Annotated in this window: 50 protein-coding genes, 1 tRNA gene and 1 pseudogene (2 of these 52 running past the window's edge); 31 read left to right on the plus strand and 21 right to left on the minus strand. The window is 65.1% G+C overall.

Annotated elements, in window-relative coordinates; all coding sequences use genetic code 11:
- The 3 genes from CH275_RS00595 to CH275_RS00605 all read right to left on the minus strand — a co-directional run.
- Window positions 1-119, minus strand: partial view of a glutamate-cysteine ligase family protein gene (locus tag CH275_RS00595; RefSeq protein WP_094674236.1) — the beginning only. 1,378 nt of this gene lie to the left of the window's left edge; the window shows 119 of its 1,497 coding nt (coding positions 1-119); the start codon lies at window positions 117-119; the stop codon falls past the left edge of the window.
- 104 nt (window positions 120-223) lie between these two features.
- Window positions 224-1,684 carry an SDR family NAD(P)-dependent oxidoreductase gene (locus tag CH275_RS00600; protein WP_094674238.1) on the minus strand — a complete coding sequence of 487 codons (1,461 nt, stop codon included), beginning with the start codon at window positions 1,682-1,684 and terminating at the stop codon, window positions 224-226.
- Between the two features lie 144 nt (window positions 1,685-1,828).
- Window positions 1,829-1,914, minus strand: a tRNA-Leu gene (locus CH275_RS00605).
- 166 nt (window positions 1,915-2,080) lie between these two features.
- Between CH275_RS00605 and CH275_RS00610 the strand changes: the two genes are divergently transcribed.
- Together CH275_RS00610 and CH275_RS00615 are read left to right on the plus strand one after the other, a co-directional pair.
- The gene (locus CH275_RS00610; RefSeq protein WP_256990796.1) at window positions 2,081-3,451 is read left to right on the plus strand and encodes a M20/M25/M40 family metallo-hydrolase; all 1,371 of its coding nucleotides are present in this window, start codon (window positions 2,081-2,083) and stop codon (window positions 3,449-3,451) included.
- Window positions 3,452-3,467: 16 nt separating this feature from the next.
- Window positions 3,468-3,995, plus strand: coding sequence for a YbhB/YbcL family Raf kinase inhibitor-like protein (locus CH275_RS00615; protein ID WP_032377863.1), 528 nt, complete (start codon window positions 3,468-3,470; stop codon window positions 3,993-3,995).
- A gap of 60 nt (window positions 3,996-4,055) precedes the next feature.
- Here CH275_RS00615 and CH275_RS00620 read toward each other — a convergent pair whose 3' ends face one another.
- From CH275_RS00620 to CH275_RS00630, 3 genes are all read right to left on the minus strand, one after another.
- Entirely contained in the window at window positions 4,056-5,126 is a 1,071-nt protein-coding gene (locus CH275_RS00620; RefSeq protein ID WP_094674607.1) for a quinone-dependent dihydroorotate dehydrogenase, read from the minus strand.
- Window positions 5,127-5,202: 76 nt separating this feature from the next.
- The gene (locus CH275_RS00625; RefSeq protein WP_032377864.1) at window positions 5,203-5,424 is read right to left on the minus strand and encodes a DUF5703 family protein; all 222 of its coding nucleotides are present in this window, start codon (window positions 5,422-5,424) and stop codon (window positions 5,203-5,205) included.
- 66 nt (window positions 5,425-5,490) lie between these two features.
- On the minus strand, window positions 5,491-6,516 hold the full coding sequence (locus CH275_RS00630; RefSeq protein WP_256990797.1) for a YncE family protein: 1,026 nt from the start codon (window positions 6,514-6,516) through the stop codon (window positions 5,491-5,493).
- Window positions 6,517-6,698: 182 nt separating this feature from the next.
- On the opposite strand from CH275_RS00630, the gene CH275_RS00635 reads away from it, so the two are divergent.
- The gene (locus tag CH275_RS00635) at window positions 6,699-7,064 is read left to right on the plus strand and encodes a hypothetical protein (RefSeq protein ID WP_094674240.1); all 366 of its coding nucleotides are present in this window, start codon (window positions 6,699-6,701) and stop codon (window positions 7,062-7,064) included.
- Between the two features lie 27 nt (window positions 7,065-7,091).
- Here the strand turns inward: CH275_RS00635 and CH275_RS00640 are convergent, their stop codons facing one another.
- Window positions 7,092-8,024, minus strand: coding sequence for an aldo/keto reductase (locus tag CH275_RS00640; protein WP_094674242.1), 933 nt, complete (start codon window positions 8,022-8,024; stop codon window positions 7,092-7,094).
- A gap of 244 nt (window positions 8,025-8,268) precedes the next feature.
- Here CH275_RS00640 and CH275_RS00645 point away from each other — a divergent pair, with 244 nt between their 5' ends.
- The 5 genes from CH275_RS00645 (at window position 8,269) to mshC (ending at window position 12,634) form a co-directional block, all read left to right on the plus strand.
- Window positions 8,269-9,099 (plus strand): undecaprenyl-diphosphate phosphatase, encoded by an 831-nt coding sequence (locus CH275_RS00645; RefSeq protein ID WP_094674611.1) that lies wholly within the window; start codon window positions 8,269-8,271, stop codon window positions 9,097-9,099.
- Between the two features lie 25 nt (window positions 9,100-9,124).
- Entirely contained in the window at window positions 9,125-9,832 is a 708-nt protein-coding gene (locus tag CH275_RS00650) for a histidine phosphatase family protein (protein ID WP_094674244.1), read from the plus strand.
- 136 nt (window positions 9,833-9,968) lie between these two features.
- Window positions 9,969-10,559 carry a DUF3090 domain-containing protein gene (locus tag CH275_RS00655; protein WP_032398057.1) on the plus strand — a complete coding sequence of 197 codons (591 nt, stop codon included), beginning with the start codon at window positions 9,969-9,971 and terminating at the stop codon, window positions 10,557-10,559.
- A gap of 35 nt (window positions 10,560-10,594) precedes the next feature.
- Entirely contained in the window at window positions 10,595-11,368 is a 774-nt protein-coding gene (locus CH275_RS00660; RefSeq protein ID WP_179275919.1) for an SCO1664 family protein, read from the plus strand.
- A 24-nt stretch (window positions 11,369-11,392) separates the two neighbouring features.
- Window positions 11,393-12,634, plus strand: a complete 1,242-nt coding sequence (mshC, locus tag CH275_RS00665; protein ID WP_094674248.1) for a cysteine--1-D-myo-inosityl 2-amino-2-deoxy-alpha-D-glucopyranoside ligase — start codon at window positions 11,393-11,395, stop codon at window positions 12,632-12,634.
- On the opposite strand, the gene CH275_RS00670 is transcribed toward mshC, so the two are convergent.
- From CH275_RS00670 to CH275_RS00705, 8 genes are all read right to left on the minus strand, one after another.
- Window positions 12,631-13,869, minus strand: a complete 1,239-nt coding sequence (locus CH275_RS00670; protein WP_256990798.1) for a DUF2399 domain-containing protein — start codon at window positions 13,867-13,869, stop codon at window positions 12,631-12,633. The genes mshC and CH275_RS00670 overlap by 4 nt on opposite strands.
- Window positions 13,859-18,043: a TIGR02680 family protein gene (locus CH275_RS00675; RefSeq protein ID WP_094674252.1), complete on the minus strand. Its 4,185-nt coding sequence runs from the start codon at window positions 18,041-18,043 to the stop codon at window positions 13,859-13,861. Before CH275_RS00675 ends, CH275_RS00670 begins: the two co-directional genes overlap by 11 nt.
- Window positions 18,044-18,047: 4 nt before the next feature.
- Window positions 18,048-19,463 (minus strand): TIGR02678 family protein, encoded by a 1,416-nt coding sequence (locus CH275_RS00680; RefSeq protein WP_094674254.1) that lies wholly within the window; start codon window positions 19,461-19,463, stop codon window positions 18,048-18,050.
- Entirely contained in the window at window positions 19,460-20,947 is a 1,488-nt protein-coding gene (locus CH275_RS00685) for a TIGR02677 family protein (RefSeq protein ID WP_306436930.1), read from the minus strand. The genes CH275_RS00680 and CH275_RS00685 overlap by 4 nt, the downstream gene beginning before the upstream one ends.
- A gap of 177 nt (window positions 20,948-21,124) precedes the next feature.
- Window positions 21,125-21,424 carry a Rieske (2Fe-2S) protein gene (locus tag CH275_RS00690; RefSeq protein ID WP_094674258.1) on the minus strand — a complete coding sequence of 100 codons (300 nt, stop codon included), beginning with the start codon at window positions 21,422-21,424 and terminating at the stop codon, window positions 21,125-21,127.
- On the minus strand, window positions 21,421-23,910 hold the full coding sequence (nirB, locus tag CH275_RS00695; protein WP_094674260.1) for a nitrite reductase large subunit NirB: 2,490 nt from the start codon (window positions 23,908-23,910) through the stop codon (window positions 21,421-21,423). The genes CH275_RS00690 and nirB overlap by 4 nt, the downstream gene beginning before the upstream one ends.
- Window positions 23,910-24,257: a molybdopterin oxidoreductase gene (locus tag CH275_RS00700; protein ID WP_094674262.1), complete on the minus strand. Its 348-nt coding sequence runs from the start codon at window positions 24,255-24,257 to the stop codon at window positions 23,910-23,912. The genes nirB and CH275_RS00700 overlap by 1 nt, the downstream gene beginning before the upstream one ends.
- A 101-nt stretch (window positions 24,258-24,358) precedes the next feature.
- On the minus strand, window positions 24,359-25,264 hold the full coding sequence (locus CH275_RS00705) for a PAC2 family protein (protein ID WP_094674613.1): 906 nt from the start codon (window positions 25,262-25,264) through the stop codon (window positions 24,359-24,361).
- A gap of 173 nt (window positions 25,265-25,437) precedes the next feature.
- Here CH275_RS00705 and metH point away from each other — a divergent pair, with 173 nt between their 5' ends.
- Genes metH through CH275_RS00730 form a run of 5 tightly spaced genes read left to right on the plus strand, consistent with a single transcriptional unit; the run spans window position 25,438 to window position 31,349 of the window.
- Entirely contained in the window at window positions 25,438-29,007 is a 3,570-nt protein-coding gene (metH, locus tag CH275_RS00710; protein ID WP_094674264.1) for a methionine synthase, read from the plus strand.
- Window positions 29,000-29,677 carry an HAD family hydrolase gene (locus tag CH275_RS00715; protein WP_094674266.1) on the plus strand — a complete coding sequence of 226 codons (678 nt, stop codon included), beginning with the start codon at window positions 29,000-29,002 and terminating at the stop codon, window positions 29,675-29,677. Before metH ends, CH275_RS00715 begins: the two co-directional genes overlap by 8 nt.
- A gap of 50 nt (window positions 29,678-29,727) precedes the next feature.
- Window positions 29,728-29,991 carry a phosphoribosyl-ATP diphosphatase gene (locus tag CH275_RS00720; protein WP_094674615.1) on the plus strand — a complete coding sequence of 88 codons (264 nt, stop codon included), beginning with the start codon at window positions 29,728-29,730 and terminating at the stop codon, window positions 29,989-29,991.
- A gap of 48 nt (window positions 29,992-30,039) precedes the next feature.
- The gene (hisG, locus tag CH275_RS00725; protein WP_094674268.1) at window positions 30,040-30,891 is read left to right on the plus strand and encodes an ATP phosphoribosyltransferase; all 852 of its coding nucleotides are present in this window, start codon (window positions 30,040-30,042) and stop codon (window positions 30,889-30,891) included.
- 26 nt (window positions 30,892-30,917) lie between these two features.
- The gene (locus tag CH275_RS00730; protein ID WP_094674270.1) at window positions 30,918-31,349 is read left to right on the plus strand and encodes a PaaI family thioesterase; all 432 of its coding nucleotides are present in this window, start codon (window positions 30,918-30,920) and stop codon (window positions 31,347-31,349) included.
- 6 nt (window positions 31,350-31,355) lie between these two features.
- Here the strand turns inward: CH275_RS00730 and CH275_RS00735 are convergent, their stop codons facing one another.
- Window positions 31,356-32,183, minus strand: coding sequence for a thioesterase family protein (locus CH275_RS00735; RefSeq protein WP_373453656.1), 828 nt, complete (start codon window positions 32,181-32,183; stop codon window positions 31,356-31,358).
- On the minus strand, window positions 32,180-33,022 hold the full coding sequence (locus CH275_RS00740) for a RecB family exonuclease (RefSeq protein ID WP_094674619.1): 843 nt from the start codon (window positions 33,020-33,022) through the stop codon (window positions 32,180-32,182). Before CH275_RS00740 ends, CH275_RS00735 begins: the two co-directional genes overlap by 4 nt.
- Window positions 33,023-33,346: 324 nt before the next feature.
- Here CH275_RS00740 and CH275_RS00745 point away from each other — a divergent pair, with 324 nt between their 5' ends.
- The 6 genes from CH275_RS00745 to prcA all read left to right on the plus strand — a co-directional run bounded on the left by CH275_RS00745 (window position 33,347) and on the right by prcA (window position 39,978).
- Entirely contained in the window at window positions 33,347-34,225 is an 879-nt protein-coding gene (locus CH275_RS00745) for a tRNA (adenine-N1)-methyltransferase (RefSeq protein WP_094674621.1), read from the plus strand.
- Between the two features lie 312 nt (window positions 34,226-34,537).
- Complete coding sequence (arc, locus tag CH275_RS00750; RefSeq protein WP_094674623.1) at window positions 34,538-36,301, plus strand: proteasome ATPase; 1,764 nt, start codon at window positions 34,538-34,540, stop codon at window positions 36,299-36,301.
- An 80-nt stretch (window positions 36,302-36,381) separates the two neighbouring features.
- Window positions 36,382-37,881, plus strand: a complete 1,500-nt coding sequence (dop, locus tag CH275_RS00755; RefSeq protein ID WP_094674272.1) for a depupylase/deamidase Dop — start codon at window positions 36,382-36,384, stop codon at window positions 37,879-37,881.
- A 194-nt stretch (window positions 37,882-38,075) separates the two neighbouring features.
- Entirely contained in the window at window positions 38,076-38,270 is a 195-nt protein-coding gene (locus CH275_RS00760; protein ID WP_008716348.1) for a ubiquitin-like protein Pup, read from the plus strand.
- Window positions 38,267-39,208 (plus strand): proteasome subunit beta, encoded by a 942-nt coding sequence (prcB, locus tag CH275_RS00765; protein WP_094674274.1) that lies wholly within the window; start codon window positions 38,267-38,269, stop codon window positions 39,206-39,208. The genes CH275_RS00760 and prcB overlap by 4 nt, the downstream gene beginning before the upstream one ends.
- Window positions 39,205-39,978: a proteasome subunit alpha gene (gene prcA / locus CH275_RS00770; RefSeq protein ID WP_094674276.1), complete on the plus strand. Its 774-nt coding sequence runs from the start codon at window positions 39,205-39,207 to the stop codon at window positions 39,976-39,978. The genes prcB and prcA overlap by 4 nt, the downstream gene beginning before the upstream one ends.
- A 43-nt stretch (window positions 39,979-40,021) precedes the next feature.
- Here prcA and CH275_RS30315 read toward each other — a convergent pair.
- Window positions 40,022-41,482: pseudogene (locus CH275_RS30315) on the minus strand (bifunctional phosphatase PAP2/diacylglycerol kinase family protein); the annotation flags it as partial.
- A 98-nt stretch (window positions 41,483-41,580) separates the two neighbouring features.
- Between CH275_RS30315 and pafA the strand changes: the two are divergent.
- The 7 genes from pafA to CH275_RS00810 all read left to right on the plus strand — a co-directional run bounded on the left by pafA (window position 41,581) and on the right by CH275_RS00810 (window position 50,248).
- The gene (gene pafA, locus CH275_RS00780; protein ID WP_170944814.1) at window positions 41,581-42,939 is read left to right on the plus strand and encodes a Pup--protein ligase; all 1,359 of its coding nucleotides are present in this window, start codon (window positions 41,581-41,583) and stop codon (window positions 42,937-42,939) included.
- Window positions 42,940-43,009: 70 nt separating this feature from the next.
- Window positions 43,010-44,002 (plus strand): helix-turn-helix transcriptional regulator, encoded by a 993-nt coding sequence (locus CH275_RS00785; RefSeq protein WP_094674278.1) that lies wholly within the window; start codon window positions 43,010-43,012, stop codon window positions 44,000-44,002.
- Window positions 43,999-44,994, plus strand: coding sequence for a helix-turn-helix transcriptional regulator (locus tag CH275_RS00790; protein WP_094674280.1), 996 nt, complete (start codon window positions 43,999-44,001; stop codon window positions 44,992-44,994). The genes CH275_RS00785 and CH275_RS00790 overlap by 4 nt, the downstream gene beginning before the upstream one ends.
- Before the next feature lie 85 nt (window positions 44,995-45,079).
- Window positions 45,080-45,346 (plus strand): Sec-independent protein translocase subunit TatA, encoded by a 267-nt coding sequence (tatA, locus tag CH275_RS00795; RefSeq protein ID WP_094674282.1) that lies wholly within the window; start codon window positions 45,080-45,082, stop codon window positions 45,344-45,346.
- 107 nt (window positions 45,347-45,453) lie between these two features.
- Entirely contained in the window at window positions 45,454-46,425 is a 972-nt protein-coding gene (gene tatC / locus CH275_RS00800; RefSeq protein WP_094674284.1) for a twin-arginine translocase subunit TatC, read from the plus strand.
- A gap of 27 nt (window positions 46,426-46,452) precedes the next feature.
- Entirely contained in the window at window positions 46,453-49,227 is a 2,775-nt protein-coding gene (locus tag CH275_RS00805) for a DEAD/DEAH box helicase (protein ID WP_179275905.1), read from the plus strand.
- Window positions 49,228-49,321: 94 nt separating this feature from the next.
- Window positions 49,322-50,248: a DUF4333 domain-containing protein gene (locus CH275_RS00810; protein ID WP_094674286.1), complete on the plus strand. Its 927-nt coding sequence runs from the start codon at window positions 49,322-49,324 to the stop codon at window positions 50,246-50,248.
- A gap of 19 nt (window positions 50,249-50,267) precedes the next feature.
- Here CH275_RS00810 and CH275_RS00815 read toward each other — a convergent pair whose 3' ends face one another.
- Complete coding sequence (locus tag CH275_RS00815) at window positions 50,268-51,245, minus strand: 5'-3' exonuclease (RefSeq protein ID WP_094674288.1); 978 nt, start codon at window positions 51,243-51,245, stop codon at window positions 50,268-50,270.
- A gap of 27 nt (window positions 51,246-51,272) precedes the next feature.
- On the opposite strand from CH275_RS00815, the gene CH275_RS00820 reads away from it, so the two are divergent.
- Entirely contained in the window at window positions 51,273-52,415 is a 1,143-nt protein-coding gene (locus tag CH275_RS00820) for a M24 family metallopeptidase (protein ID WP_094674290.1), read from the plus strand.
- Window positions 52,412-52,990 (plus strand): nucleotidyltransferase family protein, encoded by a 579-nt coding sequence (locus CH275_RS00825; protein WP_094674292.1) that lies wholly within the window; start codon window positions 52,412-52,414, stop codon window positions 52,988-52,990. The genes CH275_RS00820 and CH275_RS00825 overlap by 4 nt, the downstream gene beginning before the upstream one ends.
- Window positions 52,991-53,010: 20 nt before the next feature.
- Here CH275_RS00825 and CH275_RS00830 read toward each other — a convergent pair whose 3' ends face one another.
- Complete coding sequence (locus tag CH275_RS00830; RefSeq protein ID WP_094674294.1) at window positions 53,011-53,424, minus strand: TIGR03618 family F420-dependent PPOX class oxidoreductase; 414 nt, start codon at window positions 53,422-53,424, stop codon at window positions 53,011-53,013.
- Window positions 53,425-53,488: 64 nt separating this feature from the next.
- Here CH275_RS00830 and CH275_RS00835 point away from each other — a divergent pair, with 64 nt between their 5' ends.
- From CH275_RS00835 to CH275_RS00845, 3 genes are read left to right on the plus strand one after another with little or no spacing between them, the layout of a single operon-like run.
- On the plus strand, window positions 53,489-54,247 hold the full coding sequence (locus CH275_RS00835; RefSeq protein WP_218828737.1) for an SDR family NAD(P)-dependent oxidoreductase: 759 nt from the start codon (window positions 53,489-53,491) through the stop codon (window positions 54,245-54,247).
- Window positions 54,247-55,470 (plus strand): precorrin-6y C5,15-methyltransferase (decarboxylating) subunit CbiE, encoded by a 1,224-nt coding sequence (gene cbiE, locus CH275_RS00840; protein ID WP_094674296.1) that lies wholly within the window; start codon window positions 54,247-54,249, stop codon window positions 55,468-55,470. Before CH275_RS00835 ends, cbiE begins: the two co-directional genes overlap by 1 nt.
- Window positions 55,449-56,213, plus strand: coding sequence for a cobalt-precorrin-6A reductase (locus tag CH275_RS00845; protein ID WP_094674298.1), 765 nt, complete (start codon window positions 55,449-55,451; stop codon window positions 56,211-56,213). The genes cbiE and CH275_RS00845 overlap by 22 nt, the downstream gene beginning before the upstream one ends.
- Here the strand turns inward: CH275_RS00845 and CH275_RS00850 are convergent.
- A protein-coding gene (locus tag CH275_RS00850; RefSeq protein WP_094674300.1) for a precorrin-2 C(20)-methyltransferase crosses the window boundary here: on the minus strand, window positions 56,196-57,671 show its 3' portion. Its footprint extends 18 nt past the window's final position; 1,476 of the gene's 1,494 nt are visible here — the last part of the coding sequence; its start codon lies off the right edge, out of view; the stop codon is at window positions 56,196-56,198. The two genes, CH275_RS00845 and CH275_RS00850, sit on opposite strands and share 18 nt — an antisense overlap.

Consider the following 57,671-nt stretch of genomic DNA (forward strand, 5'->3'; position numbering starts at 1 on the left):
ACGTGAAAGGTCTCGTCGGCCAGCATGATCGCCAAGGCGTCGAGACAGTCCTGAACTTTCTGACGGAACTCGTGTCGATCCTGCCTGGTGAACTTACGGCGCTCGACGTCCTCGCCCATGGTGACCGCCTATCGGTGCGTCTTGGGGGCCGTCCGCTGACGCGAAACAGCTTCGGCTTTCGAGTATCGCAGCCCATGAACGCCGCGGGGGACGCACGCGAAAATCACCAGGGTGACGGCTGATAGTCCTTGAGGAAGGCGCCGTACAGATCTGTTCCGAGCTCTCCCTGCACGATCGGGTCGTACACCCGAGCCGCACCGTCCACCAGGTCGAGCGGAGCGTGGAATCCCTCGTCGGCCAGGCGCATCTTGGTGGGGTGCGGCCGTTCGTCGGTGATCCAGCCCGTGTCGACGGCGGTCATCAGGATTCCGCTGGCCGACATTTCTTTCGCGCTCGTGCGCGTCAGCATGTTCAGTGCTGCCTTGGCCATGTTGGTGTGCGGGTGTCCGGGGCCCTTGTATGCCCGCCCGAATTGTCCCTCCATCGCCGAGACGTTGACGACGTACTTGCGTCGCGCTTCCGAGGCTTCCATTGCCGGACGCAGACGCGACACGAGAATGAACGGGGCAACGGAATTGCACAGCTGCACTTCGAGCAACTCGACCGGGTCGACCTGCTCGACGGTGTGGATCCAGCTGTTCGTCTCGGCCAGGTCCGGTACCAGACCGCCTGCATCGATAGCGAGCCCACTCTCGATTCTCTCGGCCGTCACCGAGCCCGCGACCATGGCGAGCGAGGCCACGTCGTCCGCACTCAGCACTGCGGCCGGCTGCCCGCCGAGCGCCGTTGCCGGCAGCGAACTCGCGAGTGAGGCAGGGTGGGCATCACTGGTCTTGCCGAACGTGATGCGCTCCGGGCCCGCCCCGTCGGCCAGGGCGGCCGGCAGAGGCTCGGCCTCGGCGTCGGCCAGCGCGCTGTACGAACCGGGGGAGCGCTTGACGGTTTGTGCGGCATTGTTGATCAGAATGTCCAGCGGCCCCTCCGCCGCAACCGAATCGGCAAGTGCCACAACCTGAGCCGGATCGCGCAAATCGATCCCGACAACGCGAAGACGATGCAGCCACTGGTCGCTGTCGTCCATCGCAGCGAATCGCCGAACCGCATCGTTGGGGAAGCGGGTGGTGATGGTCGTGTGTGCACCATCCCGAAGCAGTCGAAGCGCGATGTACATCCCGATCTTCGCCCGACCTCCGGTCAGCAACGCGCGTCGTCCGGACAGGTCCGTCCGCGCGTTGCGCTTACCGCGATTGAGCGCCGCGCACTCCGGGCACAGCTGGTGGTAGAACGAGTCGACATCGGTGTAGCGCTGCTTGCAGATGTAGCAGGGGCGAGCCTTGATCAGCGTGCCCGCGATGTCACCCTCGGCGCGCGAGGTGAGCGAAAGACCCGCAGTCTCGTCGTCGATGCGGTCCGGCGATCCGGTTGCGGTGGCAGCGACGACGGCGCGGTCGGCGGCGTTGACGGCATTACGCGCGGCGACGCGTCGGGCACGCTTGAGATCTTTGAACATGGCACCGGAGGCACGTTGGACGGCGATGGAATCAGGGTGATTCTTGTCCAGTTCCGCGGCCTGCTTCAGCACCCGCAGACACGTCTCGAGTTCGGTGGGGTCGATCGAGTCCATCGTCAGTCTCCTAGCATTCGCCCGGTCGAGCCGAAAGATGTGAGGGAGAACGAAAAAGACCCCGATTCCGAAGAATCAGGGCCCGTTTCGTCTGTCTCAACTCAGATCTCTGAAAATCTTTGTCTGTCTACATCATTCAGACGGTGTCCGAGGGGGGACTTGAACCCCCACGTCCGTTAATAGGACACTAGCACCTCAAGCTAGCGCGTCTGCCATTCCGCCACTCGGACAAGCGCGACTGCTGTCGCATCTCTTCTTCTTGCATTCACAGCCGGCCGCTGTGCGCTGCGTAAGATTATCCGACGGGTTCCCGATAACCCAAATCCCCACGTCAGTTCATGCCTGATGCCGTTGCACGTGGTGCTCCCGGCGAATTCTGGTGGTAGGAACAACGGTGTGCCCAACGATGTGAGCAACCCCGGAAATCACTCCGCCAGCAACCCCACCGTCGCCCTCGACGAGGTCGTGGAGCTGGTCAGTTCCCTCATTCGGTTCGACACGTCGAACACCGGAGAACTCGAGACCACGGTCGGTGAGAAGGAATGCGCCGAGTGGGTCGCGAGCAAGCTCGAGGAGGTGGGGTACGAGACCGAGTACGTCGAATCCGGCGCCCCGGGCCGAGGCAACGTGTTCGCCTGGTTGCGCGGAGCGGACTCCTCGCGAGGAGCGCTGTTGGTTCACGGACATCTGGACGTCGTGCCTGCGGAACCCGCCGACTGGAGCGTGCATCCGTTCTCCGGTGCCGTCGAGGACGGGTACGTGTGGGGCCGGGGTGCGGTGGACATGAAGGACATGGTCGGTATGGCTCTCGCGCTGGCCCGGCAATTCAAATCCAACGGAACCGTGCCGCCCCGCGACATCCTGTTCGCGTTCCTCGCCGACGAGGAGGCGGGCGGCAAGTATGGATCGCACTGGCTGGTCGACAATCGGCCCGACCTGTTCGAGGGCGTCACCGAGGCCGTCGGCGAGGTCGGCGGGTTCTCGCTGACCGTCGCACGACCGGACGGTACCGAGAAGCGGCTCTACATGGTCGAGACGGCGGAGAAGAGCCTCGCCTGGATGCGGCTCACCGCCAAGGCGCGCGCCGGGCACGGATCGTTTCTGCACGACGACAACGCCGTGACGTACCTGGCCGAGGCCGTCGCCAAGCTCGGCAATCACACGTTTCCGTTGGTCCTCACCGAATCGGTGTCGCAGTTCCTGCACGCGGTCTCCGAGGAGTCCGGCCTCGACTTCGACCCCAACTCGCCGGATATCGACGGCACCCTGCTCAAGCTCGGTAGCATCGCGCGCATCGTCGGAGCGACTCTGCGTGACACCGCGAACCCCACGATGCTCTCGGCCGGATACAAGGCCAACGTGATTCCGCAGACCGCGACGGCGGTAGTGGATTGCCGGGTGCTGCCCGGGCGACAGGCGGCCTTCGAGAAGGAGGTCGACGAGCTGATCGGCCCGAACGTCGAACGGGAGTGGATCACCAAACTCGAACCGTACGAGACCACGTTCGACGGCGATCTCGTCGATGCCATGAACGACGCCGTCCTCGCGCACGATCCGAACGGTCGAACGGTTCCGTACATGTTGTCGGGTGGAACCGATGCAAAAGCGTTCGCGCGCATCGGAATTCGCTGCTTCGGCTTCGCTCCGCTTAAGCTTCCGCCGGAGCTCGATTTCGCGGCGTTGTTTCACGGGATCGACGAACGAGTACCCGTGGAGTCGTTGGAGTTCGGTACACAGGTACTGGAACACTTCTTGATGCACAGCTGACACGAAAGGAACCATCGTGGCGTACAACCCATACGACTCGCTTCCGGACCTACCGTCCTTCGAGTTGACGTCCGAGGACGTCGAGGACGGCCAGGCGTTGGCCGCTCAGCAGGTCAGCGGAATCATGGGAGCCGGTGGGCACGACAACTCTCCGCAGCTGTCCTGGTCCGGCTTTCCCGAGGGCACCAAGAGCTTCGCGGTCACCGTCTACGACCCCGATGCGCCCACTGCGTCGGGATTCTGGCACTGGGCCGTGGCGAACATCCCCGTCGAGACGACGTCACTGGTGTCGGGCGCAGGCGACGACGGCGGCACCGGGGTGCCCAGCACCGCAGTGACGCTGAAGAACGACGCAGGCCTGTTCCGCTACATCGGAGCGGCTCCGCCGGCCGGTCATGGACCGCACCGGTACTTCATCGCCGTCCATGCGGTGGACGTCGAGCGGCTCGAAGTGGACGAGACGGCCACCCCGGCCTACCTCGGCTTCAATCTGTTCTCACACGCCATCGGTCGTGCGGTCATCACCGGAACCTACGAGGCCTGACCTCGGCCCTGTCGTGCGCGTTTTGCGTAGCTCCAGCTACGCAAAACGCGCACGACAGGATCAGGGCCTGTTGGCCGAACCCACCGCGTCCGCGATGGTGGCGAACCCGTTCTGCTCCAGTCGTGCCGACAGTCCCCGGTGAATGCCCTTGATCCACAGCGGACCGCCGTAGATGAACCCCGTATAGCCCTGCACCAACGAAGCGCCTGCGGTGATGCGCTCCCAGGCCTGCGCCTCGGTCTCGATTCCCCCGACCGAGATCAACGTCAGCTGCGTACCCACTCGGCGGTAGAGACGACGCAGCACCTCGAGTGACCGCTCTGCCAGCGGTGCGCCGGACAGGCCTCCGGCTCCCATTCCGGCAACCAGCTCTGCATCGCTGCGCAGGTCCGCACGCGAGATCGTCGTATTGGTGGCCACGATGCCGTCGAGACCGAGTTCGACGGCGAGGTCGGCCACGGCATCGATGTCCTCGTCGGAGAGGTCGGGGGCAATCTTGACCAGCACCGGCACGGTCACCACCGACTGCACCGCTTCGAGAATCGGGCGCAGTGATTCGACGGCCTGCAGGTCGCGGAGCCCCGGGGTGTTGGGCGAGCTGACGTTGACCACGACGAAATCCGCCAGCGGCCCCAGCAAACGAGCGCTGGCGGTGTAGTCCGCGGCCGCGCCGGCCGGTTCGACGATCTTCGTCTTGCCGATGTTCGCACCGATCGGGATGCGGGTGCGTCTCGAGCGCAAACGCTGTGCGGCATGTTCTGCGCCGTGGTTGTTGAAACCCATGCGGTTGACGATGGCCCGATCGAGGGGCAACCGAAACAGTCGAGGGGTCGGATTACCGGGCTGGCCCTGAGCTGTCACGGTGCCGATCTCGGCGAACCCGAATCCGATGGGTTCCCAGGAATCGATGCCGTCGGCGTTCTTGTCGAAGCCGGCCGCAAGGCCCAGCGGAGCTGGGAAGTCGACGCCGAACACCGTCGAGCGCAGGCGCGGGTCGTCGGCCACGAACAACTTTCCGGCCAGATGGCGCAGCGGCGGTACGACAGCCACCGCGCGGAGTACACCGAACGCCAGGTGGTGAATCCGTTCCGGTGGCACGAGGAACATCAGGCGCAACAGCGCGCGGTACAGACGGTCTCCCACGGTCTTCTTTCCGATCGATCCGGCTCGGTCCAACATCCTGCGCTGGAACAGTACTGTCGCGCGCTCAGATTCCGGGCTCCGGGATGTGGTGCGCAGTCTTCTTGCGCTTGAGCAGCACTCGTCTGCTGCCGTCGGTGTAGAGGCGAACCCGCGACAGTTCCCAGCCGCCGAACTCCGCCTGAATTGCCAATCGCATCGACGCCGTGACCCGGGTGACGTCCGGGGGCAGCCGTAGCGGAACGTACTCCCAGTCGTCGGAGGGAGACACTTCCCATCCGACGGGCATCTTCGCTCGGCCCGGTGTCGAATTCTCGTGTGTGCTCACGTGCCTCCTCGGTCTGCTGTCCGGCGTTCAACGGCCTGCAGCGGGGATCCGTTGCAGCCCGTCTCCGGTGGCCGATCCCACGTACAGGTCGCCCGTATCGGCGTCGACGGCAATCGAATCCGGCTGCCGCACTGTGGGGAACCGATCTGCTTCGACCGGAATTCCGGTATCGAGTGTGTACCCGACCACCTCGTTGAGGGCGGGCAGCGTCACCCACGCGATGCCGGACTGTTGATCGTAGGCGATGGCCCAGGGCTGCGACCCGACCGGAAACCGCTGCCGCATCAGCAGATCGTGCGAGGTGAAGACGAGCAACTCGGTCCCGGTCGAATCGGTGACGAGCAGACGCCCGAATTCGTCGCTGGTCATCTCGGCGGCACCTTCGCCTGCCCGCAGGGCGACTCCGAGGGTGCCGTCGTCCAGATTCAGATCCGTCACCGAGGTCTGCCGACGATCGAGTACCGATACACCCTTGGGAGTGCTGGCCAATGCGTCGGCCGAGGTGACGCTACCCCCGGAGACCGTGCTGGTGACCTGTCCGTTCGCGTCGAGTACGCGGACCATCCCGGTGTCGTCGCCGACCGCGGTCGAACCATCGGGCAGGTCGGCGGCCGACAGTGCATCCGCATCGACGGTCAGATCGGTGCGCTGACCGTCCGCCACATCGATTCTCGCGACCGAACCGTCCATGGGGACGAGCACGGTCGAGTCCCGTCCTGCGACGAGCCCTGCCCCGGTGGAGCCCAGGTCGACCACGCGCGTCTCGGCGGACTCGCTGTCGCCGACCAGGCTCACGGTGGTCGATGCGTCGGTCAGCGCCACCAATGTGCGGGTGACGGGGTCGAACGTGAGCGCGTTCACCGGCGCGAACCGGCTGACGATTCCAGCGGGCGTCACCGCAGTCGCGGGTGACTGGGCCGGTGGTTGCGGTTCGACCGAGATCTCGTCGGTGTTCTCGTCGTCGCTCGAGCATGCGCTCACCGACCACACTGTGACGACGGCGAGCGCAGACGCAACTGCCACTCGAACCGAACGTGCCGACGGTGTTCGCATGGGACCGAACCTACTTTCTTGGTGACGCTGACCTGTGTGACGCTGACCTGTACGACGCAGCCCTTACGCTGCCACATCTGTACCAGCGTGCCCGATACCGAAGAAATCGTCCGTGTCGGGCCGGTGCCGCCCGGTCGCATGGGGACTAGCGGTAGCGTGATCCTCCGAATCGAGTGCGCGACATGGGAGTGGACGTGGGATCCGAGGAAGCACACTTCGTCGTCGAGGAAGTGAACGCGGGAACGCACGCGAACGGCTTCGGGCGCACCGACGACGGCCGATCATTTGCGTTTCGAGTGCACCGAAGCACCCTCTACGTGAAGATCTACCGGGCCGATGTGCGGTCTCCGGTCCCGGATCGGTCCGAGATCGAGGCGGTTGCCGAACATTCGGTTACCGAGGTCGATCTGACCGACGAACGCAGCATCATCGGCGTGGTGCGTGATGCTGTCGCACACGCACAGCAGTTGTCCGATGCGTCACAGCGAGACACCACGGCCGTCCGGGCGTTCTTCAATCGGGTCAACTCCGTGCTGGAAGGCTTCTGACGCGCAACGCACGTCGGTCACGGGCAATCAGGCGCTGACGTCGTCGAGGGCGGATGCGATGGCGGACGGAAGTTCGAGTTCCTCGGCCATCAATGCGCCCATCAACTGAGCCAGATCGCGCGCTCCCACGATCGCGCTGCTCACGCCAGGCCTGTCCCGAGCCCAGGCGAGCGCGACGACCAGGGGAGAGGTCGCCAGCCCGTCGGCCGCGGTGACGGCGGCGTCGACGATGCTGACAGCAGAATCGGTGAGGTACGCCAGCACGGACTCCGCATGCACTTCGTCGGCACCACGGGAGTCCGCGGGGATTCCGTTGCGGTACTTGCCTGTCAGCACGCCGCCCGCGAGGGGAATCGCGGCGAGAACACCGATGCCGTGGTGGTCTGCGGCAGGGATCAACTCGTCCTCGACCCCGCGGGCCAGCAACGAATATTCCGCCTGGGTGGCCACGATCCGTCCGGTACCGGCTGCGCCCGCCGCCGTCGCCAGCTGCCAGCCGAGGTACCCACGGGCTCCGGTATAGCGGACCCGCCCACTCGAGACGGCATAGTCGAGGGTGGCTGCGACCTCCTCGACCGGAGTCATCGGGTCCCAGGCAGCCACCTGCCACAGATCGAGATAGTCGGTTCCGAGTTCGCGCAGTGTCGCGTCCAGCTGACCGAGTAGGCCGCGGCGCGAGCAATCGACGTCGTATCTGCCGTAGCGCGGGTTCAGTCCGGCTGCGCTGCTGATCACCAGCTCGTGCCGCGGGACGACGTCGTCGAGCAACTCGGCGAGTACTCGCTGCGCGCGCCCGTCCCCATACGCCGGCGACGTATCGACGAGTGTGCCGCCGGCCTCGGCGAAGGCCGACAGCTGTGCTGCGGCATCGTCACCGTCGGTTCCGCTGCCCCAGCCGAGGGTGCCGAGGCCGAGTCGCGAGACTCGAAGTCCGCTGGTGCCGACCGATCTCTGCTTCATATGTGCCGAATGTCCTTTTACGTGTGATCGTCGGTGTCGAACTGCACTGCCGCCAGTGCACAGTAGTGCGCCCGGCCGCTGTCTGTGAATGTGCCGCGCCGCGTCGCTCAGCTCGGTACGAACCGGCCTCGCCGGGTACGGTCGTGCCCGTGAATCGCGAATTCAGGGGGCAGGCCGTCGGCCGCGCATCTCTAGTGGACAGTCCATCGGGATCGATGTCGGAGCGGGGTGCCGCATGATCGACATGACGTGGTTGCAGGCGATCATCCTGGGTGCGGTGCAGGGTCTGACGGAATTCCTGCCGATCTCCTCGTCCGGGCATCTGCGCATCGTGTCCGGTGTGTTCTGGAACGAGGATGCCGGGGCCTCTTTCACCGCGGTGACCCAGCTCGGCACCGAAGCTGCAGTGCTGCTGTTCTTCTGGCGCGACATCGTCAGAATCGTCAAGGCCTGGTTCGTCGGTCTGACGAGGAAGGACGAGCGCGGGCTCGATTACCGCATGGGCTGGTATGTGATCATCGCCACCATTCCCATCGGCGTTCTCGGACTGCTGTTCAAGGATCAGATCCGAACCGGTGCCCGGAATCTGTACCTCATCGCGTTCATGTTGATCGCGTTCGCCATCGTCATCGCGATCGCCGAGAAGGTCGGCCGAAAAGAACGTCCGATCGAGAAGTTGACCACCCGCGACGGCATCGTCATGGGTCTGGCGCAGTGCCTGGCCCTGATCCCAGGTGTGTCCCGTTCGGGAGCAACGACCAGCGCCGGCCTGTTCCTCGGGCTCGAACGCGAGGCAGCCGTACGATTTTCGTTCCTGCTCGCTATTCCTGCGGTCACGGCCTCCGGTCTGTTCTCGCTGCCCGACGCCTTCGAGCCGGTCGGCTCGGGCCTGGCTGCGTCGGGACCACAGCTGCTGGTGGCCACGGTCATCGCGTTCGGCCTCGGCTACGCCTCGATTGCCTGGTTGCTGAAGTTCGTCGCGAACCACTCGCTGTACTGGTTCGTCGGCTACCGCATCGTGCTGGGTGTCGTGGTGCTCGGCCTGCTGGCCGGCGGGGTCGTGTCCGCAACGTAGATCCACCCTCATTAGGGTCGATGCAATGACAGTCATCTTGCTTCGGCATGGCCGCTCGACGTCGAATACCGCCGGTACTCTCGCAGGTCGCAGCGCCGGCGTCGAGCTCGACGATCGCGGGCGCGAGCAGGCGCAGGCAGTTGCCGACCGTCTCGGCGAGCTCCCCGTCGCGGAGATCGTCCGCTCGCCACTGCTGCGGTGCGAGCAGACCGTCGAGCCGCTGGCTGCCAAGCTCGGGCTCGCGCCGCTGGTCGAGGACCGGCTGGTCGAGGTCGACTACGGGCAGTGGACCGGTCGAACGATCAAGGAATTGCTTGCCGAGCCGCTGTGGAAGGTGGTTCAGCAGCATCCGTCGGCTGCGGTGTTTCCTGAGGGCGAAGGCCTGGCCACAGTTCAGCAACGTGCGGTTCGGGCCGTGCGCGAACACGACGCGCGGCTGGCCGCCCAGCACGGTCGAGATGTGTTGTGGGTGGCGTGCTCGCACGGGGACGTGATCAAGTCGGTGCTGTCGGACGCGATGGGTGCCCACCTGGATTCTTTTCAGCGCATCGTCGCCGATCCGGCATCGATCAGTGTCGTTCGCTACACCTCGACGCGACCCTTCGTTCTGCGGACCAACGACACCGGGTCCGATCTGAGCGTGTTCGTACCGAAGGCCGAGGAGCCGAGCACGCCGGAAGCGGGCAACGCGGACTCTTCGGACGCGGTCGTCGGTGGTGGGGCGGGCACCTAGAGCTCCGATTCGGCGCTGACACCCTGATCGGTGGCAGGCTGGAGGGCAAGCAATACCGTCCGTGGTCGATCTGTGGCCGATAATGAAAGTTCCGCGAATCGCTTCGCGGAGCTGTTCGAGTCGTTAAGGAGGTGCAATGCCGCGCGCCATACACGTTTTTCGCACCCCTGATCGTTTCGTTGCCGGGACCGTTGGTGAACCGGGCGACCGAACGTTCTTCCTGCAAGCGGTGCACGACGCCCGCGTGGTGTCGGTCGCGCTGGAGAAGCAGCAGGTTCAGGTATTGGCCGACCGGATGGGGCTTCTCCTCGAAGAGGTACACCGTCGTTTCGGGGCGGAGGTACCGGCCGAGGAGGCCGATACGGTCGACACGAGTCCGCTGTTGACTCCGATCGACACCGAGTTCCGTGTGGGCACGATGGGTCTCGGCTGGGACGCCGATGCCAATGCCGTCGTGGTCGAGCTGTTGGCGGTCAGTGAGGTCGAGGTGGACGAATCGGTCGTTCTCGACGACACCGACGAGGGCCCAGATGCCGTGCGAGTGTTCCTCACCCCGGTTCAGGCTCGCGAATTCGCGGTTCGGTCCGAACGCGTGATCGCTGCGGGCCGCGCACCGTGCCCGCTGTGCGGACAGCCGCTGGCCCCCGAGGGGCACGTCTGCATCAGAACCAACGGCTACCGCCGCGGTGCGACGTTCGGACCGGTGACCGAGGTCGACGAGTCTTGACCGTCGAACTGCCCCCGTTCGAGGGCCGCGAAATCATGGAGACCGGCGAGCTCACCATCGTCGGTCGAGTGGTCTCGGCCAGCAACGCCACGCTGGTGTGCGAGGCGGGCGAGGGCGAGTCGGCCGTGCGGTGCGTGTACAAGCCGATCCGGGGAGAAGTGCCGCTGTGGGACTTTCCCGACGGCACACTCGCCGGACGGGAGGTGGCGTCCTACGCGATCTCCGAGGCTCTCGGCTGGGGCGTCATTCCGCCGACGGTTCTGCGTGACGGGCCGTTCGGGCCCGGAATGGTGCAGAAGTGGATCGATACACCGGAGGAGCATGCGGAGGGACGCGTCGACCTCGTCGATATCTGCCGACCCGATCTGGTGCCCGCAGGGTGGATCCCGGTTCTCCAGGCGTACGACGGCGAGGGTGAGGAGATCGCGCTCATCCACGCCGACGATCCGCGGCTGCAGCGGATGGCGGTTCTCGACGTGATCCTCAACAACGCCGATCGCAAGGGCGGCCACGCACTCGAAGGTCTCGACGGCTACGTGTACGGGGTCGATCACGGCATCTGCCTGCACGCCGAGAACAAGTTGCGCACGGTGTTGTGGGGGTGGGCAGGCCAGGCCGTGGACGACGCACTGATGTCCGACGTGGTGCGGTTCGTCGAGACGTTCGACGCGGTCGTCGCACCACGATTGGTCGACAAGATCACCCTGACCGAAACGGTCGCGGTTCTCGATCGGGCTCAGGAGTTGATCGCCCGCCCGGTCATGCCGGAGCCTCGTTCGAGCAGACCCATACCCTGGCCCGCCTTCTGATCGGGCTCGGATAGGCTCGGCTGCATGCATTCTTGGTCGAGCCCGGAGATCCCGACAATTCCCGGACAGGGTCCAGCGCTTCGATTGTTCGACACCGCCGACCGCCAGGTACGCCCCGTCACCCCCGGTTCGACGGCGCGGATGTACGTCTGCGGAATCACCCCGTACGACGCCACCCACCTCGGGCACGCCGCGACGTACCTCACGTTCGACCTGATCAACCGGCTGTGGCGAGATGCGGGCACTGAGGTGCACTACGTACAGAACGTGACCGACGTCGACGATCCGCTGTTCGAGCGTGCAGACCGTGACGGTGAGGATTGGCGCGATCTGGGAGCACGTGAGATCGAACTCTTCCGCGCCGACATGGAGGCGCTGCGGGTGATCGCACCGCGTGACTACATCGGTGCCGTCGAGTCCGTCGACGAGGTCGTCGAACTGGTGGAGAAGTTGATCGCGGCCGGTGCCGCCTACGTCGTCGACGATGCCGAGTACCCCGACGTGTACTTCCGGGCCGACGCAACCGAGCAGTTCGGTTACGAGTCCGGCTACGACCGCGCCACGATGGACAGGTTCTTCGCCGAACGCGGCGGTGATCCGGATCGGGCGGGCAAGCGTGATTCTCTCGATGCGCTGCTCTGGCGCGCCGTGCGACCGGGTGAGCCGTCGTGGCCGTCGCCGTGGGGTCCAGGTCGGCCCGGCTGGCACATCGAGTGCGCGGCGATCGCGCTCAACCGGATCGGGTCCGGGTTCGATATCCAGGGCGGTGGAAGCGATCTCATCTTCCCGCACCACGAATTCTCGGCCGCACACGCCGAGGCTGCTACCGGTGATCCCCGCTTCGCCCGCCACTACGTGCACACGGGAATGATCGGGCTCGACGGCGAGAAGATGTCCAAGAGCCGCGGCAATCTGGTGTTCGTCTCCAAGCTTCGAGCCGAGAACGTCGACCCCGCGGCCGTACGACTCGGTCTGCTCGCCGGGCACTACCGCCAGGATCGGCCCTGGTCCGACGAGGTCCTCGAACGGGCCCACGTTCGGCTCGCACTGTGGCGTCGAGCCGCGGCGCTCGAGAGCGCAGCGTCGGCCGACGACGTGATCAACCGGTTGCGTCAACACCTGGCCGACGATCTGGACACCCCCAAGGCACTCGACGCTCTCGACGCGTGGGCGAGCTTCGCGGTCGAACGCGGTGGCTCCGATTCGGGCGCGCCCGGTGCCTTCGCCGACGCGGTCGACGCCTTGCTCGGGGTTCCTCTCCGTTAGGTCGAGTCCCCGGTCCGCAGATCCGTCAGCAGATCCGGGATCAATCGTTCTTCCATGACGGCTCTGCCCGAGTCACGCAGGGCGGCAGCCAGTTCCGGATCCCACGGACTGCCCGTCGGATGACCTTTCAGTGGCTCGGAATTTCGTGCATCGAGCGCGTGACGGTACGAATCGACGTCCATGCGCCACGGTGTCGCGTCGTATCGGGAGATGGCTCGAGTCACCATGTGCACTCCGGCCCAGTCGAAATCGGCACGCCAGCGGATGGTGGTGCCGGGTGCGCGGAAGCCGAGAAGTTTGTGGACAGCGGCAGAGGGCTGACCGTCGGTACAGATCAGGCTCGCGCAGTTCGAGCCGAGAGTCCGGGCTGCAGCGGCGAGTACGGCCACGTTCTCGCAGACGAACACTGTGGACGAGGTGTTGGTGAGTGGGCCACGCGAGAGCATGTCGACGGTGAGGGGAAAGGGCACACCCTCGTCGGCAGCCTCGTTCAGCCAACGTGCCACCGTATGGGTCTGGTCGACGCGGTAGCCGAGCAACAGTACCCGGCTGGACACTGCGTCGACCGATACCCCGGCGGTCTCCCACAGTGCCCGGATTCCTACCGGATCCGCGGGGCGAGGCACGTTCTCGCGCAACGACAATGCGTCGAGGACGAGTTTCGGCGCACCACCGGCCGAGAGTGCCTTGGTATCACTGCAGGCCAATTCGGCGAGCTCGGTCAGCGACATCCCGTCCACCGGAAGCAGCGCGAGGACCTGCGTGGCCACCCCGAGCGCATCTACCGCGACGCGGCCGCCGAGGGTGCCGTCCTGATTGAGCAGCGAGGCGATCCAGTGGTCGATCCACTCGCGATCGGTTCCGCCTCCGAGGGTCTCCCGGGCCCGATCGAGTGCATCGGCTCGCACCTGTGCCTTGTCCGCTGCGATGCGCTTCTTGTCCTGCAGCGGTGCCTGCCGAGTGAGGGTGTCGATCAGTCCGAGACCGCCGTTGAGAGGATGGCTCAGCCACGCGTCGAACCGCTCCAGGTCGAGCCTGGTGCTGCGCGCCCGAGAATGCAGACTGGAGTTGGATCGAGAGATCGCACTGCACAGACGCCACAGCTCCGGTGCGTCGCTCAGATCGACGGTGATGTTGCCCCCGACGCGAAGCCAGTTGGACTCCAACTTCTTTCGCGCAGCCTCCAGCAGCGCAGCCAATTCGACGCTGCCCCGCCATTCGCTGTTATCGGACAAACTCCAACCCACCTTCGGTTCGGGTCGGTACCCTGCGGGTCAGCGGTGACCCGAGTGCTGCGGCGAGATCGGTACCGTCGTGTTCGGCGAACAGTTCGCCGTTCTCCCACACCAGAAGTGCTGCGCTGACGGTGTTCTCGGCCGTCGAGTGCGCCAGATCGTAGTGAGCACAACCGGGGACGTCCCCGTAGGTGATCCACAGGTCGTATCCGGTCATGAACAGATCGAGATCGAATTGCACACTCAGGCCGAGCAATTCGCTGCGGCCGTTGTCGTCGACACCGGCGAATGCCTCGTCCAGCGCCAGCAGTCGAGGCGAGTGCGGATCGGCAGAGGACAGCATCACGTGCGCCGCAGCGAACAGTGGCAGATGCAGCGACACCGATTGCTCACCACCCGAGAGCGCACTGTGGCGTGCGACGGTGAGCCGATCCTCGTTGCCGTCACCGCTGATGAGCGTGAAGGCGAACACGCGCCAGCGGCGATAGTCCAGTGTCGTGGAGAGGATCTCGGGGTACGACCTCTCCGGATGCGCCGCGCGAGCGATCCTGATCTCCGACGCGAAATGGGCCCGCATCGCAGCCAGATCGTCCTGGTTCAGCGCCGAGGCGTCGCGATCGAGCAGCTTGGACACCGCCCGGGCACCGTCGTCGAGGTTGTCTGCGAGAACCCAGTGCACACCGATCGTGTTGCCCGAGGACATGCGGCGCTGCTTCATCTCGGCGGACATCTGCGCGATCAGTTCACGTGCGTCGACGGTGCGCTCGTGAATCTGCTGCGCCAGGCCGGTCAGCAGTGCATCTTCGAGAATCCGGCGCTCCTGCTCGGTCAGCAGCAACTCCTGATCGGCTCTCGCCGCACCGATTCGGTCGGCGAAGTCTCCGACCGACGAGTAGCCCTGCTCGTCCTGCACACGCACCACCGTCAAGCCGTCCGGCGCATCCCACTGCAGGCGGTAGTCCTGACCCGATGCCGCCAGTTGCGAGTCGAACTCCTGCAGCGCACTCGTCAGCGCCGTCCGGGTCGACTTCCGACTCGAGTCACTGACTTTCACCGACGCCGTCGCCGCATCGAGTGCCGAGTGCAACGCACGCACCACCGGCGGAAGCACCGGAACCTCGTCGTCGGGACCGTCGGCCTGTTGGACTCGATACAGGATCTGTTCGACGCTCAGCCACGCCGACTCGCTGGCCGGCCAGGCGTAGGTCTCGTGAATGCCGAGAATGCCGAGTAGGTCCTTACGGGCATACGGCGCGAGCCGCACTGCGTCGCCCAGAGTTTCGGTGACGGCACCGCGCAGGCCTTCCAGCGCTGTGTTGCAGCCGCCCTCGGCCTTGCCGATCGCTTCGCCGGCTTCCTTGTCCGCTTTACGCGCGGCCCGCTGCTCGGCGCGGCATTTCTCGATGCGTTCGCGCGCGTTCTCCAGATCGGTGTCGATCTGTTCGGCGGTGGCACCGAGCTTTTCGCTCAGGAGCTCGAGGCGTTGGACCTGCTGCCGGTAGTTCTCGTCGGCTATCGCGGCTTCCTCGGCGAGTTCCTCGGCCAACCCGGTTGCCTCTTCGAGTCGGTTGGTTGCTTCGCGGGCGCGTTCTGTTTCGCGTGTGTGCTCGCCGCGCTTGCGGATCACCACCGAGCCCTGATGCTCGAAATGCCGAATCGCCGCGGCGAGGGCATCGATGTCGCGACCGAGGTGCGGGGTGCGGTGCGCCACAGCGACGGTGCGCAGCTGCTTCTCCTTCGCGGACAGGTCTGCGATCGCCTGGTCGAATTCGCGGTCGGCCGCGGCAGAACCCTCCTTGGAGGTGCGCAGCGCCCCCGCAGCGGCGGTGACCGCACGTTGCGCCTTCACGATGGCCGAGACCCGGGGGAGTTGCTTGGCGGCTGCTCCCAGAGCCTGAACCAATTCGCGGGCAGATCGCTCGTCGGCCGTCGCGGTCTCGAGTGCGGCGGTCGCGGTGTCGATCGCTGCGCCGAGCTCGGCGATGCGTTGCTCTCGCCGACGCGCCCGGGCCGTCGCACCGATGTACTCGGCATCGGTCTTGGTGTGGCGGCCCTGCTGCACCCCCTGCCAGTACCGACCGTCGATACCTATCGAGACGGCACTACCCGGAGAAACGCCTTGATCCTGCTGCAGTGCAACCGAACTCAGTACGTCGAGGATCCGCGATTCGGATACGGCAGTACCGGGCTCAGGCTCGAGGACGGACGCCAACGTGGTCTCGGTCGGCCTCGAGGCCTCCGGCAGCGGCGACAGATACTGCTCCGAGTTCGAGTCGCCGGGGAAGTCCGCGGTCGGATGAATCCAGCCGTCGAGCAGATTGGCCGCCTGCAGCGCGGATTCGATCCCCGCCGCGTCGGTGGGGGAGACGGTGTCGGCAAACCGAACGAGCTGCCACAGTGGTGCACCCGAGAGTTCGGCGCGAGATCCCGTTCGTGCGGCGAACGGCGGTGGCGCATCATCGTGTTCGGCCTGCACCAGCGTCAATTCGTCACGCAGCACGGTCAATTCGGTCGTACGCGTGCTCACGTCCACACGAGCCTGCGCCTGTCGAGCGCGGATCGAGTCGATACCGTCGGCGGTCTGCTCGGCAAGAACCGATTCCAGACTCGGGGCGTCGTCGTCGCCGATCTCTGCCAACGCCGCGTCGAGGGCCTCGAATGCCGTCGCGGTGATGCCTGCGGAGGAATACAGGGTCGAATTGGTCGACCACCACGCCCGCAGTCCCGAAGCGAACTGCGCCTTCTCCAGGTCGACGGTGGCCTCGGCTTCGGTGACCGCCGCCGACGCCGCCTCGAGCATCTCGCGAGCCTTCGAAGCGGCCTTCTCCGCGCGAGCGCGTTCCGTCGCCGCCTTGTCGACGGTTCCCAGCGCCTCTCGCACCGCCCGCACGTCGCCGTCGCGTTCCTCGGCATGGCCGCGCAGAGCGGTGCTGATCTGATCGCTTCGCGCTGTTCCGGGCAGCGGTGTCCAGACGATACCCGCGTCCTCGGCCGCCGTCTGCAACTCCTCTTCGGCACGGGTCACCCCGGCAACGGAGTCCCGGAGTGCGGAATCGGCCCGAGCCGCCTCGCTGGTGCGCTGTTCCAGTTCGGCGTGCGCCTTGCGTGCGCGGTCGGCCTGCTGGGCCGTCGAGATCTCCAGCTTCGCAGCGGATTCGGCCAGATCGTCCAGTTGCTGTTTGCCCTCGTAGGCGCTCGAGCGCTGCAGTGTTTCGCGGTCTGCGACGGCCTGATCCAAAGCGCGTTCGGCCTCGTCGAATCGAGTTTCCGCTGCCGCCCGTTCCAACAGGCGCCGGTCCTTCAAAGCAGCCGCGGCGAAGTGTGCGGTGGTCGCATGGGTCATTGCTTCGAGCCGGCGCGAGACCTGCTCGACGTCCGAGCGCGTCTGTACTCGAAGATATTTGGAGTACACGGAGACGAAGTTCTTGGCGGCATGATCGGCCTGCGCCAAACCTTCGAGCGCCCGGCCCACTTCTTCCATGTCGGAGAACGAGCGTGCAGCTTCGAGTACCAACTGCTCGTCCAATGGACGCAGGCCGTCGGTCAAGGCCTGCGACAGACCCTTGGGGTCCAGATTCTTCGCCAACTGCGGACGGCGAAGTGTCAGAATCAGATTGATGAGCTGGTCGTAACGCTGGGCACCGAGACCGAACATGCGGGCGTCGATCGCGGCCCGATAGTCGACCGGGCGATCGGTCAGGGCGTCGGTGCCCAGCTCCTCACCGAGTTGCTTCTTCGTCAACGGCCGGTCGTCGGAACCGAACAGCGAGAAGTCCACGCCCACTCGGCCGTCGGCGACGAAGTACCAACGGGTCACCTTGTCGTTGTGTCGGCTGGCGCGCATGCCGATGCCGACTGTCACCGATTCGGGATCCTCGCGCGATCCGCGCCCGAATTCCATCCACACGTACGAGTGTGCGCTCTCCTGCCCTCGGTAGAGCAGGTTCGATTTCATCGTCCGTTCTTCTCCGGCAAACGGATTGAGCCGGCGCGGTTCGATGCGGCCGTCCAGTACGAACGGGAACAGCACTTCGAGCGCTTTGGTCTTGCCGGATCCGTTGGGGCCACGCAATACCAGGCGACCGTCTGCGAACGAGAACTCCTGATCGCGGTAGTCCCACAGGTTGACGATCCCTGCTCGCGTCGGCCGAAAGCGTGTCGAGTGTGCGGTCATCTACTCAAACCTCTACTTCGGATGGATCGGTGGTGGGGGCTGGTGCGGTGCCGAACAATGACTCTTGCGGGTCTCGGTCGCGCACGCTCACCATCACGTCTCGATATCGCGCGATCACCGGCAGCACCAGCACGCCGCCGGACACGCTGTGTATCAGTCGAAGTCGATGCAGCAGCGCGATCGATCGTAGCCGCAGACCGTTCCGGTCGGTCTGCCACTGAGCGGCGAACGTACGACCGAAGCGTTCGACCAGATCGTCGACCACCGACACCAACCAACTGTCCTCGATCAGCGGATAACGCTTGCTGTCTTCTGCATCGCCCAAAGCTGTTGGATCGGAACCGAATCCGAACTCGGCGAGATCGCCGAACACTCCGCCGTCGGGAATGGCGCTGTCCAACTGCTCGATCAGTGCATCGCCCGAGGGAAGCGGAAAAGTCGACAGCGCGGGTGCATCCGGATCGATCACCCGGTCCGAAATTTCGCCCGCAATCAGCAATGCGACCTGAGCAATAGTTCCGGTGCTGGGGAAGCGGTAGTCCGAGAGTCTTCCCGATGTGTCGATGAGAGCCACGCCCTCCGCCCGGCGTTCGGCAACGAGGCCGGTCAGCAACTCGACGTCGGCAACGGTGCGGGTCGCGCTCAGTGCAGTGCGGCCGTCTTGGTCGAGATCGTCGAGATAGACGACGGGTTTCTCCACCAACGCGCGGCGTACCGCACGCAGCGTTTCCTTCGGGTCCGCCTCCCGTCCGGAATCGCCGTGTCCCGGATCGGAATCCTCGGGATCGATCGGGGCGTCCGAGTCGGCCAACATACCGCGAATCGATCGCAGATGCTGCACGGCGCGAGGCGGCCTGAACAGGGCGACGACGACGGGTCGGTCGATGTCGTAGAGCGCCTCGCCTGCGGACGGGTTGTTCGCCCAGCCGGTCGCGTCACCGTCGGCCAACGCAATGGCACCGCGTGTCGCGAGCCAGCCGATCGCGTCGACGAATGCGTCTCGGTCACTTGCTCGGTCGGTTGTCAGCTCGACGCCGTCGACCTGACTCGCTTCTGCCGCAACGTGATCCGCGAGTTCGGACAGGGTGATCTGATTCCCGGCCCTGCCGAGGGCGGCCAGTGCCAGCGCCAGGTACGCGTATCGGCGGCGATCGAAGATCCGGTCGGTGGACGTTCGCGCGGGTTGGCTGTCGTCGAGTCCGTCGATCACCGGGAACAGTCGTGCGGTGGTCTCGGTGACCTCGAGTCGATATCCGAACAGCTCGAGCAGGTCCTCACGCAACTCGGTGGCCCATCTGCGCAGCAATGGCAGTGCGATCCGATCGGGGTACGTCGTGGTCACCAGGTGATTCGACAGCGCGACCCGGGCGGCCCGCTGGTAGGAATCCAGTGCGAGGGTCGAGATCTCGCGAGCTCTCATCGGCGTGCCACCTCGCTGACCTCGAGCGCGAGGCGGTCGAGATGCAATCGGCCTCTGCTGGTTCGCACGATCGTCGAACGGTCGCTGTCGCTCAGCGTCAGGCGGACGCCGCTGTCCGATCCGGACGAATCGGAGGTGCGGCCACTCACGCGTACCCGCGCGGTCAACGCAGCATTCAGCAGGCTCAACAGCACCTCGGTTTCCTGCTCGTCGAGAATTCGGTCGTGGATTCCGGCGGATGCAAGCGACTGTGCTGCGGAGCTGCGTGATCGCTGTGACTCGAGTTGCTGCTCCCGAAGCCGTCTGATGCTGCCGTCGTTGCGTTGTACCCGTCCCGGAACGCCGGGGGTGGGGGTGCGCCCGGTCTCGGCCAGGGTGCGCGAGATCTCGACCGGCGGTGCCTCCCACCACGATCGGGACGTGGGGATGATGTCGGCGTCGGGATGCACCATCGACAGATGCCGTGGTTTGCCCAGGCCGAACACGGCATGGAACAGGGCGTGCGCGCTGTCCTCGGTGGGGGCGGCAGCGAACCAACCGGCCAGATGGCGCAGTTGGCTCTCGCGGCTGACTCCGCCCTTACGGGTCTCGGTGACACGGCGCAGCAGTGACAGCACGGCAGCGATCGCGCTCATCGTGCCCTCGCGGAGTCGCTCGGACTCGCTGAGCTCGGACTCGGCCGAGACGAACCAGTGCGAGAGACCGGCCCAGCGATCGGTCCAGTCGGCGCGGCGTTCGGCGACGGTGAGAAACACTCGTTCGTCGCTGATCGCGGCTCGCTCGACGAGTGCTTCGATGCCGGTGCTCTCGACCAGCGCAATCGCTTCGGCCAATTTTGGGGCGTAGCGCGTCAGATCCGAGCTGAATTCACGCATGTGCGTCAGCAGAGCGTCCTTGTGGACCAGAAACGACTCCGGTGTGATTTCGGTGGTGCGCACCAGGTCACCGAGTACCAGATAGAAGTGGGCGGCGCGGGTCGCCATCTCCGACAGCGTCGAATCGAGTCGGCTGAGCTTGCGGTAGATGCGATCGCCGTCGGCCTGACGGTTCGCCTCGGCCAATTCGTGCATGTCGGCCAATAGCTCGGGCAGCACCAGCCGCGACAGCGCAGCGTCGTCCAGGCGGGCCCCGAGCACGTCCTCGACTGCACGATAGGCCTTGTAGCCGGCTTGACCGAATTGGTAGACGAAGTGCCGATTGCGGTACTCGGCGAGGGTTGCGGCGCGAGTCCCGTCGTAGCTGCGTTCGAGCAGGCCCCAGGCGTGGAGCTGATCGAGCAGAGGTGCGATGTCGAGGGTGGTCGGTGTGTCGCGGTGCCCCGAGCTCCGTGCGATGAGGTCGGCTACGTCTCCGGAGTGCAGCAGGACGACGTAGTTGGCTCGTGCGGTGTCGAATGCTCGCAGAACAGCCAGGTACTCGGATCGCTTCTCGGCAACGGCGAACGAGAAGAGCCCGAGACGGTCCTCCTCCACGAACGCGTTCACGGCTCCCCGCCGCGCGTCCTCACCTGATTCGCTCACTGGAACAGGGTAGGGGGTAGGAGTGGAGCCTGCGGGATGACCCTGGTGGTAGGAGTGGAGCCTGCGGAATGACCCTGGTGGTAGGAGTGGAGCCTGCGGAACGACCCTTGGGGTAGGAGTGCCAGTCGTTCGACCGTGCCGTTACAGCTCCACGGTGACTTTTCCGTCCACCACTGCGGCGGGGTAGGTGCGCACCGAGTCGATGCCGCTGGGGCAGGTGCCGTCGTCGAGCGAGAAGGTGTACTGATGCAGCGGGCACACGACGATGGATCCGTCGATCTGACCGTCGGCCAGTGGCCCGCCCTTGTGCGGGCAGACGGCATCCATCGCCCGCACCGATCCGTCGCTGAGCCGGAAGACAGCGACCTGCTTGCCGTCCACCACGTAAGCCCGTCCCTCACCGGGCGTCAGGTCTTCCAGTGCACCCACCGGCACGCTCATCGGACCGGAACCTGTGGCAGTGGAAGCAGGGGCAGCGACGGGGTGAACTGGGCGGGCGACTTCGGTGCCGCGCGATCCTGCCAGGGGTCGATGTAGCCGTCCACCGATGCCTGCATTCGCTCGTCGAGTCCCGTGACGATGCCGTCGCGGTCGTCGATCAGCACGCTCTTCAGTTCCTCCAGGCCGATGCGCGGAACCCACGCGTACGTTCGCTCGAGCCACTGGGCGTTCTCGCGGTAATGCTGAATGAACCTGCCTGCCACGGTCAGAACCTCCTCGGCCCCCGTCACGGTGGCCAGTAGATCGCCCTTGCGGATGTGCGCGCCAGCGGCACCGCCGACGTAGATCTCCCACTTGCCTTCGCCGACCGACACCACGCCGAAGTCCTTGCACAGTGCTTCGGAGCAGTTGCGCGGGCAGCCGGCCACCGCGAGCTTCAACTTCGCCGGAGTCTCCAAGCCCTGGAATCGCTCCTCGAGGGCGATGCCCAGTGCCGTCGAGTCGCCGAGACCGAAGCGACAGAAGTCGCTGCCGACACAGGTCTTCACCGTGCGCATGCTCTTGCCGTAGGCGAAGCCGGAAGGCATGTCCAGATCGCCCCACACCTTCGGCAGATCCTCCTTCTTGATGCCGAGCAGGTCGATCCGCTGTCCGCCGGTGACCTTGACCAGCGGAACGTGGTACTTGTCCGCGACGTCGGCGATCTTGCGCAACTGATCCGGGGTGGTGACACCACCCTTCATCTGCGGCACCACCGAGAACGTGCCGTCGCGCTGGATGTTGGCGTGGACGCGGTCGTTGATGAACAGTGCGCCGCGCTCGTCCACCCAGTCGGGGCCCCACACCGTCCGCAGCAACGATGCCAACGGCATCTTGGCGGCGGCATCCTCGGATCCGCCGGTCGCCAGCGCCGCGAACACCGCAGACACCGCCCGAAGATCCTGCGCTCGAATGGCGTCGATCAGTTCCGGCTTCGTCATGGGGATGCAGGGGACGTACCGGTCCGCTGTGGGATCGGCCTCGAGGGCACCGCCTGATGCGCACGCGATGATGTCCTTGACCAGGCCCTTGCACGATCCGCACCCTTTGCCCGCCCGAGTCTTCGCGGTGACGTCGCTCAGGTTCTTGGCACCCGCGTGCACGCAGGCCACGATGGCACCCTTGGTGACGCCGTTGCAGTTGCACACCTGGACGTCGTCGGCCAGCTCGGCGGCTCCTGTCGCCGCAGAGGGTGTCCCCATGTCGAAGAGCATGCTGATGCGCTCGTCGGGCAACGGCACTTTCTCGTCGAATGCCTGAGTCAGAAAGTTTGCCTTGGAGATGTCGCCCAGCAGGGTGGCACCGATCAGTTTGTTGTTCCGCACGATCACCGACTTGTACGTACCACTGCGCGGCTCGTAGAACTGGACGAACTCGTCGTCGTCGCGTTCGGGTGCCGTGATCCCCATCGAGGCGACGTCGACACCGGCCACTTTGAGCTTGGTCGTCAGCCGCGAACCATGGTATGCCGCAGCGGGATCGGCTCCGGTAAGCACATCGGCCAGGACGACGGCCTGCTCCCACAGCGGCGCGACGAGTCCGTAGACCTCGCCGCGGTGCTGGCAGCATTCGCCGACGGCATAGATGGAACCCTCGTCCTCGCAACGCAATTGGTCGTCGACGACGATCCCGCGTTCGATCACCAGTCCGCCGGCGCGGGCGAAGTCCACGCTCGGCCTGATACCCGCGGTGACGACGACCATGTCCGCGGCCAGCGAGGTGCCGTCGTTGAACCCGACTCCGGTGACGACACCGTCCTCGGAACGCAACACCGAGGTCGTCCGCTTCGAGGTGTGCACCCCGACACCGAGCGACTCGATCTTGTTGCGCAGCACGCGTCCGCCACGCTCGTCGAGCTGTTGATTCATCAGGTGACCGGGGGAGTGCACCACATTCACGTCTAGGCCCTGCGTGCGTAGACCGTATGCGGCTTCCAGTCCCAGGAGTCCGCCGCCGATGACGACGGCGCGTATATCCTCGCGTGACTCGGCCATCTGCAGCATGCCGTTGGTATCGGCGATGGTGCGAAAGCCGAACACACCACGCGCCAGCCTTCCGTCGGACTCGCGCAGACCGTCCATGTTCGGAAAGAACGTATTGCTTCCGGTGGCCACGATCAACACGTCGTAGTCGACGGACCGACCGCTCTCGCACACAACCGTCTTGGAGAATCGATCCAACGACACGGCCCGATCGCCCACATACAGCGTCACGCCGTTCTCGCTGTACCAACTCATGGGATTGAGAACGAGATCCTCGTCGTCGACGGTGGTCTCACCGGACAGCACGTGCGAGAGCATGATTCGGTTGTAGTTGCCGTACGGCTCGTCGCCGATCATCGTGATCTCGAACTGCGATCTGCCGTTGCGTTTGATGATCTCCTCGACTGTTCGGGCACCGGCCATTCCGTTGCCGATCACCAACAGTCGCTGTTTTCCGGCAGTCATCAGACGAGCACCAGACCGAAATCGACGACGACCTCTCCGCTGGTTCCGGCAGGGGCCGCGACAACCAGCTCGAGGACCGTGTCCGGGTCGACGTCCTCGACCACCCGGAGCGGAATGTTGACTCCACTCTTGGCGCCCATCGGGAAGATGCGCATCGGGCTTCCGTCGCGCAGCAAGGTCACGACCACCAGCTCGTCGCTCGAATTTCCCCCGCGAAAGTACAGCGGTTGGGCCGTCACACCCTCGGGCACGACGAAGCTCAGGCTGGGGTCGATCAACTCGGGCTTGTCCAAACCGTTGCCGGTGAAGGAGAAGACGCCTTGCAGAAATCGCGGTGTGCTGGCCATGACCACGAGGTTCCGGTGTCGGAGTGACGTGACCGCTGCGGTGACGTTACGTCGGGATCAGAAAGACCTCACCGGCTCCGGGTCTGCCCTGTGCGCACCGCTCAGAGCCCGAAATTGCCCGGGCCACGTCGCCGGAGATATTTCTCGAACTCTGCGGCGATGGCGTCGCCGTCTATCTTCGCGATCGCATCGGACATGTCCACCTCAGCGTCGCCGCGCTCCTCGAGGCTGCGGACGTACTCGCTGATCTCCTCGTCTTCCTTCGTCATCTCGGTCACCGCCTCCTCCCATTCCTCGGCCTGGGTGGGTAGTTCGCCGAGCGGGACCTCGATGTCGAGCACGTCCTCGACCCGCTGCAACAGCGCGACGGTGGCCTTCGGGTTGGGAGGCTGCGAGACGTAGTGGGGCACCGCAGCCCAGAACGAGACCGCCGGCACCCCGGCCTTGACGCATTCGTCCTGCAGAACGCCGGTGATACCGGTCGGACCTTCGTAGCGGGTCTGTTCCAAGTTGAACTGTTCGGCCGCCTCGGTGCTGTAGGCGGTTCCGGTGACCGGGACGGGCCTGGTGTGCGGGGTGTCCGCCAGCAGCGCTCCGAGAATCACGACGGTCTCGACGCCGAGCTGGTCGACGAATTCGAGGAGGTCGTCGCAGAAGCTGCGCCAGCGCATGTTCGGCTCGATGCCGCGCAACAGCACCACATCGCGCTCGCTACCCGGAGGGGAGCACACCGACAGTCGCGTGGACGGCCACTCGATCTCGCGGGTCACGCCGTCGACCTGACGGACGGTCGGTCGATTGACCTGATAGTCGTAGTAGTCCTCGGAGTCCAACTCGGCGAGGGGACTGGCGTCCCAGATCAGCTCCAGATGTTCGACGGCACCGCTCGCAGCGTCACCTGCGTCGTTCCACCCCTCGAAGGCCGCCACCAGAATGGGAGAGCGCAATTCCGGGATGTCTTCGTCGTCGTCGAAATCGGGTTCGGGATGGTCGGTGGCATTGGCCACAGCGTCGTGGACGGCCTCGATCAACGCGGCATCGAGAGGCGCATCCGAGCCGGCACCTGAAATGTCCGGATCTTGGCTACCGTCGTCGGTCGGGAACTGGACATCGAGGTTTCGGGGACTCACCACGACAGCCTACGACCCGAGTTAACTCCGGTGCCCACTACTCTGTAGTGATGCCCGATCAACACAAGCCCAGTCTGCTCGATGCGATTTCACGTCGCGTTGTCATCGGCGACGGCGCGATGGGCACGATGCTCCAGGACGCCGATCTGACTCTCGACGACTTCCTCGGCCTCGAGGGGTGCAACGAGATCCTCAATGCCACCCGTCCTGATGTCCTGCGGGAGATCCACCGCGAGTACTTCGCCGCAGGCGCGGACGCTGTCGAAACCAACACGTTCGGCTGCAACCTGCCCAACCTGGCCGACTACGACATCGAGGACCGCATCCGCGAGCTCGCGGAGAAGGGCACCCGGCTGGCACGTGAGACCGCCGACGAGATGGGCCCGGGCCGTGATGGGATGGACCGTTTCGTGCTCGGCTCCATGGGGCCGGGCACCAAGCTGCCGACGCTCGGCCACGCCCCGTTCGCCCGGCTGCGCGACGCGTACACGGAAGCCGCTCTGGGCATGATCGACGGCGGTGCCGACGCCATCCTGGTGGAGACCTGCCAGGACTTGCTTCAGGTGAAGGCCGCAATCATCGGCAGCCAGCACGCGATGGACAGGCTCGGCGTCCGCATCCCGATCATCACCCACGTGACGGTGGAGACGACAGGTGCGATGCTCGTGGGCAGCGAGATCGGTGCTGCGCTCACCGCACTCGAACCGCTCGGTATCGACATGATCGGGCTCAACTGCGCGACCGGTCCCGCCGAGATGAGCGAGCACCTGCGTCACCTGTCCAAGCATTCGCGGTTGCCTGTGTCGGTCATGCCCAACGCCGGTCTACCGACGCTGGGCGCGAAAGGTGCCGAGTACCCGCTGACCGCCCCGGAGCTTGCCGAGGCCCTCAGCGGATTCGTCAGCGAGTACGGGTTGGCCCTGGTCGGCGGTTGCTGCGGCACCACTCCCGAGCACATCCGTCAGGTTGCCGACATGGTGCACGGAGCCACGAAGCTCGAGCGCAAACCCGCGCCGGAGCCGGGCGTGTCCTCGCTCTACACCGCCGTTCCCTTCGAGCAGGATGCCAGCATCCTGATGATCGGTGAGCGCACCAACTCCAACGGGTCCAAGGCATTTCGCGACGCGATGCTCGCCGAGGACTACGAGAAGTGCCTCGACATCGCCAAGGATCAGACGCGCGACGGCGCGCACATGCTCGACCTCAACGTCGACTACGTCGGCCGCGACGGTGCCGCCGACATGGCCGCGTTGGCCAGCCGCCTGGCGACGGCGTCGACTCTGCCGATCATGCTCGACTCCACCGAACCTGCCGTTCTCGAAGCAGGTTTGGAGCACCTCGGTGGCCGCAGCGCGGTCAACTCGGTCAACTACGAGGACGGTGACGGGCCCGACTCGCGGTTCCAGAAGATCATGCGTCTGGTCAAGGAGCACGGTGCCGCTGTCGTTGCTCTGACCATCGACGAAGAGGGACAGGCCCGTACGGCCGAGTGGAAGGTGCGTGTCGCAGATCGGTTGATCACCGACATCACCGAGAACTGGGGCCTGCGCCACGAGGACATCATCGTCGACACCCTGACCTTCCCGATTTCGACGGGCCAGGAAGAGGTGCGCCGCGACGGCATCGAGACCATCGAGGCGATCCGGCAGCTCAAGGAGAAGTACCCGAAGGTGCACACCACCCTCGGGTTGTCGAACATCTCGTTCGGCCTCAATCCCGCTGCACGACAGGTGCTGAACTCGGTGTTCCTGCACGAGTGCACACAGGCCGGCCTCGACACCGCCATCGTGCACGCGTCGAAGATCCTGCCGATGAACAAGATTCCCGACGAGCAGCGCGAGACTGCTCTGGATCTGGTGTACGACCGTCGCAGTGAAGGCTACGACCCGCTGCAGAAGCTCATGCAGCTCTTCGAGGGTGTCTCGGCGGCCTCGGCCCGTGAGTCCCGCGCCGAGGAGTTGGGTCGTCTGCCGTTGTTCGAGCGCCTCGAGCGGCGCATCGTCGACGGTGAACGCAACGGCCTCGACGCCGATCTCGACGCAGCGATGACCGAGAAGCCGCCGCTGGAGATCATCAACGAGACGTTGCTCTCGGGGATGAAGACCGTCGGCGAGCTGTTCGGCTCCGGTCAGATGCAGCTGCCGTTCGTGCTGGCCTCGGCCGAGGTCATGAAAGCCGCTGTGGCGTACCTCGAACCGCACATGGAGGCGACGGACGACGACGGTAAAGGCCGAATCGTCCTCGGCACCGTCAAGGGTGACGTACACGATATCGGCAAGAATCTCGTCGACATCATCCTGAGCAACAACGGCTACGAGGTCGTCAATCTCGGTATCAAGCAACCGATTTCGACCATTCTGGAAGCCGCGATCGACAAGCGTGCCGATGTGATCGGCATGTCCGGACTGCTGGTGAAGTCCACGGTTGTCATGAAGGACAACCTGATCGAACTCAACTCCAAGGGCGTCGCCGAGCAATTCCCGGTGCTGCTCGGCGGAGCCGCGCTGACGCGGTCGTATGTCGAGAACGATCTGCAGGACGTCTACGAAGGCGACGTGCACTATGCGCGAGACGCTTTCGAGGGCCTCCGTTTGATGGACACCATCATGACCACCAAGCGTGGCGGCGGTCCGGCTCCGGACAGTCCCGAGGCACTCGCCGCGAAGGCCAAGACGGCCGAGCGCAAAGAACGCCACGAGCGATCCAAGCGCATCGCGGAGAAGCGCAAGGCTGCAGAGGCACCGGTCGTCGTGCCCGAACGATCCGATGTCGCTGCCGATATCGATATCCCGGTCCCGCCGTTCTGGGGCACGCGCATCGTCCGAGGCGTGTCCTTGGCCGACTACTCGGGTCTGCTCGACGAGCGCGCACTGTTCCTCGGGCAGTGGGGCCTGCGAGGTGCCCGCAAGGGTGAAGGTGCCACCTACGAGGACCTGGTGGAATCGGAAGGCAAACCGCGCCTGCGGTACTGGCTGGATCGACTGAGCACCGACGGCATTCTGGCGCACGCGGCACTGGTGTACGGGTATTTCCCGGCAGTCTCCGAGGGCGACGACGTCGTGGTGCTCACCGAACCCGACCCCGATGCACCCGAACGCTTCCGATTCACGTTCCCGCGTCAGCACCGCGACCGGTTCCTGTGCATCGCGGACTTCGTTCGGTCCCGTTCGGCTGCACGGGAATTGGGCCAGGTCGATGTTCTGCCGATGAACCTGGTGACGATGGGCCAACCCATTGCCGACTTCGCGAACGAGCTGTTCGCTGCCGATGCGTACCGCGACTACCTCGAGGTCCACGGAATCGGAGTCCAGCTCACCGAGGCGTTGGCCGAATACTGGCATCGCCGAGTGCGCGAGGAACTGAAACTGTCCGACGGCAAATCGGTTGCCGCTGACGACCCCACCGAAGCCGAGGGGTACTTCAAACTCGAATATCGTGGTGCCCGTTACTCGTTCGGCTACGGAGCGTGCCCCGATCTGGAAGACCGGATCAAACTCGCCGCACTTCTCGAACCCGAGCGAATCGGTGTGAAGCTCTCCGAGGAACTGCAGCTGCACCCCGAACAGTCGACCGATGCGTTCGTACTTCATCACCCGGAGGCCAAGTACTTCAATGTCTAGAACTCACCTGCACGGTGTCCTGTGGGACATGGACGGCACACTGCTCGACTCGGAGAAGATCTGGGACGTCGCTATCGGTGAGTACTCCCGCAAGCTGGGAACGGAACTGAGCGCCGAGGTGCGCGAGAGCACCCTCGGAAATTCGATGTGGGACGCACTGCGCAAGGTCCTGGCACACGCATCGGTCGAGGTCACCGACGAGCACCTGAACGAGGGCCGCGAGTGGCTCACCACCCGTGTCGGAGACCTGTTCGCCGAGGGCATTCCTTGGCGGCCAGGTGCCAAGGATGCGCTCGCTCTTGTCCGCGAGATGGGTCTGTCCACCGGGCTCGTCACCAACACCGAGCGCGGGCTGGTCGAGCGAGCTCTGGACACTCTGGGGCGTGAGTACTTCGACATCACGGTGACCGGCGACGAGGTCGAGGTCGGCAAACCACATCCGGCTCCCTATCTGCGCGGTGCGGCACTGTTGGGACTGGATGCCGCGTCCTGCCTCGCGGTCGAGGATTCACCGACCGGCTCGCTGTCGGCGCACACTGCCGGCTGCCCGGTGCTGGTGGTTCCGTCCGAAATCGCGGTGCCTGCCGCACCGGGATACACGATTCGCGACGGTCTGGTCGGGCTCACTGCCGAGGACGTCCGCCGGGCCTGGTCAGGCGGAACTCCCTAATCTCGACCGAATTCGTGTACCCGAGTGACGACGTGAAAGAATATCTAGCCGTGAAGACTTTCGATTCCCTGTTCGCCGAGCTCACCGAACGCTCGAAGACTCGCCCCGAGGGCTCGGGCACCGTCGCAGCGTTGGACGCGGGAGTTCACTTTCAGGGGAAGAAGGTTCTGGAAGAAGCAGGCGAAGTGTGGATCGCAGCCGAGCACGAAAGTGACGAGGCGCTGGCCGAAGAGATCTCGCAGCTGCTGTACTGGGTCCAGGTGATGATGGTGGGCAGGGGCATCGAGCTCGAGGACGTCTACCGACATCTGTGAGGCACTGCCCGCACGTCTCCCACGAACTCACCGATGAAGGAAAACTCCATGCTGCGCGTAGCCGTACCCAACAAGGGCGCCCTGTCCGAGTCCGCCGCCGAGATTCTCAGTGAAGCCGGCTACCGGCGCCGAAGCGACTCGAAGGACCTGACGGTCCTCGATCCGGCCAACGGCGTCGAGTTCTTCTTTCTCCGACCCAAGGACATCGCGATCTACGTCGGATCCGGCCAGCTCGATCTGGGCATCACCGGACGCGACCTGGCTCTTGATTCCGGTGCCGCAGTCGAGGAGCGGCTGGCACTCGGATTCGGTCGTTCGACGTTCCGATACGCGGCACCGGCGGGCAAGGAATGGTCGCCCGAGGACCTGGGTGGATTGCGCATCGCAACGTCCTATCCCAATCTCGTACGTAAGGACTTGGCCGAGCGGGGGTTGGAGGCGACGGTCATCCGCCTCGACGGTGCGGTGGAGATCTCCATTCAGCTCGGGGTGGCCGACGCGATTGCCGACGTCGTCGAATCGGGTCGCTCACTGCGTCAGAACAACCTCGTGGCCTTCGGCGAATCGTTGTGCGATTCGGAGGGCGTTCTGATCGAGCGCGCTGGCACCCCCGGCACCGACTCCGCGCGCAAGCAACTCATTGCCCGCGTGCAGGGCGTCGTCTTCGCACAGCAGTACCTGATGCTCGATTACGACTGCCCCAAGTCGATCCTCGACGAGGCCGTCAAGATCACCCCGGGAATCGAGTCGCCCACGCTGGCACCGATGGTCGACGACAATTGGGTTGCCGTGCGAGCCATGGTCTCTCGTAAGGTGCACAACAACGTCATGGACCAGCTCGCCGAGCTCGGCGCCAAGGCCATCCTGGCGTCCGACATCAGGTCGTGCCGCGCCTTCTAGATCCGGTGGAGTGACAGGGAGGACGCATGACATCCGACACCTCCGACGAGAACCTCGCGCGACTGGCGAGAGCGGTGTTCGACGCGCAGCCGTTCACCCGGCTGCTCGGCGCGGAACTCGTCTCCACGGACGGTGGCATCGTGGAGGTTCGCCTGCCCAACCGTCCCGAGCTCCGGCAGCAACACGGCTTCGTACACGGCGGCGTCATCAGTTATCTCGCTGACAACGCAGTCACCTTCGCCGGTGGAATCGCACTGGGCGGCGACGCAGTGACGGCGCACTGCACCACGAATTTTTCCAGGCCGGCAACCGGTGAATATCTGATCGCCCGCGCACACGCGGTATCGACCACCCGGAACCAGGCCATCTGTCACTGCACCGTGTATTCGGTGGACGAAAGCAGGGAACGGATCGTCGCGGTGGCACAGGGCACCGTCGTCAGGGCACACACGTCGTGATGGTCGTCAGTTACGACGTCGCACCAGGACCGTCTGCGCGATGCGGCCGATGGGCCCCACCTCGTCGCTGAGAGTCCCCGCGCACATGGCGATTCCGTCCGGACCGGTGGAGGTCTCCGCCGAGACTCCTACCCATTCCCCCTGAGGCACCCGGAACACGTGCACCGTCAGGTCGGTGTTCAAGAACGTCCATTCGTCGATCGGCAGTTTCGCGCCGATTCCGTTCGCGATATCCGCAATCGAGAACAGTCGCTCGAGCGGTGTCATCGATTCGCCCTGTACGAGAACAGGTTTGGGGCGTGCCCAGATCTGCCCCGGACCCTCGGCTCCGAGACCGGTGAGGATCTTGAATTCGACGGCGTCGAGATAGCCCGACGACCAGGTGCCCCCGAACGTGTAGTCGGTCCCGGCCCCGACCTGCTTCATCGTCGGGTCACCGACGTGTGCGACGTCCTCGGTCGGAACGGTGCGCATACGCCACGCGCTGCCGCGGGCCACCGCTCGCGCAGATCCCGATGGGCCCTCCGCCCACAGCTCGGCAACGACCAGTTCGACGTTGCCCCCGGGGCGTTCCGTCCATGCCCGAATCTCGATGTCCGCGACCGGAATCGGACCGAGTATGTCGACTGCCACACGACTGATGCGGGTGTCCTCTCGGGCGTCGACGCGCTCGAGTGCACGGACCAGCAGAGCGGAGGGCGGAGCGCCGTGCTGCATCGTCGGTGCCCACAGACTGACGGTGTTCTCGGTCGCGGTGACTCTCTCGAAGCCGTCCTTGCTGACACCCGAGGGAACGAAGAAAGCGTCCGGCAGTACCTTCGCGGTGAGGGTCACAGCGCGGCCTCCGCCTCTTCCGGAGCGGCCTGGGGCCAACCAGGGTACGGCGGGGGAGTGCCACCGAACTCCGGGCACAGCGCCTGGTGGTCGCACCACTTGCACAGTGCACCACGCTTGGCACGGAAGTCGCCGGTCTCACCTGCAGCGAGAATCGCCTTCCAGATGGCAGACAGCATGCGCTCGAATCTGCGCAGCTCGCCTTCGTCGGGGGCATAGGTGAGTTCCTGTTTGTCGGCCAGGTACATCAATTTCAGCTGCGCAGGCACGACCCCTCGCATGCGCATGATCATCAGGGCGTAGAACTTCATCTGGAACAGGGCCTTGGATTCGGTGAACTCGCGCGGCGCTCGGCCGGTCTTGTAGTCGACGACGCGGATCATCCCGTTGGGTGCCACGTCGATCCTGTCGATGAATCCGCGCAGCGGCGTGCCGTCGTCCAGGTCGATCTCCACCCGCTGCTCACAGGACTCGGGTTCGAAGTGGGTCGGGTCCTCGAGCTCGTAGTATCCGGCGACCAGCGCTCGGGCGCGATCGAGAAAGGCCGGCCGATCGTCTGCCGGAACCAACGATTCGATGTCGGGTGACTGGGCAACCACTCGCTCCCACGCCGGATCCACCAGCTCGCGTGCGGTTGCCTGCACTCGATCCTGCGCGGGCAGGGCGTAGAGGGCCTCCAGTGCCGCATGCACCACAGTCCCCTTGATCTGGGCTTCGGTGGAGACCTCGGGGATGCGATCGACGGCTCGGAAGCGGTAGAGCAGTGGGCACTGTTTGAAATCGCCTGCGCGGGAGGGTGACAACGCCGGCTTACTGCGTGGGCTCGACGTCGCCGGCAGCGGTTGCCCGACGTCGCCGAGATCGAGTAGAGGCAAGTCGATGGGGGTCGACACGGAAATACTCACGACTGCGAGACTATGCCGCTGGTCCGACATCTTCGGTCAAGGCCGTAGTCTGGCACGTCGAGTCCTCCCCGACGCCGGCCAAATCGGATCGGCTGTCGAACAGAGCAACGAAAGCAGGTTTCCGCTGTGTCCACCGGTGATTCCTCGTCCGCGTCGAACGACGGGTCCGAGGTCGACGCGCTCGTCGATGCCTCGGTTCCGACTGCGGACGAAGTGGTCACAGCGACGGTCGACGAGATCGAACTCGACCGGCCCCCGATCGCGGACGAGACCTCGGTCGCACCTGCTGCGTCCGGGCCTGCCCGCAGCGGTCCGTTCCGCGTAGGGGATCGAGTACAACTCACCGACGGCAAGGGGCGTCACTACACGGTGGTTCTCGAGGCGGGCAAGGAGTTCCACACCCACCGGGGCGGAATCACCCACGACAAGTTGCTCGGAGCCGACGAGGGCAGCGTCGTCACGTCCGTCAACGGCACCCCCTACCTGGCGCTTCGTCCGTTGCTGACCGATTACGTGCTGTCGATGCCACGCGGTGCCCAGGTGATCTATCCCAAGGACGCAGCGCAAATCGTGCACGAGGGCGACATGTTTCCCGGTGCCCGAGTTCTCGAGGCCGGTGCCGGTTCGGGCGCTCTGACCTGTTCGCTGTTGCGTGCCGTGGGAACCGAGGGAACGGTCATCTCGTACGAGATCCGTCAGGATCATGCCGACTACGCGATCAAGAACGTCGAGACGTTCTTCGGCGAGCGACCGTCGAACTGGCACCTGACGGTGGCCGACGTGGATCGGTTCGGTGTCGACCGACCGGGGGAGCAGGTGGATCGGGTGGTTCTCGACATGCTCGCCCCGTGGGACGCGCTGCCCGCTGTGTCGAAAGCTCTCGTTCCCGGAGGAGTGCTGCTGGTCTATGTCGCCACGGTCACTCAGCTGTCCAAGGTCGTCGAGGCTCTGCGCGCACAGGAATGCTGGACCGAACCTCGTTCGTGGGAGTCGATGGTCCGGGGCTGGCACGTCGTCGGATTGGCCGTTCGTCCCGAGCACCGTATGCAGGGCCACACGGCGTTTCTCGTCAGTGTTCGACGCCTCGCGGAGGGAACCGTCACGCCGAAGCCGCAGCGTCGGTCCGGTAAAGGCTGACGCCGAGCGGCGGCGTCGACAGTCGATGTCGATTCGTGATCACCGTCATCGGATTCATCCGCCGAGCCGCGTCCTGATACCGATGTCGTTGCCGCCGCACCTGCGACGCCTCGTTCGTGATCGCTCATTTTCGCAGGTGAGGGCCCCGATTTCGCAGTAGGCCAGCTACCGGGTCGGGAACGGCCCACATGGCGTCGAAGCGCGCAGAGATGCGTTCGACGCATGCCGCCGTGATGCCCGATCGTGGTGTCGGTCCGCACATTCGGGCCGGTGCCGGTAGCGTTGATAGATCGTCACTGGGAGGAGTCGCTCATGAGCTCAACAGACAATCCGGATGTGGCCGCGGCCAGAGCCGAACTGGACGCCGTGCGAGCCGAGGCCGCTTCACTACGTCGTCAACTGGGGGAGTCCCCCGAACAGGTGCGCGAACTCGAGGGCCGTGTCGATTCGCTCTCGCTGCGCAACACCAAGTTGATGGACACCCTGAAAGAGGCCAGGCAACAGCTCATCGCACTCCGCGAGGAAGTCGACCGTCTCGGCCAACCACCGAGCGGCTACGGCGTTCTACTGAGCGTGTTCGAGGACGGAACGGTCGACGTGTTCACGTCGGGTCGCAAGATGCGGCTCACGTGCTCACCCAACATCGAGGCCGACTCGCTTGCGCCCGGACAAACGGTGCGGCTGAACGAGGCACTGACCATCGTCGAGGCCTGCACCTTCGACCAAGTCGGTGAGATCAGTACTCTGCGTGAGCTTCTGGGCGACGGCACGCGAGCCCTCGTCGTCGGACACGCCGACGAGGAGCGCGTCGTGTGGCTGGCCAAGCCGCTGATCGACATGGTCAACGACGAAGGACCCGTCGACCCGGACGAGCCCTCTCGCAAACTGCGTCCCGGCGATTCCCTCCTGGTCGACACCAAGGCCGGCTACGCCTTCGAGCGTGTGCCGAAGGCCGAGGTCGAGGACCTGGTCCTCGAGGAGGTTCCCGACGTCGGCTACGAGGACATCGGCGGTCTCGGCAGGCAGATCGAGCAGATCCGCGATGCCGTCGAGCTGCCGTTCCTGCACAAGGACCTGTTCCGCGAGTACTCGCTGCGCCCACCCAAGGGTGTTCTGCTCTACGGGCCTCCCGGATGCGGAAAGACGCTGATCGCCAAGGCCGTGGCGAACTCGCTGGCCAAGAAGATCGCCGAGGCCCGCGGGCAGGATGCGAAGGAAGCAAAGTCCTTCTTCCTCAACATCAAGGGCCCCGAACTGCTCAACAAGTTCGTCGGTGAGACCGAGCGCCACATCCGGATGATCTTCCAGCGCGCCAGGGAGAAGGCGTCCGAGGGCACTCCGGTCATCGTGTTCTTCGACGAGATGGACTCGATCTTCCGTACCCGTGGTTCCGGTGTCTCGTCCGACGTCGAGACCACGGTCGTTCCTCAGCTGCTGGCCGAGATCGACGGCGTCGAGGGACTCGAGAACGTCATCGTCATCGGTGCATCCAATCGCGAGGACATGATCGACCCCGCGATCCTGCGGCCCGGTCGCCTGGACGTCAAGATCAAGATCGAGCGTCCCGACGCCGAGTCGGCACAGGACATCTTCTCGAAGTACCTGACCGACTCGCTTCCGGTCAACGCCGACGACGTCGCGGAGTTCGGCGGTGACCGCGCGGCCTGCATCCGAGGGATGATCGACCGCGTCGTCGAGCGCATGTACGCCGAGAGTGACGACAACAGGTTCCTCGAGGTGACATATGCCAACGGAGACAAGGAAGTTCTGTACTTCAAGGACTTCAATTCCGGTGCCATGATCCAGAACATCGTCGACCGCGCGAAGAAGTACGCCATCAAGTCGGTACTCGAAACGGGCAACGCCGGTCTGCGAATTCAGCACCTGTTCGACTCCATCGTCGACGAGTTCGCCGAGAACGAAGACCTGCCGAACACCACGAACCCGGACGACTGGGCACGAATCTCCGGCAAGAAGGGCGAGCGGATCGTCTACATCCGCACGCTGGTCACCGGCAAGAACGCCAGTGCAAGCCGCGCGATCGACACCGAGGCCAATACCGGCCAGTACCTGTAGATCCCGCACAGACCGGTTTCGGGGCGCGTCCGCACAGGGCGCGCCCCGTTCTGTCTCCGCCTGCCGTCTAGGCTCGACTCATGCAGCGCATCATCGGTATCGAGGTCGAGTACGGCATATCGTCGCCCACCGAGCCCACCGCAAACCCGATCCTGACGTCGACCCAGGCAGTGTTGGCCTATGCGGCAGCAGCAGGCGTGCCGCGGGCCAAGCGCACGCGCTGGGACTACGAGGTCGAATCTCCGCTACGCGACGCCCGTGGCTTCGATCTCGGACGCTTCAGCGGACCGGCTCCGGTCATCGATGCCGACGAGATCGGCGCGGCGAACATGATTCTCACCAACGGGGCCCGCCTCTATGTCGACCACGCTCACCCCGAGTACTCGGCCCCGGAAGTGCGCGACCCGTTGGATGCGGTGATCTGGGACAAGGCAGGAGAGCGCGTCATGGAGGCCGCCGCTCGCCACGCCTCCAGCGTGCCCGGTGCCCCGCGCCTGCAGCTCTACAAGAACAACGTCGACGGCAAGGGTGCGTCGTACGGCACCCACGAGAACTACCTGATGTCCCGCGAGACGCCGTTCTCGGCAGTCATCGCCGGGCTGTCGCCGTTCTTCGCGTCGAGGCAGGTCATCACCGGTTCCGGACGCGTCGGAATCGGCCAGTCCGGTGACGAAGCGGGCTTCCAGCTGTCCCAGCGAGCGGACTACATCGAGGTGGAGGTGGGCCTGGAGACCACCCTGAAGCGCGGCATCATCAACACGCGCGACGAACCGCACGCGGACGCGGACAAGTATCGCCGCCTGCACTGCATCATCGGCGACGCGAATCTCGCCGAGATGTCGACCTACCTCAAGGTCGGCACCACCGCGCTCGTGCTCGACCTCATCGAAGCAGGGGTCGACCTGTCCGATCTACAGCTGGCAAGACCGGTGACGGCCGTCCACCAGATCAGCCACGATCCGACGCTGCGCAAGGCCGTCGCTCTCGCCGACGGACGCGAACTGACCGGGCTTGCGCTGCAGCGGATCTACCATCAACGCGTAGCGAAGTTCGTGGCGGCCGAGGGTAGCGACGATGCACGCGCCCTGGATGTGCTCGACAAGTGGGCCATGGTGCTCGACCTCCTCGAACGCGATCCGATGGAGTGCGCCCATCTGCTGGACTGGCCCGCGAAACTGCGTCTGCTCGAAGGCTTTCGCCAGCGGGAGGGGCTCGGCTGGTCGGCGCCGCGGCTGCATCTGGTCGACCTGCAGTACTCCGATGTTCGATTGGACAAGGGCCTGTACAACCGGCTGGTCGCTCGTGGGTCGATGGACCGACTCGTCACCGAGCAACAGGTGCTCGACGCCGTCGGCACGCCGCCGGAGGACACGAGGGCGTACTTCCGCGGCGAGTGCCTCCGCAAATTCGGGGCCGACATCGCCGCTGCCAGCTGGGACTCGGTCATCTTTGACCTCGGTGGCGACTCCCTGGTCCGAATCCCGACTCTCGAACCGCTGCGCGGTACCAAATCGCACGTCGGCGCTCTGCTCGAGTCGGTCGACAGCGCCGCGGAGCTCGTCGATCAACTCACCAACTGAAACCCGGTCGAGGCGCGCTCGACTATTCGACGGTGTCTTGCCGACCGGCCGGCCCGGTCTGTCGGTAGGGTAAAGGTCCGTGCACTTTCGGCGGAACGTTCGGTTGCACTTGCACATCCACGGTGTGCATCTCGGATGGATCGGTGAGCGTGCAGTAGATCTGTTTTCTCGATACACGGAGGAGGTCGGCGACTATGGCACAGGAGCAGACACGGCGCTCTGGCGGCGGCGACGACGATGAGGTCCCAGGCGACACCGGAGCCGGTGGTCAGGAACGGCGCGAAAAGCTGGCCGAGGAGACCGACGACCTTCTGGACGAGATCGACGACGTCCTCGAAGAGAATGCCGAGGACTTCGTCCGTGCCTACGTTCAGAAGGGCGGCCAGTGACGGTGGATCGTTCGGACCCACGGTCGGCCGGTGACGGAATGACGATCCCACTCGGATCGAGCAGCTCGTCCTTCTCCGACTATCTCCGTCAGCACGCCCCCCATCTGTTGCCCGTGAGCGGTCTCGCCGCAGATCTGGCGACCCACACTGCGAACGGTTCGTCCGACAAGTCCGGCATCGCGCCGCACGGAACCACGATCGTGGCCTTGACGTACGCGGGCGGCGTCCTGATCGCGGGTGACCGACGCGCTACGCAGGGCAATCTGATCGCCAATCGCGACATGCAGAAGGTCTATGTCACCGACGAGTACTCGGCGGCAGGCATCGCCGGTACCGCCGGGATCGCCATCGAGCTGGTACGGCTCTTCGCCGTCGAGCTCGAGCACTACGAGAAGATCGAAGGCGTTCCGCTCACGTTCAACGGCAAGGCCAACAAGCTGTCGTCGATGGTGCGAAGCAATCTCGGAGCGGCGATGCAAGGACTCGCCGCCGTCCCGCTGCTGGTCGGATTCGACATCGACATCTCGGACCCCGATCGTGCCGGACGCATCGTGTCCTACGACGTGGTCGGCGGTCGATACGAGGAGCGGTCGGGCTACCACGCGGTGGGGTCGGGATCACTGTTCGCCAAGTCTGCGCTCAAGAAACTCTATCGCCCCGGCATGACCGAGGACGAGGCGCTTCGCGCAGCAGTCGAATCGCTGTACGACGCAGCCGACGACGACTCGGCCACCGGCGGTCCCGACGTCACCCGAGGGATCTATCCGACGGCGGTCGCCATCACGAGTGTCGGCGCGGACGACGTCGCACACGACCGTGTGTCGGCAGCAGCGCGGTCCATTCTCGCGGAGCGGACCGAGAGTGCCGCGCACACCGGCGGTGCCGACCACCACACTCGAGGCGGTCAGGAAGTGAGCGAAGGGGGTAGCGCACCATGACGATGCCGTACTACGCATCTGCCGAACAGATCATGCGCGATCGTTCGGAGTTGGCGCGCAAGGGAATCGGCCGCGGCCGAAGCGTCATCGCATTGACCTACGCGGACGGCGTGCTGTTCGTGGCCGAGAACCGCTCGACGGCCCTGCACAAGGTGAGCGAACTCTACGACCGAATCGGCTTCGCGGCCGTGGGCAAGTACAACGAGTTCGAGAACCTGCGCAAGGCCGGCATTCAGCATGCCGACATCAAGGGTTACACGTACGACCGGCGTGACGTGACCGGGCGCTCGCTCGCGAAGACATACGCGCAGGCACTCGGCACGATCTTCACCGAACAGCTCAAGCCGTACGAGGTCGAGATCTGTGTAGCGGAGGTCTCGCATCAGGACGAGCCGATCGCGACGCAGCTCTACCGCATCACCTACGACGGATCCATCGTCGACGAACAGGATTTCGTCGTCATGGGCGGAACGACCGAGCCCATCGTGGCAGCGCTGAAGGACACCTACCGTCCCGGTCTGGATCTTGCCGACGCGGTGCGCATTGCCGTCGACGCGCTCACGGCGGGCCCCGCGACGCCGCCGCCCGCAGGCGGTGAGCCGGAGAAGAAGGTTCTCGAGGTGTCGGCCCTCGAGGTGGCCGTGTTGGACCAGGGTCGGCCGAGGCGGGCGTTCCGACGCATCGCCGGAGCCGCGTTGGAGGACATGTTGCCTGCATCGGCACCCGCGGCGCAGACAGTGGTCGACACCGAAGGGGAAGCACTGTCGTAGCCGGTCGACCCGACACCTGTGACGGCCTCGTGCCCAACCGCTTTCGGTAGAGCGCGAGGCCGTTCTTGTCACTGGTGAACTCGAACGTCGTGCCGTCGCCCACCACTTCGCCGTCTGCCGCGAGTGCAACGGGATCACCACCCACCCGCACGGTCAGTTCCTGCACTGCTCGGCGAACGTACGCCGGTGACGAGCCGAGGGTTCCGGTGACCGTCGCCCAGAGCAACCTGGTCCTCGACGCCTTCGGTTCCGACGGAAGGAACCGTACGTCCAGGGTGCCGGTGTGAATGCTGCTGCGCGACATGGGAACTTGATCGGCCGGCACGTAGTTGCCGTTGCCGACGAACAGCATCCACACCGAGTGCTTGTTGCCGTCGAGTTCGATGTTCAGTGGTTCCGCGGCGGCCAACACCCGCGTCATCGCGATGGCTGCTGCAGGCCACTTGCCGATCCGGCTCTGGAGCTTCTGACGTAACCGGACCGAGTCGGGGTATCCGCCGAACGTCGCGGTATTGACGAACGACACGCTGCGGCCGTCGATGGACACCTGGGCGAGATCGACCAGTTCGGCAGTGCCCGCCTCGACGGCTGCGGCGGTGTCTTCGACGGCTGTCAGACCGGTGTCGCGGGCGAAGTGGTTGAGGGTGCCACCGGGGAACGCGGCGAGCGGTAAGCCGTTACGCACGGCCGACGCGGCAACGCTGACCACCGTTCCGTCGCCGCCGCAGACGCCGAGGGCGCGCGGAGACGTGTTCCGAATTCGCTGTTCGAGCTGCTCGTTGAAATCTTGTTCCGGGTCGGGAACGAACAGATCGGCGTCCGGAAGTGCGCGGCGTATCGCGTCGGGCACCGACTCGGAGCCGTCGCCCGATCCCGGATTCACGAGCACGAGCAACCCTCGTCCTCCCTCGAGCGATTCGACGTCGACCGGCGAGCCCAGATCAGCCGGCTTCTCCGAGCGGACAGCCCACCAGCGGCGGGTGGACAAGGCGATGGCCGAGCCGAGGGCCGCGCCGGCGATGACATCGGTGGGCCAGTGCACACCGACGTGGACGCGCGAATAGCAGACGGCGGCCGCAACCGGAGCCAGCAGAATTCCGGCGACCGGTGATTCGATCGCCACGGCCGTGACGAATGCCGCAGCCGATGCCGAATGGCCGGAGGGGAACGAGGAGGACACCGGGGGAGCCAGTACCTGGCGTAGTACAGGAACGGACTCCGAATCCGGGCGAGTCCGCGGGAACAGGGGTTTGAGGAGCCCGTTGGCCGTCACGCTTGCGCCCGCCAACGCAACGAGCCCGCGAACTCCACCGCGGCGGGCGGGGCCACCGGCTGCCACGAGAAGTGCAGCCGCGCCGAGCCACAGACGACCGTGATCGGCGGCGTTGCTCAGGGCGCGCAGGCCGCTGTCGGCCCTGCTCTGCCGTAGTGCTGCGCTCCGTGCGACGAGCGACAGGTCCCACGCGTGAACGGCCGTCGAGATCGTGGTGCGCGTGGATGTCATGCCGACCAGCCTAGGCACGTCCGACGGTAACCTCACGGACGCACGACATCGGGGCGCTCCGACACATCCATTCGCGGGTTGCGTTGTAGTGTCGAAGTGTGCAGCGACGAATTATGGGCATCGAGACAGAATTCGGTGTCACATGTACTTTCCACGGACATCGACGACTGAGTCCGGACGAAGTGGCTCGCTATCTTTTCCGCCGAGTCGTCTCGTGGGGTCGCAGCTCGAATGTATTCCTCCGCAACGGTGCCCGCCTGTACCTCGATGTGGGCTCGCATCCCGAATACGCGACTGCAGAATGCGACTCGCTGCTGCAATTGGTCACCCACGACCGAGCAGGCGAGCGTGTTCTCGAAGATCTGCTGATCGACGCCGAGCAGCGCTTGGCCGAGGAGGGCATCGGCGGCGATATCTACCTGTTCAAGAACAACACCGACTCTGCCGGTAACTCCTACGGCTGCCACGAGAACTTCCTGGTTCAGCGAGCGGGGGAGTTCTCCCGGATCTCGGATGTTCTACTTCCGTTCCTGGTCACGCGTCAATTGATCTGTGGTGCAGGCAAGGTGCTGCAGACACCGAAAGCGGCAACGTTCTGCCTGTCGCAGCGCGCCGAGCACATCTGGGAAGGTGTCTCCTCGGCCACCACTCGCTCCCGGCCGATCATCAACACGCGCGACGAACCGCACGCCGACGCCGAGAAGTACCGTCGATTGCACGTCATCGTGGGCGATTCGAACATGGCCGAGACCTCGACGATGCTGAAGGTCGGAACAGCAGCTCTGGTCCTCGAGATGATCGAGGCCGGCGTCTCCTTCCGAGATTTCGCGCTGGACAATCCGATTCGTGCCATCCGCGAGGTCAGCCACGATCTCACCGGGCGACGTCCGGTGCGCCTGGCCGGGGGACGACAGGCCAGCGCGCTCGACATCCAACGCGAGTACTACGCCCGCGCCGTCGAGCATCTCAAGACCCGCGAGCCGAACACTCAGGTGGAGCAGGTCGTCGATCTGTGGGGGCGAACGCTCGACGCCATCGAGACACAGGATTTCGCGAAGGTGGACACCGAGATCGACTGGGTCATCAAGCGCAAGTTGTTCCAGCGTTACCAAGACCGGTATTCGATGGAGCTCTCCGATCCCAAGATCGCTCAATTGGACCTCGCCTATCACGACATCAAGCGCGGCCGAGGAGTGTTCGACCTGTTGCAGCGCAAGGGTCTGGCCAAGCGAGTGACCGAGGACGAGCAGATCGACGAGGCCGTCGATCTGCCGCCGCAGACCACCAGGGCCAAGCTGCGCGGAGAGTTCATCACGGCCGCCCAGGAGGCGGGTCGCGACTTCACCGTCGATTGGGTGCATCTCAAGCTCAACGACCAGGCTCAGCGGACCGTGCTGTGCAAGGACCCGTTCCGCTCGGTCGACGAGCGGGTGGAACGCCTGATCGCGTCGATGTAGGCCGGGTGGAACGTCGGCAGCTCGGGTCGCTACCGCTCGGGCCGCCGGTGAGCAACTAGGCTCGACTGTCGTGGCCACCACCAAAGTCGAACGCCTGATGAACCTGGTCATCTGTCTGTTGTCGACACGTCAATTCCTCACCGCGGAGTGGATCCGCGACAGCGTTGCCGGGTACGACGACTCCACCAGCCACGAGGCGTTCAGCCGAATGTTCGAGCGGGACAAGAACGAACTTCGCGACCTCGGTGTGCCGTTGGAAACCGGTGTCGCCACCAGATTCGGTGGCGTCGAGGGATACCGCATCAATCGCGATGCGTACGAGCTTCCCGAAATCGACCTCACCAGCGAGGAGTCCGCAGCCGTCGCCGTCGCCGTCAAACTGTGGGAATCGCCCGAGCTCACATCGGCGGCCCAGAGTGCGCTGCTCAAACTTCGCGCGGCCGGAATTCAGGTCGACCAGAACGAGTCGGCTGCGGCGGTCACGGCGGTTCCCGCGCGCACTCGTGGTTCCGAGCCTGCACTCGGTGCATTGCTGACTGCCATCGACGAGGGCAAGTCGGTGCGGTTCGAGCACCGACCGTCGTCGACGGAACCGTTCACCACCAGGACCGTCCAGCCGTGGGGTGTCGTGACGTTCCGTGGCCGCTGGTACCTGGTGGGACACGATGTGGACCGCGACGACACCCGCACGTTTCGTCTGTCGCGAATCGGCGACGAGGTCAAGTCCTTCGGGACGCCGCAGAGCGTTCGTAAACCCGACGGCGTCGATCTGCAGGACATCGTTCGCCGGGTCGCGGGCACTTCCTCGGTGTCCGGCACGGCCCGAATATGGCTGCACGACGGAAGGGCGCTGGAAGTGCGCAGGATGGGAACGGTCGTGGGCGAGCAGAGTCTCGGTACTCGCCACGGCGCCGTCGTCGAGGTTCCCGTGCGGTCCTGGGATTGGATCTCACGCTTGATCGCCGGTCACGGAGCCGATGCGGTGGTGCTCGATCCTGCAGAATTGCGAGCCGACGTGCTCTCGACTCTGAGGACAGCAGCCGATGTGGAGAACGAGCGATGAGTGCACGTCTGTCGGTTCGGCTCGCCAGGTTGCTCAATATGGTGCCCTTCTTCATGGCCAATCCCGGGTTGAGCGCCGAGGAGGCTGCGCGCGAACTCGGGGTGTCGACGTCGACGCTGATGGCCGATCTCAACCAGCTCTGGATGTGCGGCCTGCCCGGCTACGGACCGGGTGATCTCATCGATCTCTCGTTCTCCGAGGAGAGCATCGATGTGACGTTCTCGGCCGGGATCGACCGGCCACTGCGTCTGACGTCGACCGAGGCGACTGCTCTGTTGGTTGCGCTCAGGTCGCTGACGTCGATGCCCGGCATGGTCGACCCGTCGGCCGCTCAGCGCGCGATCGCGAAGATCGAGACCGCGGCGGGCTCGGCGGCGGCCAATGTGCCGCTCTCGTCCGACCACGACAGCTCCGGTACGGAGGAGGGGCCGGTCTCGGCCACCGTCCGGTCTGCCCTGCGTCACCGGCACGCCCTGGATCTGACCTATTACTCGGCGTCCCGGGACGTCGTCACCGAGCGGACCGTGGATCCGATCAGGACGGTCGTCGTAGACGACAACAGCTACCTGCAGGCGTGGTGCCGCAGTGCCGAGGGCGTTCGATTGTTCCGGTTCGACCGGATCGACTCGGCAACCGAGCTCGACGAGCCGGCCGCACCACCGGAGTCGGTCCAGGACGAGGACGCCTTCGAGATCTTCAACGACGACCCCTCGCTGTCGCAGGCGCGGCTGAAGGTCTCGCCTGCGTTCACCTGGATCCTGGACTACTACCCGATGACGCAGGTGGCCGCCGACGCCGACGGGTCGATCGTGGTCACGATGCGATTCGCAACACTTCAGTGGATGACCCGGCTGACCCTGGGCTTCGGCGGAGGCATCACAGTACTTTCACCTGAATCCTTGGTGAATTCCGTCCGAGAGCGCGCTCTTTCTGCGCTGGATGCATACGCCGAGCTCGATGCCACCAGCACGGACGGCTCCGGCACGACATGAACGCGAGGTGAACCCGATCCCGCCGCGTCCGAAGCGAACACACGATGTCGGGTACGCTCGGTTCATCTGATCTCAGGAGGTTCACATGGGATTCACCAGTCCCTGGCACTGGGCGATCGTTGCGGTGGTCGTCATCATTCTGTTCGGTTCCAAGAAGCTGCCCGAGGCTGCTCGCGGACTCGGTCGCTCGTTGCGCATCTTCAAGAGCGAGGTGAAGGAGATGCAGAACGACGGCAAATCCGACGCCGACACCACGACGGCGCAGCAGCCGGCCGCTCCCGCACAGCTTCCCTCGCCTGCACCGGTTGTGCAGCCGAATTCCGAGGCGCAGCACGACGCGAAGTCTGCCTGAGCGAAGCCGCTCAGCACACCGGGGTACCGAGTGGGTACCCCGGTCTACTGCTGTCGGTGACGGTTCCGCGCCGTCGTCCAACCGAAGAAGGCTGACCGTAGAACACCATGCGCATTCCGTTCGATCCACGGCGTAGCAAGCGCCGAGTCAATCCCGACGGCACGATGTCGTTGGTCGATCACCTGTACGAGCTGCGAACTCGGCTCCTGTGGTCCTTGGTTGCCATCGCTGTGACCACGGCGTTCGGATTCTTCTGGTACTCGCACACGATCATGGGCGTCGAAAGCCTCGGCGATCTGCTTCGTGGCCCGTACTGCACGCTCGATCCGAGCCTGCGCGCGAACCTGAGCAACGACGATCAGTGCCGTCTGCTGGCGACCGGACCGTTCGATCAGTTCCTCCTGCGTTTCAAGGTCGCGTTCACCGCGGGCGTCGTGTTGGCCTGCCCCATCTGGCTGTACCAGATCTGGGCGTTCATCACCCCGGGCCTGTACGCGAACGAGCGACGCTACGCGGTCTCTTTCGTCACCGGGGCGGCAGCATTGTTCGTCACCGGAGCGATCCTGGCGTACTTCGTGGTGGCCAAGGGCCTGCACTTCCTGCTCTCGATCGGCGACAACGTCCAGATCACCGCGCTCAGCGGTGATCAATACTTCGGCTTTCTGATCAATCTCCTCATCATTTTCGGCGTCAGCTTCGAGATTCCGCTACTGGTCGTGGCCCTGAACTTCGTCGGAGTACTCACCTACGAGCGGCTGAAAGCGTGGCGCCGCGGTCTCATCTTCGGTCTGTTCGTTTTCGCGGCGATCGCGACTCCGGGACAGGACCCGTTCTCGATGTTGGCGTTGGCGTTGGCGTTGACGGTGCTCTTCGAGATGGCGGTGCAGATTGCGCGGATTCACGACAAGCGTAAGTTGCGCAAGAGAAGAGACGAATGGGGTGATGTGTCAGATGACGAAGCAACCCGCATCGACGGCGCAAGTTCGATCGAGTCCCCACACGCTGTCGCACCGACACCTCCGTTCGGCGGTCTCGGCACCACGACGCGAACCCAATCGGAGTACGACGACACGATCTGACGTCGGCCGGACCGTAGAGTCGAACGCATGACCGACGCGACGCTTGACGCAATGCCGAGTCCGCAACCTACTCAGCTGCAACGTTTTTCGGCAGAGCTGGGGTTTCCGCTCGACCGGTTCCAGGTCGACGCGTGCACCGCACTGGAGAACGGCCACGGTGTTCTGGTGTGTGCCCCCACCGGTGCAGGCAAGACGGTGATCGGCGAGTTCGCGGTGCACTTGGCCCTCGCAGCGGGGCGCAAGTGTTTCTACACCACACCCATCAAGGCGCTGAGCAACCAGAAGTTCGCCGAACTGACCGCACGGTACGGCCGCGACACGGTCGGTCTGCTCACCGGCGATTCGTCCATCAACCCCGATGCCCCCATCGTCATCATGACGACGGAGGTCCTGCGCAACATGCTCTATGCATCCTCCGATGCACTGCGCGGCTTGTCGCACGTCGTCATGGACGAGGTGCACTATCTGGCCGACCGTTTCCGGGGTGCAGTGTGGGAAGAGGTCATCCTGCACCTGTCCGACGATGTTCGTCTGGTGAGCTTGTCGGCCACGGTCAGCAATGCCGAGGAATTCGGTGCATGGATGAGCACGGTCCGCGGTGACACCTCGGTCGTGGTGGACGAGAACCGTCCGGTACCCCTCTCTCAGCACATCATGGTGGGCCGCCGGTTGTTCGATCTGTTCGACACCAGAGCGCAGTCGCCCGACGGCAAGCAGAAGGTCGTGGTCGACCGGGAACTCGTCCGTCACGTCAAGCAACGCCAGTCACTCGACTCGATGGACCGCTGGCACGCGCCGCACAGCCGAGGCCGCGGAGGTCGCGGGGGCGGCGGAGGTCGGGGTGGGGGTCAGGGCAGCGGAGCGAACAACCGGCCTCTGGCACGCCCCGACGTGATCGCCAAGCTCGACGAAGAAGGTCTGCTCCCCGCAATCACGTTCATCTTCAGCCGCGCCGGGTGCGACGGTGCCCTGACCCAGTGCATGCGCTCACGTCTGGTGTTGACCACGCCCGAACAGGCCGAAGAGATTCGGTACATCGTGGAGAAGCACACCTCGGAGCTTCCGCGCGAGGATTTGGAAGTCCTCGGCTTCTGGGAGTGGCGCGATGCGCTCGAGCGCGGGTTCGCCGCCCATCACGCCGGGATGTTGCCGGTGTTTCGCCACACTGTCGAGGAATTGTTCGTCAAAGGACTGGTCAGAGCGGTGTTCGCTACCGAGACACTGGCACTCGGAATCAACATGCCGGCCCGAACCGTGGTGCTGGAGAAGCTCGTCAAGTTCAACGGTGAGACCCATGCCGAGCTGACTCCGGGGGAGTACACCCAGCTGACCGGTCGAGCCGGACGACGCGGCATCGATATCGAAGGTCATGCCGTCGTGCTGTGGCAGCCGGGAACCGAACCGACCGAGGTCGCCGGGCTTGCATCGACTCGGACGTTCCCACTGCGCAGTTCGTTCGCTCCGGCGTACAACATGTCGATCAACCTGATCGAACAGTTCGGCGCGGCCGATTCGCGCCTGCTGCTCGAGCGGTCGTTCGCGCAGTTCCAAGCCGATCGCTCGGTCGTCGGCATGGTTCGCGGAATCGAGAAGAACATGCAGACGCTGGATGCTCTCGGAGCGCGCCTCGGCGGCCCCGACGGCGAGTACTTCGAGTACGCACGGCTGCGCGAGCGTCTGAAGGATCGCGAGAAGACCCTCGAACGGCAGAACAGATCCGATCGGCGAGACAAGGCCGTCGACTCACTGCGTGCACTGCGCCGCGGGGATGTGATCTCGGTCCCGACCGGTCGACGCAGCGGTCTCGCCGTGGTTCTGGAGCCGGACGACGACCGGGCAGATCCGCGACCACTCGTGCTCACGGAGGACAAGTGGGCAGGCCGGCTCTCGGCAGCGGACTTCCCTTCGCCCGCAACGTCTCTGGGGACCATGCGACTACCGCGGTTCGTCGACCATCGCACCGCGAAGACCAGGCGCGATCTCGCGGCGGCCCTGGTCACCCGCGGGATCTCGCAGCCGTCGGACCGTATCCGTCGCAAGTTGACGGCAGCGGACGACAAGGAGCTCGCCACCCTGCGTCGCGCCATCCGATCGCATCCGGTGCATGCTCGCCCCGATCGCGACGAACTCGGACGAACCGGGGAGCGATACAACCGACTGGCACGCGAGACTGAAACGATGCGGCAGAAGGTATCGGCCACGACGAACTCGCTGGCCCGCACGTTCGATCGGATTCTCGCGCTGCTCGCCGACCGCGGCTACGTGACGCCGGGTAAAGATCCGAAGGTGACCGACGACGGTGCCAGGTTGAGCCGAATCTATTCCGAGTCCGATCTGCTCGTGGCGGAATGTCTCCGCGGGGGCCTGTGGCAGGGCCTCTCGCCCGCAGAGTTGGCAGCGGTGGTGTCGGCGGTCGTCTACGAGTCCAGATCCGAGGGAGACATCACCCCGCACGGTCCGACGGGTCCGATCAGACATGCGTTGACCGAGACGGTTCGGGTGTGGCACGAACTGCGTGCCGACGAGGTTCGACACAAATTGCCGCCGACGAGAGAGCCCGACATGGGTTTCGTGAAGGCGATCTACAAGTGGGCGTCCGACCACTCGTTGGTCGATGCTCTCGTGACAGCGGGTGACAACGGCAAAGCACTCTCGGGCGGAGACTTCGTGCGCTGGTGTCGGCAGGTGATCGACCTGTTGGATCAAGTTCGGCTCGCGGCCCCGGAGCCGGAACTGTCGCGAACTGCGGCGCGTGCGATCGCGGCTCTGCGCCGCGGCGTGGTCGCCGTCGATGCCGCATGACAGGAGCGAATCGGACTGCCGGGTCGGTACAGCGGAGAGTCGCACGCGCGGGATACTGTACCCCCGACGATTCCGAATTTTCAGTGGAGGCGAGATGAGCGGCCCAAACGGTCCGACCGATCCCGACAACAGCTGGTCGCGTAAGCCCGACCAGCAGGACGGTGCCGCGAAAGACACGCCCGACACTCAGCCGGGTGGTCCCTCCGCGGAACCTCCGACGCCATCGGCATGGGGTCAGTACGGACAGCCACCGACGACACCGTACGGCGAACCCGGTCAGACTGCGTACGGGCAGAGTCCGCAACAACCGAGTGGTCAGTACCCGCAAGCTCAGTACCCGCAGGGCCAGTACCCACCGGCAGGTTATCCGCAGGGGCAATACCCTCAGGGGCAGAATGCACAGGGCGGATACCCACAGGGGCAATACCCCCAGGGCCAGAACCCGACCACGCAATACCCGACCGGTCAGCAGTACGGTGCGCCCTATACCGGCACGCCTGGATCGGGCGAAGCCGCATATCAAAATCCCTATGCACCACAGCAATTCGGCGGCGGCCAGTACGGACCCGGTCAGTACGGTGCGGGTCAGTACGGCCAGCAGCCACAGCAGCCCTGGAATCCCAACCAGCAGAATCCCAACCAGCCGTTTCCCAACCAGCAGTATCCGAATCAGCAGTATCCCAACCAGCAGGGGCCAGGGCAGGGCGGCGCGCAGTCGAAGAAGCCCCTGATCATCGTGGGTGTCGTCATCGCGGTCGTCGCGGTGATCGCGCTGGTCTCCTTCCTGGCCTTCGGCCGATCGACCACGTTGGATACCGCGGCCGCCCAGGAGGGTGTCCGCAAGGTCGTCACCGAATCCTATGGAGCGTCGGATGTCTCCGGCGTGTCGTGCCCACAGGACATCGAGGTGAAAGCCGGAGCCAGCGTCGACTGCACGTTGACGGTCGACGGAGCATTCAAGAAGGTCACGTTGACCTTCCTCGACGACGACGCCAACTACGAGGTGTCACTGCCGAAGTAGGCCCAGTCCGGTCACTCGGTCAGTTCTTCGATGCCGTGGTCGCCATCGCAGCGACGAGGCGGGCCACTGCGTTCTCCACACCGAGCGTCTCGGCAAGGGATTTCAGTGTGTCGGGGTCGGCGGGTTCGGCCGGGATCTCGTCCGACTTCGACAGGACCACATCGGCGTCGGTGACAACTCGGACAACAGGAAGGGCCGCGTCCAGGTAGTCGCTCGCATTGGCCAGCTTTGCGCGGATCCCCTTGGCCATGTCCGACGTCGGATCGAGCGCCGCGTCGCGCAATGCGGCGACCGATTCGTACTGGAGCATCAGCGTCGACGCCGTCTTCTCGCCGATACCCTTGACTCCGGGCAGACCGTCCGATGCGTCGCCGCGCAGCAGTGCAAGCTCTGCGTATGCCGCGCCGGCACGGTGCAAGGGGACTCCGTAGCGCTCGGAAACCAGTGCGGGGTCGAACAATTCGGCCTTGGCCAACCCCCGGCCGACGTAGAGAACTCGAACCTCGTTCGGCTCGTCGGCAGCGACCTGCAACAGGTCTCTGTCCCCGCTGACCACGACAACGGGGTCCTGCCGTTCCCGCGCAGCAAGGGTGCCCAACACGTCGTCCGCCTCGAGGCCCTCGGCACCTGCCGTCGCAATTCCCAGCGCGGCGAGGACATCCATGATCATGTCCACCTGAGGAGTCAGCGTTTCCGGAACCTCCTCGCTCTCGGCGACCTCCGGCGCGGCCTCGGCTACCCGGTGCGCCTTGTAGGAGGGAACGAGGTCCACTCGGAACTGCGGTCGCCAGTCGAGATCGAGGCAGACCGCCAACCGACCGGGCTCGGTGCGCGCGATCAGCGCCGAGATCATGTCGAGAAAACCACGGACGGCGTTGACGGGCCGTCCGTCGGGAGCCGTAATCGACTCGGGCAGTGCGTAGTAGGCCCTGAACCACAGGCTCGCACCATCGAGGAGCAACAACGGCGACTTTCCGGGGGTGGTCATGGGGCTCATCTTGCCGTACGGCGTTAGCCTGGAGGGATGAGTGTCGATTCTTCGGTCAGTTCCTCACGTTTCTCCAGCGACGTCTATGCCTCGCGGCTCGCGCGAGCCGCGCGCCTGACAGCGGACGCGGGTCTGGACGCCCTGCTGATCACCCCGGGTCCGGATCTGCAGTATCTGATCGGCTCGAAGGCCAGTTCGTTCGAGCGGCTCATTGCCCTGGTCGTACCGGCCGACGGCAGCACTCCCAGTGTCGTCGTACCGCGGCTCGAGCTTGCCGCGCTCGGCGATTCGGCGGCGCAGGATCTGTCGCTGGACCTCGTCGATTGGGTGGACGGCGTCGATCCGTACGCACTGGTGGCTGCTGCGGTTCCGGCCGGAACCAGAACGGCCGTCGCCGACGCGATGCCCGCGCTTCATTTCGTGCCGCTGGCCGAGGTGTTCGGGACCGTGCCGGTGTTGGCCACGCACGTGCTCCGTGAACTGCGGATGGTCAAGGACGAGGCCGAGATCGATGCTTTGCGCCGGGCCGGATACGCCATCGACCGCGTGCACGCCCGGATGGGCGAATGGCTTCGGGTCGGCCGCACCGAAGCACAGATCGCTGCAGACATCGCCGCCGCCATCGTCGAAGAGGGCCACACCGCACCCGAATTCATCATCGTCGGGTCCGGTCCCCACGGTGCCGATCCGCACCACGAGGTCTCCGATCGGGTTGTCGAGGCAGGAGACATCGTCGTGATCGACATCGGTGGGCCCGTTGCGCCGGGATACAACTCCGACTCGACCCGCACCTACAGCCTCGGCGAGCCGTCGGCGGAGATCGCCGAGCAATACGCGGTGCTCGAGCGGGCGCAGCAGGCAGCGGTCGATGCGGTGGTGCCGGGGGTGACGGCACAGTCGATCGATGCGGCCGCCCGCGACGTCCTGGTCGACGCCGGTCTGGGCGAGGCGTTCCTGCACCGCACCGGTCACGGGATCGGCCTGTCGGTCCACGAGGAGCCGTACATCGTTGCGGGCAACGACATCACGCTGACCGAAGGGATGGCCTTCAGCATCGAGCCCGGAATCTACTTCCGAGGACAGTGGGGTGCGCGCATCGAGGACATCGTCGTCGTCACCGAGGACGGCTGCGAATCGGTCAACCTCCGACCGCACGGCCTGGCCGTCCTGCCGGCGTGACGAATCGAGGCGAGGCCGAATTCGTCTCGATCGTTCGATCCAATCCTGCTGTCGCCGAGATACTTCGACGTGCACCGCAGCTGAAGCTTCCCGGGTGGTACCTGACGGCAGGTGGCCTGTTCCAAACGGTATGGAACCATCTGGCAGACCGGAACCCACAGGCAGGAATCCGGGACTACGACTTCTTCTACTTCGACGACTCCGATCTGTCCTACGACGCGGAGAACGACGTGATCGAGGCCGCCGCCTCGGTGTTCGCCGACCTCGGTGTCGACGTCGAAGTACGCAACGAGGCACGTGTACACCTGTGGTACGAACAGCATTTCGGCACTGCGATCGCTCCGTACCGAAGTACCGAGGATGCGATCGATCACTTCGTCTCCACCACGTGCTGCTTCGGCATCACCACCGACCGGGGCGGAACGGATACCGTGTACGCGCCACACGGATTCGACGATCTCTTCGCGGGAATCGTGCGGCCGAACCCGCGGTTGCCGATGCGGCAGGTGTACGAGACCAAGGCCGCCCGGTGGACGACCGAATGGCCGAATCTGACCGTTCTTCCCTGGCCGTGAGGTCGAGGCGGCGGCTCTCGTCAGCGATCGAGCAATGAGCGGCTGCCCAGTACGCGTTGCACCTTGATCTCGATGACGACGCGGGTGGGGTTCTCCCTCGGTACGCGGTAGCGCTTGGCGTAGCGATTCTCGGCATCGACGACGGATTCTCGATCGTTCCGCACCGCAGCCGGCCCCTCCAGCGTCAGCCAGCGGGCACCGTCGATCTGAGTCACGGCCGCGTACGCTCCGCGACCGGCGTTGATCGCCTTCTGCGACACGTCGTTGGTGATGACTCGGGCAATCTGCGCGTCGCCGTCGTAGGTGAAGCCGACCGCCACGACGTGCGGGGTTCCGTCCGGGCGCAGTGTCGTCAGCGTGGCAAGGTGCCGCTCGGTGAGGAATTCGATTGCGTCGTCGGTGAGCGAAGTCGCGTCAGCGGGTTGTGCGGCCATAACCCGACTGTAGTGACGTGCCCCGACTGCCACGAGATGGGTTCGATCGGCCAGACTGGTCGGTGTGAGCAGACGAGCAGAACCCGCGGCCGGAACGCTGTTGCTGCTGGGCGGAAGAAGTGAGATCGGGCTCGAGGTCGCCACCCGGCTGGCACCGGGACGAACCGTCGTACTGGCAGCTCGACGCAGCACGGACCTGGCGATGCAGCGTTCGCGGGTGGAGCAAGCAGGTGCTACTTCTGTGGACGTCATCGAGTTCGACGCGAATGCGATGGACTCCCACGCCGAACTCCTGCGCGAGGTGGCCCGAGAACACGGTCCGATAGGCATCGTGGTTCTCGCCTTCGGCATTCTCGGCGACCAAGCACGAGCCGAGGACGACGCCCAGCATGCCCTCGATGTCATCACCACCGACTTCCTGGCTCAGGTCTCGGTTCTGACGCACGCCGCCAAGCTTCTACGAACACAGGGGAGCGGCGACGTCGTTGTGTTCTCCTCGGTGGCGGGTGTTCGAGTGCGACGCGCCAACTACGTTTACGGGTCCGCGAAAGCCGGACTCGACGGATTCGCCAGCGGATTGAGCGATTCGTTGCACGGCAGCGGAGTGCACCTCCTACTCGCCCGCCCCGGGTTCGTCATCGGGTCCATGACCGAGGGGATGGACCCGGCCCCGATGTCGAGCACGCCCGATCAGGTCGCCGACGGTGTTGTTGCCGCGTTGCGCAAGCGCCGGAACAGCGTCTGGATCCCGGGCACCCTCAGACCGGTCTTCTTCGCCATGCGCCTGCTCCCACAAGGGCTCTGGCGCAGGATGCCCCGCTGATGGTGCCACCGACGCCGCGCCCGATCGTCGTCGTCGGGGTAGGCGCGGACGGCTGGGACGGACTGTCGAACGCATCTCGCACGGCCGTCGAGCAGGCAGATGTGGTGTTCGGCTCCGCCCGCCAGATCGCGAGCGTTCGAGAGCACTGCACCGAGGCCAGGACGTGGCCGACTCCACTGTTGCCGAATCTGCGGTCGATGTTCGACGCCTGTGTGGGTGCCGATGTCTGTGTGTTGGCCAGCGGGGATCCGATGTTCCATGGCATCGGGGTGACGTTGGCGCGGGAGTTCGGCGCCGAGCGGCTACGCGTGCACCCGGCACCGTCTTCCGTGTCGTTGGCATGCGCACGACTGGGTTGGGCGCTCCACCACACCACGACGGTGTCTCTGGTGAACAACCCGATCGAGACGCTGTTGCCGGACCTGGCCGACGGCCGTCGGGTGATCGTGTTGAGCCGGGGGAGCAGCACACCGGGTGAGGTGGCGAGGATGTTGTCCGACAACGGTTTCGGGGACAGCACGATGACGGTGCTCGAGCAGCTCGGCGGGCCGGACGAACGGGTCACCGTCGGGCTCGCGCGAGAGTCGGACTTCGGCGACACCGATGCCCTCAACGTCATAGCGCTCGAGTGTGTGCGAGATGCTCACGCCCCCCGACTCACGAGAGTTCCCGGCCTGGCCGATTCCGCGTACACCGGTGACGGTCAGATGACCAAGCAGGAGGTTCGAGCGCTGACCCTGGGCGCGTTGGCTCCTGCGCCCGGAGAACTGCTGTGGGACATCGGCGGCGGATCGGGAACGATCGCCATCGAATGGATGCGGACCGACGGATCCTGTCGCGCAGTGACGTTCGAGAGTTCGCAGGCGCGTCGTGAGCAGATCGAGACCAACGCCCTGCGCCTGGGAGTTCCGGGACTCATCGTGCGCGGCGGCGCCCCGGAGAGTTTCGCCGCGGTCGCGGACGCGGCACCGGACGCGGTGTTCATCGGTGGTGGATTGACCGGTACCGACATGCTCGAGGCGTGCTGGAAGGCGGTCCGCACCGGTGGCCGGGTGGTGGCCAATTCGGTTACCGCCGAATCGGATTCGTTGCTCGTCGCCGCGGCTGCGAAGTACGGCGGAGACCTCCGCAGATTCCAGATCTACCGCAGTGAGTCATTGGGCGCGTTCACCACGTGGAGACCGCAGCTGCCGGTCACGCAATGGAGTGCGGTCAAGCGGTGAAAGTTCTTATTCTGGGTGGCACCTCCGAATCGCGGGAACTTGCGGCTGCTCTGGACACGGTGCAGGGGATCGAGACGATCACCTCGCTGGCGGGACGCGTCGCGGAGCCCGTACTCCCCATCGGTCGGACTCGGGTGGGAGGCTTCGGTGGATCGGACGCCCTGGCAGTGTGGTTGCGAGACAACGCAATCGACGTCGTGGTGGACGCGACACACCCGTTTGCGTCGACCATCGGCGCCCATGCCGAGTATGCCACCAGCGCAACGGGAGTCGCGCTGCTCGTACTGACGCGGCGACCGTGGACGGCGGACGAGGGTGATCGATGGGCCGCGGTCGCCTCCCTGCCCGACGCGGCAGCGTCGATCACCCCCGGCAGCAGGGTGTTCCTCACGACAGGCAGGCAAGGTGTGCACCATTTCGCGAGTGTCGATCACTCGTGGTTTCTGGTCAGAGCGATCGACCCTCCGACCGGTCCGATGCCGTCGAACATGGAACTTCTGCTCGACCGAGGTCCCTTCGACATCGATCACGAGTCGATGGTTCTCGCAGACAATCGAATCGATCTGTTGATCACCAAGAACAGCGGTGGGGACATGACGCGAGCCAAACTCGATGCGGCACGTGCGGCCTCGATCCCGGTGCTGATGGTCGACCGTCCCGCGCGAACCGGCTCGGCACCGACGGTGTGCGACATCGCAGCCGCGGTGGACTGGTTGAGCGAGCGGCTACGCGCTGCCCTCTGACGGGTACCGGCGGGAGGTGAACACCTTCGGCCCGCTTCCCGTCTCCACCACCGTCGTCATCGAGGAGCCGACGATGAGCAGGCACCGCATGTCGATCGACTCGGGATCGAGTTCGCCGAGCGGCACGGTGTGCACCGATTCCTGTGCGCTCCCCACCGCTCGCCCGATCACCACCGGCGTCTCCGGTGAGCGATGTTCGAGCAGAACATCTTTCATGGCCGCGACTTGCCAGGTCCGCGATTTCGACGCGGGGTTGTAGATCGCGATCGCCATATCGGCTTCGGCCACTGCCGAGAGCCGTCGGGCCACCACGTCCCAGGGCTTGAGGCGATCGGAGAGGGAGATGACGGCGTAATCGTGTCCGAGCGGCGCGCCGACACGGCTGGCAACAGCATTGGCTGCCGTCATTCCCGGTACCACTCGTACCGGCACCGAACTCCACTGTTGTTCGGCAGCAACCTCGATGACCGCGGTCGCCATCGCGAAGACACCCGGATCCCCCGAGGACACCACGGCGACACGGCGTCCCTGCTTGGCGAGGTCGAGTGCGAAGGCGGCACGTTCGGACTCGACCTTGTTGTCGCTGGCGTGCCGAATCTGCCCTGGCCTCGTAGGAACCCGATCGATGTAGGTGACGTAGCCGACCAGATCGGTGGCGGCGGCCAGTTCGGCGCGGACCTCGTCGGTCGTCCACGCGTCGTCACCTGGACCGAGTCCGACGACGACCACTTCACCCGTGCTGGTGGACGTTTCGGCTCGGTTCGACGGGCTGGGTACCACGATCATCGAGAAGTACGGCACGTTGTCGGCGTCGACGGCGTCGAGCACTCGCTGATCGGGTGTGCTGGCCCGTTCGACGTAACGTGCTTCGTCGAGTCGACCGGAACGCTCGAGTGCGTCGAGCACCGTGGGATAGGTCCGGCCGAGTTTCATGATGACGGCGGCATCGGTGCCGCGCAATCGCCGCGCGAGCTCATCCGCGGGGAGCGTGCCGGGAAGCACGGTGAACACCTCGTCTCGCTCCACGAGCGGAGTCGCCAGTGCGGCCGACGCGGCGCTGACCGAGGTCACCCCGGGCACGATCTCGACCTCGAATCGATCGGACAATCGCTTGTGCATGTGCATGTACGAGCTGTAGAACAGCGGATCACCCTCGGCAAGAAGAACAACGGAGCGACCGGCATCGAGGTGGGCCGCCAGACGCGCAGCCGCAGCTTCGTAGAACTCGTCGATCGCACCTTGATAGCCACCGGGGTGCGCTGTGGTCTCGGTGGTCACCGGATAGACGAGATGTTCCTCGATCTGCCCGTCACGCATGTAACCGGCCGCGAGCTCGCGGGAGATGCTCCGGCCGTGTTGTGCACTGTGGAACGCAACCACATCGGCGGTGCCGATCACCCGAGCAGCCTTGACGGTCAACAATTCCGGGTCGCCCGGACCGACACCGACTCCCCACAG

The organism is Rhodococcus sp. 06-235-1A, assembly GCF_002258785.1.
Classification (GTDB): Bacteria; Actinomycetota; Actinomycetes; order Mycobacteriales; family Mycobacteriaceae; genus Rhodococcoides.

Bases quoted from the DNA above. Each gene is read 5' to 3' on its own strand.
- CH275_RS00715 (WP_094674266.1), top strand. From the start codon at position 29,000: ATGTCTAGAACTCACCTGCACGGTGTCCTGTGGGACATGGACGGCACA.
- CH275_RS00760 (WP_008716348.1), top strand. From the start codon at position 38,076: ATGGCACAGGAGCAGACACGGCGCTCTGGCGGCGGCGACGACGATGAG.
- CH275_RS00650 (WP_094674244.1), top strand. From the start codon at position 9,125: ATGACAGTCATCTTGCTTCGGCATGGCCGCTCGACGTCGAATACCGCC.
- CH275_RS00690 (WP_094674258.1), bottom strand. From the start codon at position 21,424: ATGAGCGTGCCGGTGGGTGCACTGGAAGACCTGACGCCCGGTGAGGGA.
- CH275_RS00830 (WP_094674294.1), bottom strand. From the start codon at position 53,424: ATGGCCGCACAACCCGCTGACGCGACTTCGCTCACCGACGACGCAATC.
- CH275_RS00640 (WP_094674242.1), bottom strand. From the start codon at position 8,024: ATGAAGCAGAGATCGGTCGGCACCAGCGGACTTCGAGTCTCGCGACTC.
- CH275_RS00845 (WP_094674298.1), top strand. From the start codon at position 55,449: ATGGAGTGCGGTCAAGCGGTGAAAGTTCTTATTCTGGGTGGCACCTCC.
- CH275_RS00635 (WP_094674240.1), top strand. From the start codon at position 6,699: ATGGGAGTGGACGTGGGATCCGAGGAAGCACACTTCGTCGTCGAGGAA.
- CH275_RS00625 (WP_032377864.1), bottom strand. From the start codon at position 5,424: ATGCCCGTCGGATGGGAAGTGTCTCCCTCCGACGACTGGGAGTACGTT.
- CH275_RS00655 (WP_032398057.1), top strand. From the start codon at position 9,969: ATGCCGCGCGCCATACACGTTTTTCGCACCCCTGATCGTTTCGTTGCC.
- prcA (WP_094674276.1), top strand. From the start codon at position 39,205: ATGACGATGCCGTACTACGCATCTGCCGAACAGATCATGCGCGATCGT.
- CH275_RS00815 (WP_094674288.1), bottom strand. From the start codon at position 51,245: ATGAGCCCCATGACCACCCCCGGAAAGTCGCCGTTGTTGCTCCTCGAT.
- nirB (WP_094674260.1), bottom strand. From the start codon at position 23,910: ATGACTGCCGGAAAACAGCGACTGTTGGTGATCGGCAACGGAATGGCC.
- CH275_RS00790 (WP_094674280.1), top strand. From the start codon at position 43,999: ATGAGTGCACGTCTGTCGGTTCGGCTCGCCAGGTTGCTCAATATGGTG.
- CH275_RS00730 (WP_094674270.1), top strand. From the start codon at position 30,918: ATGACATCCGACACCTCCGACGAGAACCTCGCGCGACTGGCGAGAGCG.
- CH275_RS00660 (WP_179275919.1), top strand. From the start codon at position 10,595: ATGGAGACCGGCGAGCTCACCATCGTCGGTCGAGTGGTCTCGGCCAGC.
- CH275_RS00645 (WP_094674611.1), top strand. From the start codon at position 8,269: ATGACGTGGTTGCAGGCGATCATCCTGGGTGCGGTGCAGGGTCTGACG.
- dop (WP_094674272.1), top strand. From the start codon at position 36,382: ATGCAGCGCATCATCGGTATCGAGGTCGAGTACGGCATATCGTCGCCC.
- CH275_RS00675 (WP_094674252.1), bottom strand. From the start codon at position 18,043: ATGACCGCACACTCGACACGCTTTCGGCCGACGCGAGCAGGGATCGTC.
- CH275_RS00680 (WP_094674254.1), bottom strand. From the start codon at position 19,463: ATGAGAGCTCGCGAGATCTCGACCCTCGCACTGGATTCCTACCAGCGG.
- metH (WP_094674264.1), top strand. From the start codon at position 25,438: ATGCCCGATCAACACAAGCCCAGTCTGCTCGATGCGATTTCACGTCGC.
- CH275_RS00700 (WP_094674262.1), bottom strand. From the start codon at position 24,257: ATGGCCAGCACACCGCGATTTCTGCAAGGCGTCTTCTCCTTCACCGGC.
- cbiE (WP_094674296.1), top strand. From the start codon at position 54,247: ATGGTGCCACCGACGCCGCGCCCGATCGTCGTCGTCGGGGTAGGCGCG.
- CH275_RS00600 (WP_094674238.1), bottom strand. From the start codon at position 1,684: ATGGACTCGATCGACCCCACCGAACTCGAGACGTGTCTGCGGGTGCTG.
- mshC (WP_094674248.1), top strand. From the start codon at position 11,393: ATGCATTCTTGGTCGAGCCCGGAGATCCCGACAATTCCCGGACAGGGT.
- tatC (WP_094674284.1), top strand. From the start codon at position 45,454: ATGCGCATTCCGTTCGATCCACGGCGTAGCAAGCGCCGAGTCAATCCC.
- CH275_RS00805 (WP_179275905.1), top strand. From the start codon at position 46,453: ATGACCGACGCGACGCTTGACGCAATGCCGAGTCCGCAACCTACTCAG.
- hisG (WP_094674268.1), top strand. From the start codon at position 30,040: ATGCTGCGCGTAGCCGTACCCAACAAGGGCGCCCTGTCCGAGTCCGCC.
- CH275_RS00820 (WP_094674290.1), top strand. From the start codon at position 51,273: ATGAGTGTCGATTCTTCGGTCAGTTCCTCACGTTTCTCCAGCGACGTC.
- tatA (WP_094674282.1), top strand. From the start codon at position 45,080: ATGGGATTCACCAGTCCCTGGCACTGGGCGATCGTTGCGGTGGTCGTC.
- CH275_RS00630 (WP_256990797.1), bottom strand. From the start codon at position 6,516: ATGCGAACACCGTCGGCACGTTCGGTTCGAGTGGCAGTTGCGTCTGCG.
- CH275_RS00810 (WP_094674286.1), top strand. From the start codon at position 49,322: ATGAGCGGCCCAAACGGTCCGACCGATCCCGACAACAGCTGGTCGCGT.
- arc (WP_094674623.1), top strand. From the start codon at position 34,538: ATGAGCTCAACAGACAATCCGGATGTGGCCGCGGCCAGAGCCGAACTG.